Source organism: Cyanobacterium stanieri LEGE 03274 (genome assembly GCF_015207825.1).
Taxonomy (GTDB): Bacteria; Cyanobacteriota; Cyanobacteriia; order Cyanobacteriales; family Cyanobacteriaceae; genus Cyanobacterium; species Cyanobacterium stanieri_B.
This window is the reverse complement of the sequence record NZ_JADEWC010000005.1, coordinates 1-57,671: the sequence shown is the minus strand read 5'-3', so window position 1 is coordinate 57,671 and position 57,671 is coordinate 1. Positions and strand designations below refer to the sequence as shown.

Annotated in this window: 53 protein-coding genes and 1 tRNA gene; 29 read left to right on the top strand and 25 right to left on the bottom strand. The window is 36.9% G+C overall.

What is annotated here, in order from left to right; genetic code table 11:
* Positions 1-175: 175 nt before the first annotated feature.
* The 6 genes from cas2 to IQ215_RS03565 all read right to left on the bottom strand — a co-directional run bounded on the left by cas2 (position 176) and on the right by IQ215_RS03565 (position 4,542).
* A complete protein-coding gene (cas2, locus tag IQ215_RS03590; protein WP_193799955.1) occupies positions 176-457 on the bottom strand; it encodes a CRISPR-associated endonuclease Cas2 in 282 nt (93 codons plus the stop codon).
* The gene (cas1, locus tag IQ215_RS03585; RefSeq protein ID WP_193799954.1) at positions 457-1,449 is read right to left on the bottom strand and encodes a CRISPR-associated endonuclease Cas1; all 993 of its coding nucleotides are present in this window, start codon (positions 1,447-1,449) and stop codon (positions 457-459) included. The genes cas2 and cas1 overlap by 1 nt, the downstream gene beginning before the upstream one ends.
* A complete protein-coding gene (gene csx18 / locus IQ215_RS03580; RefSeq protein ID WP_193799953.1) occupies positions 1,446-1,754 on the bottom strand; it encodes a CRISPR-associated protein Csx18 in 309 nt (102 codons plus the stop codon). The genes cas1 and csx18 overlap by 4 nt, the downstream gene beginning before the upstream one ends.
* A gap of 17 nt (positions 1,755-1,771) precedes the next feature.
* Entirely contained in the window at positions 1,772-2,086 is a 315-nt protein-coding gene (locus IQ215_RS03575) for a hypothetical protein (protein ID WP_193799952.1), read from the bottom strand.
* A 344-nt stretch (positions 2,087-2,430) separates the two neighbouring features.
* Positions 2,431-3,108 (bottom strand): hypothetical protein, encoded by a 678-nt coding sequence (locus tag IQ215_RS03570; protein ID WP_193799951.1) that lies wholly within the window; start codon positions 3,106-3,108, stop codon positions 2,431-2,433.
* A gap of 78 nt (positions 3,109-3,186) precedes the next feature.
* Positions 3,187-4,542: a hypothetical protein gene (locus IQ215_RS03565; protein WP_193799950.1), complete on the bottom strand. Its 1,356-nt coding sequence runs from the start codon at positions 4,540-4,542 to the stop codon at positions 3,187-3,189.
* 379 nt (positions 4,543-4,921) lie between these two features.
* Here IQ215_RS03565 and IQ215_RS14315 point away from each other — a divergent pair, with 379 nt between their 5' ends.
* The 14 genes from IQ215_RS14315 (at position 4,922) to IQ215_RS03500 (ending at position 19,529) form a co-directional block, all read left to right on the top strand.
* A complete protein-coding gene (locus IQ215_RS14315; RefSeq protein WP_206688492.1) occupies positions 4,922-5,296 on the top strand; it encodes a type III-B CRISPR-associated protein Cas10/Cmr2 in 375 nt (124 codons plus the stop codon).
* A 30-nt stretch (positions 5,297-5,326) separates the two neighbouring features.
* Entirely contained in the window at positions 5,327-6,475 is a 1,149-nt protein-coding gene (locus tag IQ215_RS14360; protein WP_241735244.1) for a Cas10/Cmr2 second palm domain-containing protein, read from the top strand.
* 194 nt (positions 6,476-6,669) lie between these two features.
* A complete protein-coding gene (locus tag IQ215_RS03555) occupies positions 6,670-7,644 on the top strand; it encodes a type III-B CRISPR module-associated Cmr3 family protein (RefSeq protein WP_193799949.1) in 975 nt (324 codons plus the stop codon).
* 2 nt (positions 7,645-7,646) lie between these two features.
* On the top strand, positions 7,647-8,453 hold the full coding sequence (locus tag IQ215_RS03550) for an RAMP superfamily CRISPR-associated protein (RefSeq protein ID WP_193799948.1): 807 nt from the start codon (positions 7,647-7,649) through the stop codon (positions 8,451-8,453).
* 95 nt (positions 8,454-8,548) lie between these two features.
* Positions 8,549-8,941, top strand: a complete 393-nt coding sequence (locus IQ215_RS03545) for a hypothetical protein (protein ID WP_193799947.1) — start codon at positions 8,549-8,551, stop codon at positions 8,939-8,941.
* A 54-nt stretch (positions 8,942-8,995) separates the two neighbouring features.
* Entirely contained in the window at positions 8,996-9,235 is a 240-nt protein-coding gene (locus IQ215_RS03540; protein WP_193799946.1) for a hypothetical protein, read from the top strand.
* Between the two features lie 4 nt (positions 9,236-9,239).
* Positions 9,240-9,665 carry a type II toxin-antitoxin system VapC family toxin gene (locus IQ215_RS03535; RefSeq protein ID WP_241735243.1) on the top strand — a complete coding sequence of 142 codons (426 nt, stop codon included), beginning with the start codon at positions 9,240-9,242 and terminating at the stop codon, positions 9,663-9,665.
* 21 nt (positions 9,666-9,686) lie between these two features.
* Complete coding sequence (locus tag IQ215_RS03530) at positions 9,687-11,321, top strand: hypothetical protein (protein WP_193799944.1); 1,635 nt, start codon at positions 9,687-9,689, stop codon at positions 11,319-11,321.
* Between the two features lie 67 nt (positions 11,322-11,388).
* Positions 11,389-12,657, top strand: a complete 1,269-nt coding sequence (locus IQ215_RS03525) for a hypothetical protein (RefSeq protein ID WP_193799943.1) — start codon at positions 11,389-11,391, stop codon at positions 12,655-12,657.
* A gap of 6 nt (positions 12,658-12,663) precedes the next feature.
* Positions 12,664-14,757 carry a WYL domain-containing protein gene (locus IQ215_RS03520; protein WP_193799942.1) on the top strand — a complete coding sequence of 698 codons (2,094 nt, stop codon included), beginning with the start codon at positions 12,664-12,666 and terminating at the stop codon, positions 14,755-14,757.
* Between the two features lie 335 nt (positions 14,758-15,092).
* The gene (locus IQ215_RS03515; protein WP_193799941.1) at positions 15,093-16,778 is read left to right on the top strand and encodes an ABC transporter permease; all 1,686 of its coding nucleotides are present in this window, start codon (positions 15,093-15,095) and stop codon (positions 16,776-16,778) included.
* A 307-nt stretch (positions 16,779-17,085) separates the two neighbouring features.
* A complete protein-coding gene (locus IQ215_RS03510; RefSeq protein ID WP_193799940.1) occupies positions 17,086-18,144 on the top strand; it encodes a Fe(3+) ABC transporter substrate-binding protein in 1,059 nt (352 codons plus the stop codon).
* 202 nt (positions 18,145-18,346) lie between these two features.
* Positions 18,347-19,408: an ABC transporter ATP-binding protein gene (locus IQ215_RS03505; protein ID WP_193799939.1), complete on the top strand. Its 1,062-nt coding sequence runs from the start codon at positions 18,347-18,349 to the stop codon at positions 19,406-19,408.
* 36 nt (positions 19,409-19,444) lie between these two features.
* Positions 19,445-19,529: transfer RNA gene (locus IQ215_RS03500), tRNA-Ser, on the top strand.
* Positions 19,530-19,536: 7 nt separating this feature from the next.
* On the opposite strand, the gene IQ215_RS03495 is transcribed toward IQ215_RS03500, so the two are convergent.
* Positions 19,537-20,034 (bottom strand): salt stress protein, Slr1339 family, encoded by a 498-nt coding sequence (locus tag IQ215_RS03495; protein WP_193799938.1) that lies wholly within the window; start codon positions 20,032-20,034, stop codon positions 19,537-19,539.
* Positions 20,035-20,190: 156 nt separating this feature from the next.
* On the opposite strand from IQ215_RS03495, the gene ccsB reads away from it, so the two are divergent.
* Positions 20,191-21,192, top strand: coding sequence for a c-type cytochrome biogenesis protein CcsB (gene ccsB / locus IQ215_RS03490; protein WP_193799937.1), 1,002 nt, complete (start codon positions 20,191-20,193; stop codon positions 21,190-21,192).
* Between the two features lie 238 nt (positions 21,193-21,430).
* On the opposite strand, the gene IQ215_RS03485 is transcribed toward ccsB, so the two are convergent.
* The 3 genes from IQ215_RS03485 to mscL all read right to left on the bottom strand — a co-directional run bounded on the left by IQ215_RS03485 (position 21,431) and on the right by mscL (position 24,097).
* Positions 21,431-22,333, bottom strand: a complete 903-nt coding sequence (locus IQ215_RS03485; protein ID WP_193799936.1) for a heme o synthase — start codon at positions 22,331-22,333, stop codon at positions 21,431-21,433.
* A gap of 167 nt (positions 22,334-22,500) precedes the next feature.
* Positions 22,501-23,418 carry a COX15/CtaA family protein gene (locus IQ215_RS03480; protein ID WP_193799935.1) on the bottom strand — a complete coding sequence of 306 codons (918 nt, stop codon included), beginning with the start codon at positions 23,416-23,418 and terminating at the stop codon, positions 22,501-22,503.
* 217 nt (positions 23,419-23,635) lie between these two features.
* On the bottom strand, positions 23,636-24,097 hold the full coding sequence (gene mscL / locus IQ215_RS03475; RefSeq protein ID WP_193799934.1) for a large conductance mechanosensitive channel protein MscL: 462 nt from the start codon (positions 24,095-24,097) through the stop codon (positions 23,636-23,638).
* 330 nt (positions 24,098-24,427) lie between these two features.
* On the opposite strand from mscL, the gene IQ215_RS03470 reads away from it, so the two are divergent.
* The gene (locus tag IQ215_RS03470; protein ID WP_193799933.1) at positions 24,428-25,546 is read left to right on the top strand and encodes an ABC transporter permease; all 1,119 of its coding nucleotides are present in this window, start codon (positions 24,428-24,430) and stop codon (positions 25,544-25,546) included.
* A gap of 67 nt (positions 25,547-25,613) precedes the next feature.
* On the opposite strand, the gene IQ215_RS03465 is transcribed toward IQ215_RS03470, so the two are convergent.
* The 4 genes from IQ215_RS03465 to IQ215_RS03450 form a co-directional block, all read right to left on the bottom strand.
* Complete coding sequence (locus IQ215_RS03465; protein WP_193799932.1) at positions 25,614-26,516, bottom strand: methylenetetrahydrofolate reductase; 903 nt, start codon at positions 26,514-26,516, stop codon at positions 25,614-25,616.
* A gap of 187 nt (positions 26,517-26,703) precedes the next feature.
* Complete coding sequence (gene trpS, locus IQ215_RS03460) at positions 26,704-27,708, bottom strand: tryptophan--tRNA ligase (RefSeq protein ID WP_193799931.1); 1,005 nt, start codon at positions 27,706-27,708, stop codon at positions 26,704-26,706.
* 72 nt (positions 27,709-27,780) lie between these two features.
* A complete protein-coding gene (locus tag IQ215_RS03455; RefSeq protein ID WP_193799930.1) occupies positions 27,781-28,458 on the bottom strand; it encodes a potassium channel family protein in 678 nt (225 codons plus the stop codon).
* A 99-nt stretch (positions 28,459-28,557) separates the two neighbouring features.
* Positions 28,558-29,139 carry a hypothetical protein gene (locus IQ215_RS03450; RefSeq protein WP_193799929.1) on the bottom strand — a complete coding sequence of 194 codons (582 nt, stop codon included), beginning with the start codon at positions 29,137-29,139 and terminating at the stop codon, positions 28,558-28,560.
* A 338-nt stretch (positions 29,140-29,477) separates the two neighbouring features.
* On the opposite strand from IQ215_RS03450, the gene IQ215_RS03445 reads away from it, so the two are divergent.
* A complete protein-coding gene (locus IQ215_RS03445; protein ID WP_193799928.1) occupies positions 29,478-30,491 on the top strand; it encodes a PstS family phosphate ABC transporter substrate-binding protein in 1,014 nt (337 codons plus the stop codon).
* A gap of 231 nt (positions 30,492-30,722) precedes the next feature.
* Here IQ215_RS03445 and IQ215_RS03440 read toward each other — a convergent pair whose 3' ends face one another.
* Positions 30,723-31,469 (bottom strand): DUF2232 domain-containing protein, encoded by a 747-nt coding sequence (locus IQ215_RS03440; RefSeq protein WP_206688491.1) that lies wholly within the window; start codon positions 31,467-31,469, stop codon positions 30,723-30,725.
* 134 nt (positions 31,470-31,603) lie between these two features.
* Here IQ215_RS03440 and recN point away from each other — a divergent pair, with 134 nt between their 5' ends.
* Positions 31,604-33,337 (top strand): DNA repair protein RecN, encoded by a 1,734-nt coding sequence (gene recN / locus IQ215_RS03435; protein ID WP_193799927.1) that lies wholly within the window; start codon positions 31,604-31,606, stop codon positions 33,335-33,337.
* Between the two features lie 248 nt (positions 33,338-33,585).
* Here the strand turns inward: recN and IQ215_RS03430 are convergent, their stop codons facing one another.
* Both IQ215_RS03430 and hmpF read right to left on the bottom strand, forming a co-directional pair.
* Positions 33,586-34,332, bottom strand: coding sequence for a hypothetical protein (locus IQ215_RS03430; protein WP_241735242.1), 747 nt, complete (start codon positions 34,330-34,332; stop codon positions 33,586-33,588).
* 287 nt (positions 34,333-34,619) lie between these two features.
* Positions 34,620-36,251: a pilus motility taxis protein HmpF gene (hmpF, locus tag IQ215_RS03425; protein WP_193799926.1), complete on the bottom strand. Its 1,632-nt coding sequence runs from the start codon at positions 36,249-36,251 to the stop codon at positions 34,620-34,622.
* A 307-nt stretch (positions 36,252-36,558) separates the two neighbouring features.
* Here hmpF and IQ215_RS03420 point away from each other — a divergent pair, with 307 nt between their 5' ends.
* The 4 genes from IQ215_RS03420 (at position 36,559) to IQ215_RS03405 (ending at position 43,472) form a co-directional block, all read left to right on the top strand.
* Positions 36,559-39,264, top strand: coding sequence for a CBS domain-containing protein (locus tag IQ215_RS03420; RefSeq protein WP_193800033.1), 2,706 nt, complete (start codon positions 36,559-36,561; stop codon positions 39,262-39,264).
* Between the two features lie 210 nt (positions 39,265-39,474).
* A complete protein-coding gene (locus IQ215_RS03415; protein ID WP_347239016.1) occupies positions 39,475-40,341 on the top strand; it encodes an ABC transporter ATP-binding protein in 867 nt (288 codons plus the stop codon).
* A gap of 78 nt (positions 40,342-40,419) precedes the next feature.
* On the top strand, positions 40,420-42,591 hold the full coding sequence (locus tag IQ215_RS03410) for a transglycosylase SLT domain-containing protein (RefSeq protein ID WP_193799925.1): 2,172 nt from the start codon (positions 40,420-40,422) through the stop codon (positions 42,589-42,591).
* A 68-nt stretch (positions 42,592-42,659) separates the two neighbouring features.
* A complete protein-coding gene (locus IQ215_RS03405; protein ID WP_193799924.1) occupies positions 42,660-43,472 on the top strand; it encodes a TlyA family RNA methyltransferase in 813 nt (270 codons plus the stop codon).
* Positions 43,473-43,616: 144 nt separating this feature from the next.
* On the opposite strand, the gene IQ215_RS03400 is transcribed toward IQ215_RS03405, so the two are convergent.
* From IQ215_RS03400 to psaK, 3 genes are all read right to left on the bottom strand, one after another.
* Positions 43,617-44,015 (bottom strand): FHA domain-containing protein, encoded by a 399-nt coding sequence (locus tag IQ215_RS03400; RefSeq protein WP_193800031.1) that lies wholly within the window; start codon positions 44,013-44,015, stop codon positions 43,617-43,619.
* A gap of 110 nt (positions 44,016-44,125) precedes the next feature.
* On the bottom strand, positions 44,126-44,275 hold the full coding sequence (locus IQ215_RS03395; protein WP_193799923.1) for a hypothetical protein: 150 nt from the start codon (positions 44,273-44,275) through the stop codon (positions 44,126-44,128).
* A 227-nt stretch (positions 44,276-44,502) separates the two neighbouring features.
* Complete coding sequence (gene psaK / locus IQ215_RS03390; RefSeq protein WP_193799922.1) at positions 44,503-44,778, bottom strand: photosystem I reaction center subunit PsaK; 276 nt, start codon at positions 44,776-44,778, stop codon at positions 44,503-44,505.
* A 129-nt stretch (positions 44,779-44,907) separates the two neighbouring features.
* On the opposite strand from psaK, the gene IQ215_RS03385 reads away from it, so the two are divergent.
* Both IQ215_RS03385 and IQ215_RS03380 read left to right on the top strand, forming a co-directional pair.
* A complete protein-coding gene (locus IQ215_RS03385) occupies positions 44,908-45,555 on the top strand; it encodes a phosphoribosylanthranilate isomerase (protein WP_193799921.1) in 648 nt (215 codons plus the stop codon).
* A gap of 72 nt (positions 45,556-45,627) precedes the next feature.
* Positions 45,628-46,278, top strand: a complete 651-nt coding sequence (locus IQ215_RS03380; protein ID WP_193799920.1) for a 7-carboxy-7-deazaguanine synthase QueE — start codon at positions 45,628-45,630, stop codon at positions 46,276-46,278.
* 71 nt (positions 46,279-46,349) lie between these two features.
* On the opposite strand, the gene IQ215_RS03375 is transcribed toward IQ215_RS03380, so the two are convergent.
* Positions 46,350-47,615 carry a sensor histidine kinase gene (locus IQ215_RS03375; RefSeq protein WP_193799919.1) on the bottom strand — a complete coding sequence of 422 codons (1,266 nt, stop codon included), beginning with the start codon at positions 47,613-47,615 and terminating at the stop codon, positions 46,350-46,352.
* 178 nt (positions 47,616-47,793) lie between these two features.
* On the opposite strand from IQ215_RS03375, the gene IQ215_RS03370 reads away from it, so the two are divergent.
* Positions 47,794-50,118 (top strand): MASE1 domain-containing protein, encoded by a 2,325-nt coding sequence (locus IQ215_RS03370; RefSeq protein ID WP_193799918.1) that lies wholly within the window; start codon positions 47,794-47,796, stop codon positions 50,116-50,118.
* A 9-nt stretch (positions 50,119-50,127) separates the two neighbouring features.
* On the opposite strand, the gene IQ215_RS03365 is transcribed toward IQ215_RS03370, so the two are convergent.
* The gene (locus IQ215_RS03365; protein WP_193799917.1) at positions 50,128-50,610 is read right to left on the bottom strand and encodes an SRPBCC family protein; all 483 of its coding nucleotides are present in this window, start codon (positions 50,608-50,610) and stop codon (positions 50,128-50,130) included.
* A gap of 198 nt (positions 50,611-50,808) precedes the next feature.
* Between IQ215_RS03365 and hemF the strand changes: the two genes are divergently transcribed.
* From hemF to gatC, 3 genes are all read left to right on the top strand, one after another.
* A complete protein-coding gene (gene hemF / locus IQ215_RS03360) occupies positions 50,809-51,843 on the top strand; it encodes an oxygen-dependent coproporphyrinogen oxidase (protein WP_193799916.1) in 1,035 nt (344 codons plus the stop codon).
* Between the two features lie 273 nt (positions 51,844-52,116).
* On the top strand, positions 52,117-52,638 hold the full coding sequence (locus IQ215_RS03355) for a photosystem I assembly protein Ycf3 (protein ID WP_193799915.1): 522 nt from the start codon (positions 52,117-52,119) through the stop codon (positions 52,636-52,638).
* 159 nt (positions 52,639-52,797) lie between these two features.
* Positions 52,798-53,085, top strand: a complete 288-nt coding sequence (gene gatC / locus IQ215_RS03350) for an Asp-tRNA(Asn)/Glu-tRNA(Gln) amidotransferase subunit GatC (RefSeq protein ID WP_193799914.1) — start codon at positions 52,798-52,800, stop codon at positions 53,083-53,085.
* Between the two features lie 29 nt (positions 53,086-53,114).
* Here the strand turns inward: gatC and IQ215_RS03345 are convergent, their stop codons facing one another.
* On the bottom strand, positions 53,115-54,467 hold the full coding sequence (locus tag IQ215_RS03345; protein ID WP_193799913.1) for a sensor histidine kinase: 1,353 nt from the start codon (positions 54,465-54,467) through the stop codon (positions 53,115-53,117).
* 112 nt (positions 54,468-54,579) lie between these two features.
* Positions 54,580-54,870, bottom strand: a complete 291-nt coding sequence (locus tag IQ215_RS03340; protein WP_193799912.1) for a DUF2288 domain-containing protein — start codon at positions 54,868-54,870, stop codon at positions 54,580-54,582.
* Between the two features lie 203 nt (positions 54,871-55,073).
* Here IQ215_RS03340 and gatB point away from each other — a divergent pair, with 203 nt between their 5' ends.
* On the top strand, positions 55,074-56,561 hold the full coding sequence (gene gatB, locus IQ215_RS03335; RefSeq protein WP_193799911.1) for an Asp-tRNA(Asn)/Glu-tRNA(Gln) amidotransferase subunit GatB: 1,488 nt from the start codon (positions 55,074-55,076) through the stop codon (positions 56,559-56,561).
* A 216-nt stretch (positions 56,562-56,777) separates the two neighbouring features.
* Here gatB and IQ215_RS03330 read toward each other — a convergent pair.
* The coding region (locus IQ215_RS03330; protein ID WP_277815521.1) for a thiazole synthase at positions 56,778-57,671 on the bottom strand (894 nt) is incomplete at its 5' end.

The following is a 57,671-nucleotide window of genomic DNA, read 5'->3' as shown; positions in this document are numbered from 1 at the left end:
TATATTAACTCCTTGTTCCGCTTACTGTCCAGCGCACCTTAGCGAACCTTAACAAAAATTGATTTAAATGATACTGGAAATTTATCAAATACATACTTCAAACCCTTGTTTAGTAAAAGAACGAGGGATATGACGAATTTTGATTGTTTGAGATACATTCAGCGATCCCTCGCAATCAGATAACCTTTGATTTTAGGGGATTGGTGAGGGGCAAACCTTGTCCCCATGTTTCCACCTTTCTAAGAGTATGATCCGAAATAGGGTAAAATCTCAGATTGTCTTCCTCCTGTTTAAAAACCTTTCGTAACCTTTTTTTCAACTCCCGATATTGCTTAAGATTTAAAACACATTCAAAAACGCTATATTGCACCCTCACCCCATAACCTTCGAGAATATCCGCAATTTTTTTTCGGCGTTTGTCGTCGGTGATGTCATAAACTATTAGATAAAAAAGCATCAGCGAATACGATAAGGTTGATACCCGAAAACAGGATGATAAACAAAATTTTTATAGCGTCTTACTTGCCTTGTTAACAAATCCCAGCGGGGTTGTTTGGTTTCCCTACCCGTATCGATTAATTCCTCCATCCTTTGGATAAAAACATTTAAAAACTTTTTTCTACCACTGTGGTTAAGATAACAACCGCCATGCTTAAAAGTGAAATCATCTACGCTGTTGATTATATTTTTATTTACCAAATAAAGCACCAAAGAATCGATAATGGAAGCCCGAAATTCTTCTACTAAGTCAGAAGCTAACACAGGATGACGCTCATTTGCTTGATGGAGACAACCATAATAGGGATCTAATCCTTGTAATTCAATCAATACCAAGAGATGATTCCAAAGAATTTGATAACCAAAACTCAGAAGCGCATTAACGGGATTCCCGGGGGGGCGACGACTACGCCCAAAAAAAATAAAGTCAGGATTGGTTATACATTGCCCTAAGGCGGAAAAATAAGCACTTGCCCCGGCGCCTTCATAACCCATTAGTTGATTAATGGTTAAGGCTTGAGATACTTTGTCCATTAAATAGCTAAGGATATTGAGGGCCTGGGATACATCGATGGATGGTTTTCTTTGTTGTTGCCGACGCAAAATCACTCGACTATTAGCTAGTTTTGCTTTCACGATAGCTTTTGCAACAGTTATTTTATTATTAGAGTCTAGAAGTTGTTGATAACGACTTAGATAACGATAACCCCTTTCAATGGAGATGGTACGCCCGTAGCAGTAGCCCATCCTAGATAGGTAAACAATGGGAATATTTTTGATTAAACAAGCGCGAATGGCTTGGGTGGTAATTTGGGATTTACCCATGATCAAAATTTGTTCTACTAGGGGCATTTGTACTTCTTCAAGGATGTTGTTACCATGTTTTACTATCAATAATTCTTTTTTGAGGGATAAATAACAACCCTGTTGCGATACATAAACGGTATTCATTCATCTTCAAGGTTTCTGAGTCGATTAAGTTCTATTTCCATTTTTTTTGCTGAAGAAATTTGCCCCCCTTTAGGATTTTTATAGGGATGATCTAAAAAATTGACTTCGGAGGATTTGATTAACCAGAGGGTAATAAGGTCAAAACTTAAACTTACTGCTAGAGTGGTGAGCATGACGGCGATGGTGGTAGTGATTACTCCTGCTAATCCCATGGGGGCAATGAGTAACAATATTAGGGTAACGGTGCCATTACTTATGCCCATGGCAATACTTTTGATGAGGCTTCCTTTCCAAGAAATTAACATCTTTTTTTGTCTCTTTTTTAAAGATCCGATGAGTCGTTATTTTTTAATTTATTTTTGGCGTTTTGAATGGCGATGGAATTATCAATAGTAGAAATAATAGAGGCTAGTAATGAGTATTTTTGTCCTCTTTCAAAGGCTTCTCTATTGGTCATATTGGTAGGACTTGTTATGGCAAAAAAAGCAAACAATGCCAGTGAAACTTTACCCAAGGCGCTCCATCTTCTGGTGTGGATGTAACCTGCGATGGGCGATAATATAAAACATAATGCAATATTTGACCAAATAGATCTATTGGATAGGTAAATGGTTTTTTTGTCGTGATGATGTTCCATTTTGTCCTCTTTTTGTGGTGGTTTGGTTGGTATTTATCCCCCCCCAAATCTCTTTAATTATCAGAGACTTTTTTATTTAAACCAATTTTTTCTGATTAATACATAGCTATCAAGCGAATAAGGACTGTTGTTTATTTTTGGTGTTGGTTTGCCCACCCTCTAATATCAAGTTTGGATAATTCGTTATAAATAGATTCTATTTTCGTCGCCCACCGTGTAATGAATTACACGGCTAATAGTCAACCTTCAATAAATTGAACTAAGACTTCTAAATGTCATAACCGTTCCCTATTCCCTTCCTCAAGGAGAAGTCATACCTAAAATCAGCAATGTTCCATTATTAATTAATTGTGTAACAGTTGTTTTTCGAGGAGGGGATATTCACAATCTCCAGTTTTTCTCACATACTCGATGTAGCTTTGTATTAGTTTTTCGTCTCTGGTGATTATTCTTTTTTTTCTGGAGATGGTTTGGGGGTTATCGTATTTTAAGGATTGTGATGGGGAGGTTTCGGAAGAAGGGTAATCAATTTCTTGGTGTATGGGAATGACGGTTTCTGGGTTATTGGCAAAGTTGTGGGGATGGGGAATAAAGTAGTTTTCTGAAAAATTCTGGGCTAGGGAAGTATGGGGATTTTCTAGGTAGATGCCATAGTTATGGTTGTCGTCTGGGGGGTTTTTTTCTTCTTTGGGGGGGGGAGAGAATTGGGCATTGGGTAATAATTCTTTTTCTGATGAGTAGTCGGAGTCTGATGTTATCAGGGATTGAGATTTTGGGGGAGTTATAGTTGTTTCGGGTGGGTTTTCTGGTTGTTGTTGAGGGGTTGTAATTTTTGCTGGGGTTTCTGGTGTTTTTTCGGGGGGTGTTGGTAAGTGGGGAAATGGGGGAATTTTTCTGGGTTGGGTGAGTTGTTGTTGATGTTGTTCAAAAATATTGATTATTTCTGGATGGGGGAAGATTCCTGTTTCTTGGACTTCGTTGATAAATGCTCTAAGAAGGGTTGCGTTGCGGTTGTGATTCATGGTTGTTATGGTTTGGGTTGATGAAGTTTTTGATCCCCCCTAGCCCCCTTTAATAAGGGGAGAACTGAATTTGGGATTTTATTGATTTTGTTGAGTGTCGTTGATTAGGTTTCGCCATTGGGCTTCTAGCCATAAATCTCTTTTTTGTTTTAATTCTTCATCCCAAGATAGTTTTACGTATTCGTCTTCGGAGTAATTCCAAGTGATGATACAAGACACAAAGCTACTGATTACTGAGAATGATAATATAAACAGGGGAAGGGCGATCGCCCCTAATTTTCCATCAAACAACTTGGTTAAAAAACTATTCGTTGCCAAAGTAACCAATTCCAGAGAAGATTTTAACTCCCCTTCAGGGGTGAAATGAGACTGATAAACATTAGGGAAACTACTATCTAAAAATAACAGATCATTACCAACATCATTACGGGCGATTAACAAATTATTAAAGTTATTTTGAGCATTTTCATAATTAACAAATAACTCATTTTGTAATCGCACCAATTGACGACAGACGGGTAATTGTTCCATGGGTACATTATCCCAATCCTGGGTGTGCTCTTGCCATGTGCCGTGCATTTCTGCATACAAAGAATACCAACGGGGATTAGAATGAGGAAGACTATTTAATTCTTCTTGTCCTTTTTCACATCGTTCTTTTACTGCTACATATTGAGGAGAAGTAGCATTTTTAAAAACCTCCATATTTTCTTGTTCAATTATCATCTGTTTCTCAACAATTTCTTGGGCTTTTACTTCCGTTAATTTCGACTGATTATTAAATAACTCTACCCCAATGCCCGATGCGACAGATTGAATAACATTTAAAATAACTAACCCAGAAAATAACCCTGCTTTTTTGACTAAATGATAATTTTTGTTACTTGTATTAATCTTAGTTGATAAATCATTACTAAACTTAAGAATAATAATATTCATAACAATAGTAATAAAAAATGCCCAACCACTACCCAACGACTTGAAAGCAAAAAACCACAATGGACTATTACCCACAAAATCAATCAAATTACTAGCATTAATAAGACGGGAAACCACCACCGCATCATCTCTCACCTTATCTGTAACATAGGATTTGCCATAATATTCCGTGGGAATGCTTAATAAATAATTTTTGATTATTTTGACGAATAGATTATCAGGTTGACTTGGTTTTATTTCTCCTTCTTTATCAACCATCGCCACCAAGTGGGCATAACGAGGATTGGTTTCAATCCATTTAATTAAGGCGATATAGTCAGGTAATTCTTTGATATTTTCTTCTGTTTCTTCTTGATTAACTACTTCTAAAGGTTTAGTTTCTGGGGCTTCGTTTTTATTGGTAGATGATTTGACGATGTCAATGTCTTCTAAATCAGCAGACTCAACAATTATGATTTCCTCGTTTTCCTTTGGTGCAAACTGCTCATTATCCATCGAGTTACTTCCCTTGTTTATCTCAACAATTACTAATGTACAGATTTTTTTAATAATTTACATCTTTTTCATGCGAATAAGGCTAAAGATATGTGGGGTAAAGATTTTAGTTAGTATTTACCACAGTCTATTTAATATCAAATCCGATGCAGAAAGTATATAATCCAGCTTTGCAATGAATTATGAGACTAATAGTTTATCGTTGAATAGAACTAAGGTATATTTTGATTGACAGATTTAGTATAGTTACTCTAATTTATTTATTGACTTTTGCAAAGAAAAACAAAGCAATATAAAGAAAATTCACATTCGCTTAAAACACGATTCTTATCCTAAAAATTGTTTTATAGTAAAGGGAATAATATTAATCAAAATTTAAATGGTAGTTTATACAGCAATTACCTTTTCTCCAGTGCAGGGATTTATAGAAAAATCCCGTAAGCTGAGGGATTTATATGGTGCATCTTTGATTTTGTCTTATCTAAGCAAAAAAATCGTTGATAGTGCAGAGGATAACCAATGTAAGATTATTTCTCCCGGTTTGCCGAAGTTGGCAAAAGGAATGCCGAATCGTATTCTTATTAAAGGGGATTTTCCGCAGGAGTTGGTTAAAGAAACCTTGGTTAACTCTTGGAAAAAAGTCCTCTGGGAGTGTAAAGCATGGATTGAAAGTCATGTGTCTGATGTGGTTTACACTTGGGATAGAGACTGGGAAATGTGGGCAACCCATACTTGGGAATTTTTTTGGGGGTAGGGGGATTCTATTACTTCCGCCATCGAAGACTTGGAAAGTAACAAGTTATCTCGGGATTGGGTTGGTATTAATTGGATTGGTGAAAGTTCCAGTTTAACAGGTACAGATGCGATCGCATTTAACCGTTTAGGAAGTGGACATCGTAACCCAAAAACGTTAAATAAAGCTCAAGATAAACAACAGATTGATGATTTTTATCTTAAATTATCCGCAGTTTTAGAAAACAGCACAGAAGAAGCCACGGAAGGCAAAGTTTTAGACTTAAACGAACGATTAAGCATACCAGAATTAGTTAAAAGATTAATCACTTTACCTAATACTGGAATACCCCAAAAATTTTCTAAAAATGATCTTCCTTTTCCTGAAAAGTTTAGCGAATTAAGCCGTAAACCAGACCCCGAAAATAATATTACAGGACAATGGACAGGATGGTTTATGGGGGATGGTGACAAAGTAGGTGATCATCTTAAAAAATTGCTTAATGAACCTAATGGAGAACAAAAAATTAAAGATTTTAGTGATGCCATGCGTCAATGGGGGGACAATTTAAGTAATAATTTTCCCCGTGATTTAGGACGTATTATTTATGCAGGGGGAGATGATTTTTTGGGGGTTATTTATAGTAAAAAAAGGGATGTAGATGATTCCCCAGAATTGAAAAAGAAAGCCTTAAGATGGCTATCCACTCTTAAGCAAGAATGGCAAAAACACGGTCAGGATATTACCCTAAGTGTGGGCTTTGTGTGGGTGGCGGGAAGTGTACCGCAACGGGATGTTTTACAACATTGTCGAGAGGCGGAAAAAGTCTCGAAAAATAAGGGCAGAAATCGAGTAACCCTGCGTATTGTCTTTAATAGTGGTCAATATGTGGAATGGACTGTGCCATGGGATGATCTAGGTTTGTTGTCGGCATATGAAGATAGAGACAAACAAGAAAATTGGGCTCATATTTACAATGATTTAGTTCAATTAAAAGCCCGTCATAGTATTAGTTTTAATCCTTCTTTAAAATTTGAAAAAGATGTTAGTTTAAGTAAGGCTTTACTAGATATTTATTTTCAGAATAAGGGTGATTATCTTTTTAGCAAACGTGAAAAATTAGTAGGAGATAAAGATCTAAATAATTTTAATATTTGGGTTAATAATTTAGTTGAAGTAGGATGGCAGTTTTGCGGTTAAAGGTTATACCAAATCCGATGTAGAAAGTATATCATCCAGCCTTGCAATTAATTACAAGGCTAACAGTTTATTGTTCAATGAATTGAACTAAAGTATATTTTGATTCACGGATTGAGTATTAGTAGTAAACTCTTTAGAGTTGAAAAAAAAGACTAAAGTCTTCACTACAAACATTTTTTTTAAGGGCAATAATTATGTTCAAATATTTAATAAATATTAAGCCGTTAGGTTATCTCTACGGTAGTGCAGGAGGCTTTTTATCTCCTGAAAATCTTGTGGGGCGATCGCGTTCTAAATTTCCCCCAGATCCTGCCACAGTATCAGGATTATTCTTCAGTGCTAATAAAAATTTAGCCATAGAAAGTCAACAAAATTTAGTAGATAAACTGCACATAGCAGGGCCATTTTGGGCAAAAGAAAACAACATTCAAGACTTTTATATTCCCATTCCATGGACAAAAATTATCGATGAAAAAGAAAGCGACGAATGGGAAATAAACGAAGGAAAATGGCAACGAAAAAACAGAGAATTAACCCCAGCTTATAAATGGCAAAAAATTAGTCAATGGAATCAATCAGCCCAAGAAATAAAAGACAATCAAGCCACAGAAACAAGCCCATGGCAATTCGTACCCATGTTACATCCCAAAATGAGACTGGATGAAAGACATACCGAAGAAGGGGGATTGTTTCTCGAAAACGCCGTGCAGATGGATGATGATACTTCTCTTGTGTATCTTTCCACCTACCAGTTACCCGACGGCTGGTATCGTTTCGGTGGTGAAAATCACCTCGTAGAAATCAACAGTATCCCCCTTAATACCCCGACTCAACAACTATTCCAACAACCCATTACCAAAGCCTTTGCACTGATTTCGTCCGCCGTGTGGGGTTCAAATCGTCTTTCCCGTCGCTATCCCGAAGCCGACTCCTTTCCCAAAATTGACAAAATTCTTACCGACAGGGCGATACCCTACCGCTATCGTGCGGGGGGAAGAATGGGCAGAGGGCGTTATGCCGTCAGTGCAGGAAGCGTCTATGTGTTGTCAGAATCCCTCAATAAATCATGGTGGGATTGGGATGAGGATTGGTTTCCCAAAGAAGGCTACTCCCTCAAAAGGGTAGGTAGTGGTTTGTGTTTACCTTTAGCAATTAATGGAGTTAACTAAAAATGTATAAAAAAGCCTACGGTATCATCGAAACTTTAGCACCTGTTCATGTGGGCGCCACCGCAGGGGAAGAAAGTGGCAATTTAAACCTTATTTTCCGAGATCAATTCACCCTCACAGGGGTTATTCCTGGTAGTTCTATTCGGGGTCGTTTTCGCTCAGAAATGTTGTTAAATAAGGGTAAAGACGACAGTAATCAATGGTATGGACATGATGCGGATGCGGGAGTTACCGACAGCACCACAGAATCGCTGGTTAAGTTTGAATATGCCTCTGTTGTTTGGCTTCCTGTATTTTGCCCCGGGCAACCCGTTGTATGGGTAAGTTGTCCTAAACTATTAAAACGCTATAAACGTATTACGGGTATTACTGATCCTGTTCCCCAAGTTTACAGTGGTTCATCGGTATTAAAACCATTGACCGTGGAAAATCGACCTACCCTATTTTTTAACTTTGGTTTCCTCACCATTGATCATCCCAGACAGAATTTAAAGCCATGGTTTCCTTTTGGGGAGGAGTTACCTGCGGTAGTGGTGGCGGATGATGAAATTGCTATGATTCACGATATGGCGTTGTATCGTCAGAGCAGGGTGCGCCTAGATGAAAATGAGAAAATAGCGGTAAAAGGTGCTTTCTTCAACACTGAGGCTTTGCCAGAGGGTACACAAATGATTTTTCCTGTGGCTATCAAGAAAAATCAGGGGGAATGGAAACCTTTTGAGGATGATTCCACTACGGGGGAGATTTATCTAGGGGGTTTGGAGTCTATTGGTTTTGGACATTGTGCGGTGGAGTTGCGAGGGCTTTAGATTTACTTGAGGTGAGGGAAATTTGATCCCCCCCTAACCCCCCGCGAATTCGGGGGGAATAAAGGTTAATAATTTATTATTTTGGAGAAATAACAATGGCTTGGAATTCGTATAATTTGGATCAGGCGGCGCATGATTTAGTATTGAGATATAGGGGTAGTGATGCGCTTAATCAGGGTTATAAGATGCGTATGACGGTTTCTTATGGTTTGGAACGTTTTTGGGGTGAGCAATTTCGCTTACAGGGTACCCGTGGCAGTGAGGAAAAAGCACGGTATTGGCGTGATACTTGGCAAAAGTTGGTAGAAATTATGGCAATTGCAGGGGTTAATTTACCTAATGATAATGTTAGTGCTAATAATACTCAACAAATTAAAGCCATGGCAGATTTATTATGGAATTTTGATCAAGAACAGCGCAAAGTTGCGATCGCAGTTTTGACCCAGTTAACAGAATCTATGGTGTGGTGGACACAACGTTATAAATAAATAGAAGTAGGGCGAGGAATTGCCTCGCCATTAAATAAATGGAAGATTATTATTATGACTCATCAGTTACTACTAAATGTCCCTGAAAATATTTATCAAAAACTTATTAAAAAAGCTAAAAAACAGGGAGAAACTTTGGAAAATATGGTTCTTAATTACCTAGATCAAGTTAATCTTGAAGCAGAAGAAGATCCTCTCGAGCAATTTATCGGAGCATTTGATAGTAAAAATAGTGACTGGTTGGAAAATCATGATTACTATTTAGGACATTCTCATGTGGAGTCTATTGATTAATGCAATGCAAATATCTAACATTTTTGTAGATACTTCAGGATGGGGTAATTTAGTAGATTCCTCCCAAAATTACCATCAGGATGCTGTCAAAATTTATAGACAAATAATTCAGAATAAAAAGAAATTAATTACCACTAATTATATTATTTCAGAATTAAGCGTTCTCCTCTCAAGTCCTCTTCATATTCCAAGAGTAAAAATTATTGAGTTTATTAATAGTTTAAAAATATCTAACCATGTGAACATAATTCACGTGGATGAATATATAGATAGTTTAGCTTGGGATTTGTTCAAAAATCGTCCTGATAAAAATTGGAGTTTGGTTGATTATTCTAGTTTTATTTTAATGAAAGAAAAAAGACTAACTCAAGCATTAACAAATGATCATCATTTTGAACAAGCTGGACTTATTCGATTACTAAAAAAATAACTATTATTTAGAGGAAAAAAGATGCCTAACTATAACAATGTACCCCTGATGTTTAGAAGCCAGTTACCAGGGCGCTGTCAAATTCAAAGATTAGTACCTGGTGCCAATGTACAAGATGCCGAAAACTGGGCGGATGAATGGGTGGAAGAATTAGAGGAAAAAGATTATCAATTTCGTGACAATGTCGAAACAAGGGAATATCAATTTACATGGCGCTTTATTACCAACAGTGGGCAAGATGAGGGGGTAATTCGCCCTGTGATTGGTGCGAAGGGATTTCCTTATTTTCCAGGTTCGAGTATGAAGGGCGCTTTTTGGCGTAGTTGCCCCAAGGATAAACGGGCTTTATATTGTGGTTATGAGAAAGATGGAGAAAGTCACGCCGGTATTTTACGTTTCCATGGGGGTTATCCTGATAAAGAATGGATGTTCGAGGAATTGGTGGATGTGGTGCATCCTCAAGAGGATTGGCAGGTAAAAAATGGTGGTAACCATTCAGCTTTTATTCAAATTTCCCTATACAAGCCTAAATTTACTTTTGGTATTACTTCCAAAAAGCCCCTAAGTGATGGGGCATGGAACGAAATTTGGCAAATATGGGAAGGTGCGATCGCACAGGGACTCGGTACAAGGGTAAGTGCTGGATATGGTCAAGTAAAATTAACAAATCGTCACGAATTAAACTCCCTCCTTACCGTCAACCTCAAAGGGAAAGGATTAGCCTCCCAATTGATTAATAAAAAGGGTGAATTTCGAGCCAATATGTTTAAAGCCGCCCTACGGGGGCATACCCTCAGACTCCTTGGGGGTGTCACCGATGCTAACACTGCCGAAGCCATCACCAAACAACTTTGGGGAGGATTTGCAGGGAGAAACGGGGCAGTAGTGGGAGAATTGGGCATCGTTTTTGATGCCATTGATTTAGAATTAGACGACTTTACCTACACTCCCGCCCGTCGCCCTTTTGATATGCCCATATATCAACTCAATCATGGCAAACTTGATATATTATCCATGAAAAATATATCCACCGCCAGACAAAACAACCTTAAAAAATTCCTCAAAAAACTACTACAATTTAGCCTCTTTATCGGTGGTTTCGGTAAATCATGGCGCAGAATTGATCATCGTTTATTTTATCCAGACTACTTAGAAAATGGCAGAAAACCCATGATTGGTTGTCATTGGGAATTTATTAAACCCTCCACAGGCTTATTTATTACTGTCAATGAATTAGAAGATTTAACCAAATTCCTTAATAGTGTTCACAGTAATATGAAAGGATGGGTTACCTACAACAAAAAACAGTTAAATCCCCAAGGAGCAAACTGGCGAGAAACTTTCAAAAAAGGTAATGTACAAGTATGGGGAAGAATTGCTGAAAATAAACTGGATAGTGAAGCCATAGACTTTTTCCATGGACAATATCAAAGAGATAAAACCATTAAACAGTCAACTTTAACAGGCAGAATGGGGCGTATCGGCAGAATAATTCATCGCATGTATCCTAGAAGAATTAAACGAGAAGATAACAAAATTTTAGTGACTAAGCAATATGTGGAGTTATTAACTATCTTCCCTGATGACAGTCAAAAAACTCGAGAATTTATCCAATATTTACGCTCTAATGTAAGCGACTTTAAACAACTTTGGTAATTATAAAATTCCCCTATAATTAAATAACTTAGGGGTCAAATATTTCTAAATTAATAAATATAGAAACATGGCAATAATCTTACTATCTTTTGTTGGCAAACAAGATCCTTTTCCACAAAAAAACCAAGAAGAAGGATCAATTGTTACTCTCATAAAAGAATTATCGCAACACAAAAATCAAACCATCAAAAATGCCATTTTATTACATACCGAAGGCACATCCACAGAAGCAGAATTAACCAGAGATTGGATACAAGAAAACTATTCTTGTGATGAGATACAATTAATACCCGTTATTAATCAATTATCCGATGATCCTGTCAATTTAACCTTAGCCATACAAGAAGCAAAAAAAGCGCTGAGAATAGCTCAAAATCTTCAACAGAAAGGGGATATATTAGCATTTAATGCCTCTTCTGGTACTCCTGTAATGAAATCCACTTGGGCTATTTTGCAAAGTGCAGGTTATGCACCCCATAGCAATGTGTGGCAAGTTAGAAATCCCTATCAATTAAAATCCAATCAAGAGCGAGTTTTTCCTACTAATTTAAATAGTCTTAAAAAGGAATTTGATTTACAAATTATTACAAAACAAATTATAAATTATAACTACAGTTCTGCATTATTAACTATTAAAAATAGTAGCCTATATCATCCTAAAATTGAGGATGCTATTAATTATGGAAAATTGAGATTATCCTTTAATTTTAATCAAGCCTATAGCTTAGTTAATAAACATGATGATAAGGTTATGAAAAATTTGGCTAATGAACTTGGAGCATTGAGACAAAAAAACTTACTTACCCTGATTAAAGAAGTTTATTTTAAAGCTAGTGTTAAATTAAAGCAAAAAGAATATGCTGATTTTTTGGTGTGGTTAGTGGCTTTTCATGAGAATTTATTGAAATATTTACTAATGAAACAATTTGGGGATGAGTCTCAATGGGCAAGTAAAAGATGGCCAGATATTCAAAAGGATATTATTAATAATATACGAGATTTTGATCATGGAAGATTACAAGAGCAAATAGAACAAGAATACCCTAATCTGAGATTTTTAAATATTCCTGTTATGATGAAAATCATACAATATAATAACTATAATAAACAAGAATTAATAGAAAGAATAAATTTATTGGATAGATATGTGAGAGATCGGAATTTATTTATTCATGAAATAACAGCTATTAATGATATTAAAAAACCTGAAGATTTAGATAGGGAAATGTTTAAAATATTACAACAGTTAACTAAAAAAATGCCTGATATTAATCCTTTTGATTACTTAAATAAAATTATTTTACGTAATCTAAAAATACTTTCTAATAAATATTAATTGTATATGTTATGTCACTTTTTAATTGGTGTACCAGCTTCAGGAAAATCTACGTTTGCTAAACTTTTAGCTCAAACGGGTAATTATCAAATTATCTCCACTGATACCGTCCGAAAACAACTTTATGGAGATGAAATAATACAGGGAAATTGGCAAGAAATAGAGCAAAAAGTTATTGAGCAAATTAAACAAGCCTATGACAAAAATTTGCCAATAATTTATGATGCGACTAATACAAAAAGACCATGGAGATTTGATTTTTTAAATAAAATACGAGAAAGGGTTGGTAAAATTGACTGGGTAGCTTGGTATCTCAATCCTGACGTGGATACTTGTAAAAAGCGTAATCAAGAAAGAGATAGACAAGTGCCGGAATATATCATTGATGAGATGACAAAATCTTTGAGAAGGTTTCCCCCCCATGTGGCTGAGGGTTTTATTCATATATATGAAGTTAAAATTGATACTCCGTATAAGTTATCGTTTATTACGAAGAAATTAGACTCGTTAAATCGTCGGATTATTAATAGGCATAATCGCACTAATGTAGATAACATTACTCTCCATCGTTATTCTAGGTTAATGGATTTCGATCGCCTCTTACACCTGATTTCTCTCCTCGCTTCCTATTCTGAGTTGGGTAATTTACAATATGCCTATCCTCAAATTATTGAAAATATTTTCGGGGAGTTACTCTCTTTTGATGATTCTATCAGTGAAATAACCGCTATAATGGCAAGATTAAAAGGCACTATTTATGCTGATAAATTAGCCATTGCTGAAGATTTAAAATTTCTGGGAAATTATGGTTTAGTCAATGGTGGAGAAAAAGATTATAAATATCAAGAAACTGTAGTAGTTGATCAAGATATTGTTACCCATTATGCTTCTGATAAATATACTTTTGAGAGAATTTTAAATACTATTAAAACAATCCTTGATAATCCTTTTTTACCTACTGTAGAAGCAGAGTATCTCAATCAATATTTTCCTGAATCTCAACATAAAGATGATCCCACAAAATCTAGTTTATCAGGACATCTAACCAATTTAACAGTACATTTAATGGCACAGGAAAAATGTCATATCAAGCATCTTAAAGCAAGGCGAGATTTACTGCGTAAAGATATTGAATATATCCTTAAACCCTATCAAATTTTACCTAATACTATGCGTAATGGTTACTTTCTTGGCACAGGTATTCTTTCTCCACAAGAATTAATTGATACTTTTCGTCTATTGCAAACCCAAGCCAAAAATATTGATGATCCCCTTGCCCTTAATTTATATAATGACTTTGAGCGTAAGATGAGATTAGCCCATTTTGATGATAATTATATTTATCCCGTAAGGGCGATCGCCAATAGGTCTATGATAGATACTGATAGCTTAGATTCAAAAACCCTGAGTAATCAAACCGAAAGGCTACAAAATCTCATTGAACAAAGAAAATTAGTTAAACTGAATAAATTTGCCAATCGTGCTAGATATGAAGGGGAAACAAACGGAGGTTTTGACGCTTGGTTATTACAGATAGTATTTTATAACTTTGCTTGGTATCTCGGCTTTCAACACCAAGGAGGAGAAAAAGATAAATTATTTCGTTTTGAGCGTTTAGATAGACTTTATATCGAACAAGAAACCCCTCAAACCCAAACCATCATCCAACAAAAAAAAGCCTTAAATCATTTAAATAAACTGCTATCTGCTAGTTATGGTATCTATCTTGGCAATGACATTCATCAGCAAAAAACATTTTTAAGTAAGCAGAAAAAAAATGCTGAAGTAAAAATAGAATTATGGTTTAGTGAAGATATTTTTAAGTTTATTGCCGAAGGTACAAAAAGATTTTCTACTCAACAAATGAAAATGACTAAACCTGCTTTTAGTGTTTATAATTCTTCTATATTTAGTTTAGATAAAAGTCCAGATAATAACAAACCTTATCGTTTTCAAGTTACACTACCCATATGGTCATTAAATGACTTTGATTTAATCCGTTGGATACTAGGTTTTGGTGGTGAAGTAAAAGTGCATCAGCCAGAGATATTAAGAACAAAAATTATTGAAATTTCAAAAAATATTATGGATGTTTATTAGTATTTGATTTAACCTCCGTTCGGGATTTGTCACTAGGGGAAATGAGGAGTTAGGGCAATAATAGTTTGATTATTTATTGTCAATTGTTCATTTTTCACATTTTTGCAAAACTATAAATCTTATCTCGAATTTAGATTAATTAATATCATATCCAATCGATCAACTTCCATTAAATCTGACTATATAAACGTAATGGATTAATGTAAGCTAACTTTTTTATCAAAAATCTAAAATTTAGTCATAGCAGAGAAAATTAAGTTAGATTACTTAGCTTGTGTTTGCTCTTAATGAATGATTTTAACTATAATATTGAGAATAGTTATCTATAGTTGGCGATGTTGGAAAGAGAAACAAGGGCAAGTTATTTGTTTGATTTTACGAAGATAAAATATCGTTTACCAATTTTTTTTTGGTATCTGACATTAATAACCATAGCTATTTTAATTAGCATCCCAATTTTAACTATTGCGCTCAGTATTTTTGGTGATAATCGAGACATCTGGCAACATTTAGTAGAAACAGTTTTATCTAGTTATATTACCAATTCCCTTGTACTGATGTTAGGGGTTGCGGTGGGAGTTTTAGTGGTAGGGGTAGGCTGTGCGTGGTTGGTAACCATGACGGAATTTTGGGGAGTGAGATGGTTAGAATGTTTTTTGTTAATGCCCCTTGCTTCCCCTGCTTATCTGTTAGCCTATGCCTATACTAATTTATTAAGTTATTTTGGCCCTGTACAAATATGGTTGCGAAATACTTTTAATTGGGAAAGTTTTGATGATTATTGGTTTCCCGAACCCCGCGGTATGTTAGGGGCGATCGCCATGTTAATCTTAGTACTATATCCCTATGTTTATCTTTTAACTAGGGTTGCCTTTTTAGAACAGTCCATATGTACCATCGAAGCCAGTCGTTCCCTAGGTAACAATCCATGGCAAAGTTTTTTAAAAGTGGGCTTACCCCTTGCACGTCCTGCAATTATGGCAGGTTTAGCCCTCGCCCTCATGGAAGCCCTTAACGATTTTGGTACGGTTCAATATTTTGGGGTAAATACCTTCACCACAGGTATCTACCGAACTTGGATAGGTATGGGAGAAAGACAGGCAGCGGCTCAATTATCTCTTTTACTTATGGGATTTATTGTATTCTTAATTTTATTAGAAAGATGGTCTAGGGCTAAGGCTAAATTTTATCAAGGAGGGGCAAATGATAAATTACCCCGTTATCAACTAGGATGGGGCAGAGGTTTTTTGGCGTTTATATTTTGTCTTTTACCCCTTAGCCTGGGTTTTTTGATTCCTACCCTTTATCTATTGCACCTAACCGTTACTAATATTGATGTTACTCTTAATGATCAATTTTGGACTTTAACCCGTAATAGTTTTATTTTAGCGATTATTTCCGCTCTGATTGCCATTGCGATCGCCCTTACCATGGCCTATGGAGAAAGATTAATTCCCTCATTAACCGTCAAAACTTCCATCAGAATAGCATCCCTTGGTTACGCCGTACCAGGTTCAGTCATTGCCGTTGGTATCCTCATACCCCTAGGTAATTTTGATAATATCATTGATCAAATCATGGTACGTCAATTTAATATTTCCACAGGATTAATTTTAAGTGGCACAGTATTTGCCCTCATCTATGGATACCTTGTGCGCTTTTTAGCCGTCTCCTTCCATACCATTGAATCAAGCCTCGGAAAAATAAAACCAAACCTGGATGACGCCTCCCGTAGCTTAGGATTAGGAACAATACAAACCCTATTTAAAGTCCATCTACCCTTAATGTGGGGAGGAATCCTAACCGCCATTATGCTCGTTTTTGTGGACGTAATGAAAGAATTACCCGCCACCCTCGTCATGCGCCCTTTCAACTTCGACACCCTCGCCATCCGAGTTTATCAATATGCCTCCGATGAAAGGTTAGTAGAAGCCTCTGCCCCCTCCCTAGCCATTATCATTGCAGGAATCATTCCTGTAATTATTTTGAGTTATCGTATTGCCAAATCTCGGCAAAGATAAATATTACACAAACCCTATTTTTACTTGAATTTGGAATAACATTTATCGTCTTGTAAAGGCGTGAATAATTGACAATTGACAATTGACAATGAATAGTTGAACTATTTTACTCTTACTCCCCATCCCCTCCACTCCCCATCTCCCATACTGACAAATCCCGAACTGAGGTTATTTTAAGTTATGACCTGCAAACCTAATAATCCTTATGTGAATCTGAACAAAAATAATTGCTAGTAGTTCTCAATATAATGATATTATGTTATCCATGATTAATAATAATAATTAGTATCTAAGTAGCGTATTCCACATGAGCAACATTAGTAGAAGAAAATTTTTAGGGGCAAGTGCCGCCGCCACCCTCGCCACCGTATCCCTTCGAGAATTAATTCAAGCAGGGGAAGCATCCGCCCAAGGACAACAAATCAATCTTTATTCATCTCGTCACTACAACACCGATCAAAGACTTTACACTGATTTTGAACGACTAACAGGAATTAAAGTCAATTTAATTGAAGGTAATGGAGATGAATTATTTGAAAGAATTCAAAGCGAAGGAAACAATAGCCCTGCAGATATTTTTATGACCGTTAACGCCGCTAACCTTTGGCGAGCGCAACAGGCGGGACTATTTAGCCCTGTAAATTCCTCCACCCTGCGCAATCTTATTCCCAGTTATTTAAGAGATCCTGGCAATAATTGGTTTGCTTTTAGTAAAAGAGCTAGGGTAATTATTTATAACAAAGAAAACGTCAACCCCAATGAGCTTTCCACCTATCAAGATTTGACCGACACCAAATGGAGAAATCGTTTGGTCATGCGTAGCTCTAGTAATATTTATAACCAATCCTTGACCGCAGGAATGATCGCCAATTATGGTGCAGATGCTACGGAAAATTGGTGTCGTGGTCTTGTGAGCAATTTCTTGCGTCCCCCCCAAGGCAACGATCGCGCCCAGATTGAAACCGTGGCTTCTGGGGTTGCCCATGTAACTTGTGCAAATACTTATTATTTGGGTAGTTATCGTTCTTCTAATGATCCTAACATTCGAGCAGTATTGGATAAAATTGGTGTGTTTTTCCCCGATCAAGATGGGCCTGGTACTCATATTAATATCAGTGGTGCTGGGGTATTGAGAAATGCTCCTAACCGTGCAGGGGCGATCGCCTTTTTAGAATATTTATTAAGCGCTCCTGCTCAAAACTACTTTGCCCTTGGTAATACGGAATATCCTGTAGTAGAAGGAGTTGCCATTGATCCTCTCTTACGTTCCTTTGGTACTTTTAAAGAAGATACTAGCGGAGTTTTCAGACATGGTCCTAACTCTGCGGCGGCCATTAGAATTATGGACCGTGCTGGTTGGGCATAAGTGAGTCCCTATTAAGGCTATTGAATTTTAGATCGTTTTATATATTTCGGGCAAGGGATAGTAATCCCTTGTTCTTTTTTGTAAAGAAAAGATGATCATAAACTAGAAACTTTAGCAATAAATGATCCATTTGGGGTATATTGATAACTGTTGAGAAGATTTCTTATCTAAATCTGTTTAGTTTTTTTTATTTATTAAGACCATGTCCGATTCAGTCATTCTTCAAGTTAGCGAAGTCAGTAAACAATTTCATCCCAATCAACTTCCTGCTGTTAATAAGGTAAGTTTTGAGTTACGTAAGGGAGAGTTACTGGGCTTGTTGGGGCCTTCGGGTTGTGGTAAAACTACTTTGTTAAGAATGATTGCGGGTTTTGAGAAACCTAATGGGGGTCGCATTGAGTTAGCGGGGCAGGTTGTCAGCGGTGATGGTTTTTGGGTGGTGCCGGAGAAACGACAAACGGGCATGGTATTTCAAGATTATGCGCTTTTTCCCCATTTGACCGTGGCCGATAATATTGCCTTTGGTTTAAAAAGTAAAAAGCCTCGCTTTAGTCGTGGGGAGATTCTCCATCGGGTGCAGGAAATTTTAAATTTAGTGGGTTTGGCTGGATTGGAAAAACGTTATCCCCATCAGCTTTCAGGGGGGCAACAACAGCGTATTGCTTTGGCAAGGGCGATCGCCCCTCAACCCGAATTAATCCTTTTAGATGAGCCTTTGAGTAATCTTGACGTGCAAGTAAGGGAAAGGTTACGCCACGAAATCAGAACTATTCTCAAAAGTACCAACACCGCCGCCATTTTCGTTACTCACGATCAACAAGAAGCAATGGCGATCGCCGATACCATTGGGGTAATGCAACGGGGTAATTTAGAGCAATTAGACACCCCGGAGAATCTCTATGTTCAGCCCCAATCAAGGTTTGTGGCCGAATTTGTCACCCAAGCTAATTTTGTGGATGCAACAAGGGAAAAGGATAATATTTGGATGACGGAGTTAGGGGAGTTAGAGTTAAACATTCCCGTTGCCTGTGATACAGGGGAGTTGATGTTTCGCCAAGAAGATGTAATATTATCCCCCGATGAACAAAGCCCCACCATCGTCCAAGAAAGAGAGTTCTTGGGAAGGGAATATCGTTACTGTTTACAAACCCCCTCCGGTAAAAGGGTTCATGCTCGAACTAACGCTTCTACCCAACTGCCCATTGGCACAAAAGTTAAATTAAGTATTTGCCCTGGGGGCGCTCGTATTTTCCCCGCAGCTTAAGAATAATTATGTTATAATATGAGGTGCTTATGCTGTGGAAAGGTGGCAGAGTGGTCGATCGCGCTCGACTTGAAATCGAGTGACTGGCAACAGTCCGTGGGTTCAAATCCCACCCTTTCCGTATTATATTAATTCTCCAAAGCCTTGAGATAGTCTATGGCAGCTTGTAGTTTTGAGTCATAGGACATGGCAAATTGCGAAAACCAAAACCCCTCATCGGAGTTAGGATTAAGATTTTTGAGCCATCGTTGGGCTTTTATGGTTAATTCTTCTCTCTTTTTAGCTTCAGCTTTAGCTAATTCCTCTTTTTTTCTAGCTTCGGCCTTAGCTTTCCTTTGGGCTTCTAACTCCTGTCGTTTAATTTCTTCAAAATCATGGTTAGAAATTTGTTCACGGGGTTTAATTTTACTCTGTAAATTTTGGGTGAGGGAGGCTAGGGCATCATCTACCCCTGAAGATTTTGGGGATGGCCTAGGGGGAGCTTTTTTTTGTTTAAACTGCGCTTCTATATCTGCTAATAAGTTTTCTGACTGATTATCTTTTTTTGGGGTAGATTTTTTTTGATATTGATTGGTTAAACTGGCTAACACAGAATCAATAGGATCATTTTCTGGGGGATGAGTCATGATTAAGTTAGCTTTTTGATTACACTTTCTTCTATTATATGTCGTTTTTTTTCCATTACTTTTGACAATTGGTCTTTTTTATGGGGGTCGATGGGGGTTTAGAATATAAATAGATATTTTTTTGATCGTCTTATTTTTATTAAATAAATTTAACCTATGGATTTAGTTGCCCTACAAAGTACCTTAGACAATATTTCTTTTGCCGTCTTATTCGTTACAATGCTTCTTTATTGGGTTGGCACTGCTTTCCCTAATTTGACTTGGTTACCCAAGTTAGGCACTACGGGAATGATTATAGCTAATCTGGCCATCGCCACTTTACTGGGGGCAAGATGGATTGAGGGGGGTTATTTCCCTTTGAGTAATCTTTATGAATCCCTCTTTTTCCTGACTTGGGGAATCACGGTGGTTCATTTAATCGCCGAAAATATGAGCGCTAGTCGCTTGGTAGGGGTTTTTACCGCCCCTGTGGCCATGGGCATTACAGCTTTTGCCACCCTTTCCTTACCCTCAGAAATGCAACATAGTGAACCCCTCGTCCCTGCCCTGAAGTCCAATTGGTTAATGATGCACGTCAGTGTTATGATGTTTAGCTATTCTGCTTTAATGGTTGGTTCTTTAATTGCGATCGCCTTTTTAATCTTTACCCAAGGAAAAGAGATTCAATTGCGGGGTAGCTCGGTAGGTACTGGGGCTTATCGTAATGTTAAACAATTTAACTTAAAATATAACCATGAATCCATACCATCAGATTTAACCCCAAATCAAGGTGGCACTGCTGTATTAACAAAACCAGTACAAGGGGCGATCGCCCAGAATACCCTTAGCCCAGATCGTTTAAACTTAGTAGATACCCTCGACAACATTAGTTATCGTATCATCGGCTTAGGATTCCCCCTACTCACCATCGGCATTATTTCAGGGGCTGTGTGGGCTAACGAGGCCTGGGGTTCATATTGGAGTTGGGATCCCAAGGAAACATGGGCTCTCATTACTTGGCTTGTATTTGCCGCCTACCTCCATGCCAGAATTACTAAGGGTTGGCAGGGCAGAAAACCAGCTATTTTGGCCGCTAGTGGCTTTTTTGTAGTTTGGATTTGTTATCTTGGAGTCAATATTTTAGGTAAAGGATTACACTCCTACGGTTGGTTTTTCTAACTTCATAAACTAGGTTTTAGATTTTTATTGATCTTAAAAATTAATAGTTGACAATAGATTTTCAACCTAGTAGCTAACTAACTTAACCTGAGTTCGGGATAACATTTTTTGGTGAGGGCAGGGAATGGGTAATTAACCATTGATAATTAAATAAATTATTATCACCCATACTCCTCATCTCCCATACTCCTCATCACCCATACCCCCCATCACCCATACCCTCTATCGCCAATTGAAGTTAAACTAAGCTATCAACTACCATGCCTGTACATAACAACATCATGTAAAGAATAGAATATTTAAACATGGATTTTGCCCTATCCTTATCCTCTGGTTTTTGTTGTAACTCCCATGCTTTAGCTATGAAAAAAGTACCAAGGGCGATCGCACTTATGAGATATACTAATCCCGAAGTATGTAAAGGATAAATTAAGACAAAACTAAACACCACAGTAATAATAGTATAAATCCAGATTTGTTTTACCGTAGGAATAGCCCCTTCCACCACAGGCAACATCGGCACATTTACCTCAGCATAATCATCACTAATCATCAACGCCAAAGCCCAAAAATGGGGAGGTGTCCATAAAAAGATGAGGGTAAATATAGCCCAAGCACTCCAACTCAAATCCCCGGTTACAGCAGCCCAACCGACGAGGGGGGGAATTGCCCCTGCCGCACCACCAATAACAATATTTTGACTGGTGTGACGTTTTAGCCAATGGGTATAGATAAGCATATAAAACACAATGCCTGATAGGGCTAACAAGGCAGAAAGAAGATTAACCCAAAGGGCAAGAAGGGTAAAAGATGTGATACCTAATAAAGTACCAAAAATAAGAGCATGGGTAGGATGAACTTTTCCCGAAGGAATAGGCCGTTTACGGGTGCGCTTCATTTCATAATCAATGTCTTGATCATATACACAATTAAAGGTTTGGGCAGAAGCGGCGGCTAGTGTGCCTCCTAGGAGGGTGATGATTAATTGAAAGGGATCAATATTTCCACCAGAAGCGATAAACATTGAAGCGGCGGTGGTAATCAATAGAAGAGGAATAATCCTTGGTTTGGTAAGGAGATAATAACTTTTAATTACTTCCCTAAAGTTTTCGTTGCGAGGGTTTAAACTGGTTCCAATCATTATTATTATTTTTGTGAATCGATGGTTTATTTATGGTAGAATCGCTTTTTTTTCAAGAAAATAGTTCTTTATGGATTTAAGGATTAAAAATTGATAATCAAAAATAAACGAAAAATAAGCAGGATAAAATAGAATTTTATTTTTGTTTTTTGATCAATTATCTTTTTTTATTGATAACTCACTTCTCCATCTCTACTGGCAAAAACACTAAAAGATACTAAACTTCCAAATAAAGCGGCTCCAATGGTATGATGAGCGATGGTCAATGGTTCGACTTGGAGATGAAGATAAAAGGTTGCTATACCCAAGAGAATTTGACTCAAAAGCAATAGGGCGATGATTTTGGCGAGGTTTCTTAATTTTACTGCCAAAGCGGGGGTACGCCACGAAAGGATAATTACTAGGAGAGTGGTAATGGTGGGGGGCAATACCCCGATAATGTGACTATTCATCACCAAACACAGTTGTTTTCCTACGAAGCATTGATGGGCTGCCCATTGACTGGCTACCAATCCTCCTAAAATACATTGAATATATACCAGAATACTGGCAATAATGCTGATGGCTTTGAGATTGCCTACGGTGGCGGTGCCTTGATAGGGGCTAAGTTTACTACCGATAATCACTAGGGTGGCAAAGAATAATAGGGCAGTGCCAAGATGGGCAGTGACAATATCAAATCTGAGGAGTTGAGTGACGGTTAATCCCCCGAGAATGCCTTGAAATACAATTAGGCAAAGGGCAAAGGTGGATGCCCAGGGTAGCCAGCGGGGTAGGGCTGATTTTTTCCACCATGATAATCCTGTAAGGGCGATCGCACTTAGCCCAATAAATGAAGCATCGAGACGGTGAAACCACTCCAGAAATACTTGTAAATTCATCTGGTTTGTGGGTATTACTTGACCGTAACAAAGGGGCCAATCAGGACAGGCCAAACCAGCATTCATCACTCTAGTAGCCGCCCCAATGGCCATTAAAAGTAAAGTTGCGATCGCCATTTTCCACACCAACCATAACACCCATTTTATCGGTTTGCTAGGTTGTGAAGAACGGGGGATAGATGTATATAAAATAGATTCCGTCATACTGAACAAGGCAATTGATAACTGTACTTTTGATCCTAGCTTAAGATCAATCCCTTGAAAGTTGACCTACTTTTTATATTTTTCCCTGATTGTCTTTACAAAACTTTACAATTAGAACCATGGTGAGGTGTGAAGAATTAACAATGGACAATGGACAATTATTTTACTGCCTGTTGCCTTTTCCTAGCTGACAATTCTTATCCCAAACTGAAATTGATTACCCTTTTTGATTCATGGTTTCTGTTAATTTCTCAATGGCTTTAATGAGATTTTCTTGAACCACAATTTCGGGGTTTACTTCTTCTTCGGCGACGGCTTCTGCTTCTGCTTCGGCGATTTGTTGTTTACGCTCCAATTTACGTTTTAAGGACTCAAAAGAGCGAATAACCAAAAATAAACAAAAAGCAATCACTAAAAAATTAATAATTGCGGAAAGGAATAAACCATATTTGACTGCACCATAACTCAATTCTTCTAACTGACTTACCCCTGCGGCTTCTATGGCAGGATTGAGAATAAGGGGAGTGATGACATCTTCTACGAGGGAATTGACGATGCGCCCAAAGGCTGCACCGATAACCACCGCTACAGCTAAATCAATGACGTTACCTCGCATGATAAAGGCTCGAAAATCAGCTATAAATTTTTGTATGCCACTTTTGTTATTATTAGTTGTCATAATCTTTAAAGTCTATTTGCTATCATGTTTTTTATGAAAATAGCATAGTACACTTTGGAATTTAATAATCAAAAAAAAATGTTAAGAATTTTGTTTTTATGTTTAAATATAGAAACTTAATAGCTAATTGTAGTCTATTCAAATCCTTGATAAAAACATTTTTACTCCTGTAAATAATTCAATATATATTTAATATTTATATTTATTTTTTCATCGTAAATTAGTTATATTATCAAAGGTATTTTGAATTAAGACTATTATTTATAATTGATTACAAAAAAAAGAAAAGAGCTTGATTAACTGTCCATTATTTAGTGATTATCAAAAAATATGAATTGGTGGCGTAAACTTAAAAAGAATCCTCTGGCAAAAATCGGAGCAATAATTTTAATTATCTTTTATTTAATGGTTATTTTTGCTGATTTTATTGCTCCCTATGATCCCTATGTTTCCCAGACAGACGGTTCTTTACTACCTCCTACCAGAATATATTTAAATAATCAACAACAAGAATTTATCGGTCCCCATGTGTATCCTACCACCCAAGGGCCTACGGATTTAGATAGGGGCGATCGCCTCTTAAACGTAGATTGGGATAATCCATCACCCATTAAATTATTTGTAGAAGGCACTCCCTATCAATTTTTACAAATAAAATTACCCCTTCCACCTACTTTTGAAGAAACAGAAATTTTTGGCGGATTTACAGTCAATAAACACTTATTTGGCACTACAGGGGAAGGAAAAATCAACCTTTTAGGCACAGATGAACAGGGCAGGGATCAATTTAGTCGTATTTTATTCGGCGGAAGAATTAGCCTATTTATCGGTTTAATAGGGATTGCCATTTCTTTCCCCTTAGGAATGTTTATTGGTGGCATAGCGGGTTATTTTGGGGGTTGGATAGATAGCATTTTGATGCGATTGGTGGAAGTTTTAATGACCATACCCGGTATTTATTTATTAGTTGCCCTAGCGGCGGTATTACCCCCAAGTCTTAGCAGTGCGCAAAGATTTTTATTGATTGTTTTAATTACCTCTTTCATTGGTTGGTCTGGTTTAGCTAGGGTAATCCGAGGGCAGGTATTATCCATTAAAGAGCAGGAATTTGTTCAGTCAGCAAAGGCGATCGGGGCAGGGCCATTTTATATTATTATTCGTCATATCTTGCCCCAAACTGCAACTTATATTGTCATTTCCGCCACCCTATCTATTCCTAGTTTTATCGTTGCCGAATCGGTTTTAAGCCTTATTGGTTTAGGAATTCAACAACCAGATCCCAGTTGGGGTAATTTACTCTCTTTAGCTTCCAATGCTTCTATCATTGTTTTACAACCTTGGTTGATTATTCCCCCTGCTTTATTAATTATTTTGACTGTATTGTCTTTTAATCTCCTTGGGGATGGTTTACGGGATGCCCTTGATCCCCGTACGGTCAATAAATCCTAACAAACCTATTGAGGGTTAACCATTAGCCGTGTAATTTATTAATTGCAAAGATAGATTTTTTCTAATATTATTGTAAGGGTTTTATTCCTGCTAAATTTAAAATTTCGGGAATTAATTCTTCTTTTTTTACAGCCATTAAATGAACTCCTTGACATATAGTTTGAGCAATTTTAACTTGTTCAGAGGCTATTTTTATGCCTTCTTGGAGGGGGTTTTTTGCATTTTCTAAACGTTTAATAATGTGGTCTGGTATTTCTACCCCTGGGACGTATTTGTTAATAAAATGAGCGTTTTTTGCACTTTTTAAGAGGAATATTCCCGCTAATATGGGGCGATCGCCCTTAACCGCAATCTGGTTCATAAACTTATCTAACTTATCAAAATCGGTAATTAATTGACTTTGAAAAAACTGCGCCCCTGCTTCCAATTTCCTTTCAAAACGTCTTTGTAATCCAGACCAACTTTTAGACTGAGGATCAACCGCCGCCCCTGCAAATAAATCTAATTTCCCGTCAGGTAAGGGCTTATTATTAATATCAAAACCTTCGTTTAATTGATGATTAATTAACTTTAATAATTTAATAGATTCTAACTCAAAAACGCTCCTTGCTTGAAGATGATCTCCTGCTTTGATCGGATCTCCTGTTAGTGCTAAAATATTCCTAATTCCTAGGGCATAAGCTCCCATTAAGTCACCCTGTAAACCAATGGAGTTGCGATCGCGCCCTGTCACCTGACAAATAGGTTCAATGCCTTCCCTCAATAACAGTGCAGAAGCTGTCACCGATGACATTCTCAACACCGCCCGACTACCATCGGTAATATTAACCCCATGTACTCGATTTTTAAGTAGTTTTGCCACCTCCAACATCCTTTCTGGATTTCCCCCCTTAGGAGGGGTAACTTCTGCGGTAATTAAAAACTTTTTAAGGGCGATCGCCCCTCGCAATTTTGATGAATTATTATCCATTTTTATAGAGAATTGATTATGAAGAAAAAAACGTTTATCGTAACTTGAAACATTAACAAAATAAAAAATAAATATTTAAAAATAACTTAAAAAAGAATATATTTTATTAATAAACTATTAATAGCAAATGTTATTTAGAAAAACTTTAAACTAACAGCCCCCTAATGCTGTAGGGGGAGTAAAAAAATCAACCAACCAAAAATCCTAAAGCCTTCTTAACCCTTAAAAGAGTAGCACTAGCCACCTCATCAGCCTTTTCCTTACCATCCTTCAACACAGAATCAAGATAACCCTTTTCCCTGACAATTTCAGCATATTTATTCTGAATCGGAGTCAACGCCTTAATGGTTGCATCAGTCAACAAAGGCTTAAACTTACCCCAACCCATATCCGCACATTCCAAAGCAACCTCATCCCTCGACTTACCCGAAAAGATAGCATACAAACTTAATAAATTATTACACTCAGGGCGCTCAGGATCAAAAGCCAAACCCATCACAGGATCAGTTTTACACTTTTTAATCTTTTTCTTGATAAGATCAGGAGAATCCAAAAGACTAATACGGCTCAAATCAGAAGGATCAGACTTGGACATCTTTTTCGTACCATCAGCCAAACTCATTACCCTAGCCCCCTCCTTACGAATCAAAGGCTCAGGCACTTTAAAAACAGGATTTTCTTCCGTAGCAAAACGGTCATTAAAACGAATCGCAATGTCACGGGTTAACTCTAAATGTTGTTTTTGATCCTCACCCACAGGCACTTGATCAGCATCATACAACAAAATATCCGCCGCCATCAAGATAGGATAATCCAACAAACCAACACTCACATTTTCCCCCTGCTTAATCGCCTTTTCCTTAAACTGAATCATCCTCTCCAACCAATTTAGAGGAGTAACACAATTAAGCAACCATGCCAACTCACTATGGGCAGTAACATGGGATTGCAGAAAAATAGTAGAATAATTTAAATCAATACCACAAGCCAAGTACAAGGCCGCAATATTATAAGTATCTTGGGCTAAAACCTTCGGATCATGAGGTACAGTAATAGCATGAAGATCCACCACACAAAAAAAGTTATCATACTGGGGTTGCATCTCTACCCAGTTACGAATTGCCCCTAAATAATTACCGATATGTAAATTTCCTGTTGGTTGTACCCCTGATAAAATACGCTTTTTGCTCATTATACTTAGAATTTATGTAACTACCCAGTGGCAAATTATAACATTTATTAAGACTTTTTAAGATTGCTAAAATTAAGTACACATACCAATAAAGTCAATTACTTCTTTGACTAAATCAGGTTTTGTCACCACCAGAATAGTCGATCCCTTTTCCAAAATTGTATTACCATTAGGAATCATCAAATCTTCGTGGGGATGGGCTTGATAACCAATAATTAAAGTACCTGCAGGAAAACGAGAATCTTGGGCTAATTCTGCCAGACTACGACCAACAATGTAACATTGATTGGGAATAGATAGTTTAATAACTTCCACTTGCCCTTGTTCAAAGTGCATCATAGCATCCACTTGGGGATATTCGATCGCATTTACTATTCGATTAATTGCTAATTCTGTGGTACTAATAATATGGGTAGCCCCTGCTAAACGATAAGGCTCATAAAAATCACGGTCATTCATTCTCACAATAATTTGCGGTACTCCATAATGTTTTGATAGAGTTACCATGGCCAAATTTAAAGCATCTTCCCTTAATGCCGCAATCACCGAGGTTGCCTTACGAATTCCCGCCTCCATCAACAAGGTTGTATTAACGGCGCTACCCTCAAAAGCCATCACGCCGATTTTTTCCCTCGCATATTGACAGGCAAGGGGATCAATATCTATTACTGCTACGGTATGATTGATATTAACCAAAGTTTTGGCTAGTTCTAACCCCGTAATACCCGCACCACCTACTAAAATATACATTGTCTCCTCGTAATCCTAACTACTGCTAGATTATAATCAAATTTCTTGCCAAGGCCTTAAAAACACTTATTCCAAACCTAAAATTTTTTTCAATATTCTTTACTTAATTTTTTTCCATAAAGCTAAACCGCCTCCCCTTCCCCTAGCGGCAATAAATTTTTCGGTGACTAAAAAATAACTAAAAAAGGCTTGTTTATTAATATTATTTTGATAAAATTCTTCTTCACTTTTAACACCACTTCTTATATCTTGTTCGTATAATTGATTTCCGAGAAGTGACATTGATAAATGGTTAAAATCAAAGGCAAGAATATTTCGTTTTTCTATATATTTAATTGGGCCAGAAACTAGAAAATTAACTAGCCCCACATTAACTTTATTGTTAACTTTTCCTTGCAATATTGTGGATGAATTAACATCCTTGGTATAAGAAATAGTAATTTTGGCAAAGGGCGGAATATAAAAGCCTTTTCCTAGTAATCCTCCCATTTTTTGTTGACTGCTTTTTGTGCCTGTGATGAAGATTAGTCGCCAATTTCCTAACAGTTGATGAAAGTCATATTTAATGTTATGTTTTCGGTTTTCTTTTTCTGCATTTAATAAGGCGCTGTAAATTGTTTCGCTGTTTGGTTTTTTTGATTTTTCTTCAATGGCTGAATGTAAGGTTTGTAAATAATCCATAAATATTTTTTTGATAATCAAATGTAGTTACTTGAAATAATAAAGCAGTTTTTTCTTGAAAACAATTATGTAAAAGTTCTTAATGGTGATGCAATTTCTACTATATAAAAGGTTTAGCTTATCTCAATTTTTATTAAAATTACTCATATTTTGAGGTTGTTTATGTTTCGTGAAATATTATTTTGATGTAAGTAAGACCAAAGTTAATAAAAAATTAAACTGTTTTTAACTTTTTCTTAATTGATTTTTTCTCATCATATTCTAATATATACCAACGAGTTTATGATTAAGGTAAATATTTTGTTTAATATTTGCTATTTTTATTATATTTTAATTAGATGAATAATTTTAGGTTAAAAAGAAGAAAGTTTATTTGGGGTTTGATGGGTTTATCGGGAGCTTATTTTAGTAATAATTGTGGAGCATTTTCGGCTCAATTAAAGTCGGTGGAAATGCAAGGAATGGGAGAAATTTTAGCAGATTCTACAATGCAAATATGGTTTAATCAATATTATCTGATTAATTCCCATTTACAGCTCAAATATCATTCTGTTTATAATACTGATTTTTTAATTAATCGTTTAAGTCGAGGTCGAGTTGATTTTGTTTTTTATAATGCTCTTTTAAATCAAAATTCGTTTAATGTATTAGATAAAAACTTGATCACTTTTGATATAGGATTAAGGGCGATCGCCCTTATTTATAATAATCAAGAATTAGCAAATCTCAAGATAACTAAAAATCAACTACATGATATTTTTACGGGTAAAATACAAGATTGGCAAGAGTTAGGAGCAGTAACAAGTAAACCAATAAAACTTATTTATCAGGGGAATAATAATAATACTAATTTAGCTTTGACTAGATATTTAAATACTACTAATATTTATGATAAAAATCAGATGGAAAAGGGAAAAGTTTTTCCATGGAAAAAAGGCATCAAGGCAAGGAGTAATCAAGGTATTATCTCAACCGTTGAACAAATAGACGGAGGGATTAGTTATGTAGAATATCCTTTTGTGGACAAAGATTTAGTGAGTGTTGCGACCATTGAAAATAATTATGGTAATTTTGTTACTCCCCATAGTAATCAATCAGTTTTTGTCATGAATTATCATGATTTAAACGAGGATAAAAATAATAATTATAAGTATCCTTTAATGGTGATTAATCAAATTTTAATAAATAAAAATAACCTAAATAAAACTAAAATAAGTGCTTTAAAAGATTTTGTAGAATGGACAATAAATTATAATGAAAATTTATCCTCTCAAGAGTATTTAAACCATATTTCCTTACCTTCATACCTTGTGGAAAAGAATAAATTAAAAATCGAGCAATATTTATCTTAATTTTAATTGAGACTATCATAATTAACTGATGTTACGTAATTTTTTTTTGCAAGTAGCAGGTTAAAAATATGAAAAGTTTTTATGAGGTTATTGAGGAAGTGAAAATAAGACCATTAATTAATGTATAGTTGTTCTAAATTTTTGAACCTGATACCTAACACTTCAAACCAAGAACTAATTATCTTTTTTTGCGTAACATCAGTAATTAAGATGCGCTGGATTAGGAAAATATTACTCATAATCTAGGATAATTTTAATCCATTCAGGAGGTCGAGGAATGGGATTTTTTAGTCTATCCAACATTAATAAAGCTACTAAATGCACCGTAAAACAATAAATTAAATTATTAACAAAAACCACCGCTAAAATTAATAATTGAATAACTAAAGTGCTAGGTTGAGATAATATACCCAATCGTAAGAAAATCCAGTCCGCCAACCCTGTAATCTGATTGATAACATAAATCCATAAATCTTCCCCTAAAAGAATCGAAAAAAGCCAAAAACGGAAGAAAAAACCAAAACTACCAATAATTGAGCCCATTAATAACGATAAATGCCAATGGGAGTTATTGCGCCACATTCCCCCCAATTGAATACCCATTAAACCATAGGGAATAATATAAACAATACTGCGGGGAGGCCCCATTAAAATACTCAATAACAAACCCGAAACGATAGTTGTCATAATAGATGCCCGTCGCCCCCGTCTCATGTAAACTAGGGCAATGGGTAAAGGGTATAACATTTTTAAAAATGGGCCTAAGCGAAAATAATAATCAATGAGCCAGATTAGACTAGCGGTACTAGCTAAAAAAGCAGTTTCCACTAAGGCTATGGTTTTGGGATTAACGTTATAGCCTTTTTGGGGCGGTTGATAAGGAGAATAGGTGAAAGCCTTGTCGGTAGATTCGTCGATGTCATCTACCCAATTTTGCTCATCAATATCTAGGGGTGAATCTGAATTTTGATTAGACAAATGAATATTAAAATCTAAAAATGAGTTTGCTTGTTTTAGAGTATAGCATCATGTTTTATGGTCAACTTTATTTGTGGAAGTATTGAAACAACCGATCGCCCTTAAAATAGATATACCAGAGTAAATTGAATTTAATGTTAATTTCCATTCGTATTGATAATTTTGCCTTAGTTGATCATTTAGATTTGGAGTTAGGACGAGGATTAAATGTTTTAACGGGGGAAACAGGTGCAGGAAAATCAATTATTTTGGATGCCATTGATGTGGTATTGGGAGGAAAGGCGAATAATCGCATGATTCGTCATGGGGAAACTAAGGCGGTGGTAGAGGCTACGTTTCATAGTAATCCTAATTTAGAAACATGGTTAGAGGAGCAAGAATTAGATTCTTTTCATGATGGCACAGTCATTTGTAGTCGGGATTTGACGTTTAAGAAAGGTAATTTTCGCTCCCGTAGTCGAGTTAATGGGGTGATAGTCAATAAACAAGTTATTATGGCACTGCGCGATCGCCTCTTAGAAATTACCGTACAGGGAGAAACGGGGGAATTATTCGCCATGGCAACCCAACGGGATTTATTAGATGCCTATGGGGGTAAAACCCTCTTAAATCACCGAAAATTGGTCACAGAAGCATTTCTCGAGATGGATAACGCCCATAATGCCCTCGTGGCGCGTCGTCAATCAGAACAACAACGACTGCAAAGGTTAGACTTATTAAAACATCAAATTAAGGAATTAAATAGTATCCATTTACGGGATGCCGACGAATTAGAGCAACTAGAAATAGAGTGCGATCGGCTTACCCACGTGGTAGAATTACAACAATTAAGCTACCAAGCCTATAACCTCTTGTATCAAAGCGAAACCGAAGAAAGTGCCACCGCAGATATTTTAGGCAAAGCCGAAGGGGTATTAATGGAAATGGTTAACTACGACAAAGAATTAACCAGTATTTTGGAAATGGTGCAAGGGGCGCTCAATCAAATTGTTGAAGCAGGACACCAAATCCATAGTTATGGTTCAGGGCTAGAAGGAGATCCCGACAGATTAGAAGAGGTAGAAGAAAGAATCAGAACCCTTAAGCGAATTTGTCGTAAATATGGCTCAAATTTAGCAGAAGTGATTAAATATCACCGAGGATTAAAACAGGAATTACAACAACTAGAAAAAAATGAACGCTCCATCGAAGAATTAGAGGCAGAATATGAACAAATCAAAACTAAAACCCTCGATTTATGTGCAAAATTAACCACCCTACGCACTAAAGCCGCCTCCAAACTAGAAAAACAACTCACCTCGGAATTAAAACCCCTCGGTATGGAAAAAGTATTATTTCAGTGTCGCCTAACCTCCACCAATCCCACCATCACAGGTTGCGATCAAGTAGAATATTACTTTAGCCCTAACCCCGGAGAAGACTTACAACCCCTAGCCATGACAGCATCAGGGGGGGAAATGAGTCGATTTCTTTTAGCTCTCAAATCTTGTTTTACAGACACTCAAGTTGATCCTAAAACCCTTATTTTTGATGAAATTGATGCAGGGGTATCAGGAAAAGTAGCACAGGCGATCGCCCATAAACTACATAAACTAAGCCTTCAACACCAAGTATTATGCGTCACCCATCAACCCCTCGTAGCCGCCATGGCAGATAACCACTTTCGAGTCTCAAAACACCTTACCGAAACTTCCACCACCAACGGCAAAGATATTCGCACCATCGTTAAAATAACCCTCCTCAAAGAGCAAAATGCCCGTCGTGACGAATTAGCCGAACTTACAGGGGGACATTCAGCCACCGAAGCCCTCGCCTTTGCCGATTCACTACTACAAAAAGCCAGTCGAGAAAAAAATCACTATACTTAACCTCAGTTCAGGATAACATTTTCTGGTAAAGGTGGGGAATGGGGAACAGGCAACAGTAGTGATATTGGTCAGAATCAATAACTTTGGTAATCAAAAATATATTTCATACTGTAATTAAACAATATCCCAACTCAAACCTAGACTCCAAAACTTGTGCCACTCATAACTCGTTATCCCGAATTGAGGTTATTATTACTATTGCCAAACTAAACTAAAAATCATACCTTAATTCACCAACGCCATATTTTCTATCTCCTAAACATCCACTCAAAGCCAATACTTACCTGAGAATCAGACTGTTGTATCGAATTTTGCCATTCAATTTGAGTTGATAAACGCAGACTTTTATTAATAGCATACCCCGCACTAATTTCCGTAATCCCCACCTCATCACTACTACCCAAACCCACAAAATTTTGAGAAATAAACACATCTGCCGCCCCCTGAGGCGACAAAGGTAAAGCTAACCTCACCCCTAAATTTAGCCCATCAGTGCTATAACCATCCGTCGTAATAGAGCGATAACCCACCACAGGGGCAATGTTAAAATATCCCCCCAATGGCAATACATAATAATTTAAATTAGCACTAACAGAGCGACGCTCCAAAGAATTTCCCTGACTATCTTCCCCATCAAAAGAAGTAGCATATCTAGCACTAAAAGTTAAAGGAGTCTCACCGATAAACACATCTTCTATACCCAAAGAAATTCCCCCAATACTATTATTAGAAGGAAACTCACTGTAGCCCACCCTTACCCTAGTGGGAAAACTCGGTTTAGTTTTGATTTCCTCTAACAAATTCGGAGTTTCTTCCACCCATTTTTTCCATACGGGGCTATTTTCCATTAACTCTGGAGGAATATTAAATTGTTGTTGTCTATTTTCTAGCTCATTGTTTTGGGCTAGGGCTATGTTATTAATTCCCATGGAGGATAGCAAAATTAACATCAAATAAAACCAAGATTTATGGGTAGGGAAACAACTTATTTTCATGGGAAATTTTAGAAGATGGATATTATAAAAAAAAATCAACTATGCTAGGTTTATTTAAATATTTATGAAAAGATAAGAGGTAGTTTTAATATAATTTGTTGAAGATTAACCACTAATATCAAGTCCGCTTGATCACTTACAAATTAGCAATATAAATATTTTAGTTCAATTTATTGAAAGAATTACCGTTAGCCGTGTAATTCATTACACGGTGAGACTCATAAATTATATAATTTAAAGATAATCATTTAATACTTAAAATACTATTATCATAATCAATCATGTGACTAATTTAACATAGATTGTAGTTCATTCATAGCATTATTTTGAGCCTCCACCTTACTATGAATTTGTCCTACATCTCCTTGGAGTTTTTGTGCATTATTTCTAATATCATTTAACTGCTCTTGGATGGGATGTAATGCTTCTTCTAATAAATTAATTTTGGCTTGAATTTCTACGGTATGACGACATAAATGTTCTACATTTTCCTGATCTGAATGTAGTTGATTTTCTGCTTGTTGATATTTTTGCTCTTGGTTGTTTAGGTTTTCTTCTTGTGTTTTTTGGGTTTGTTTTAGTTGATTTAATTCGTTGTTAAAATGCTCGATTTTTTGCTCAATATCTAGTTTTTGAGCATCAACTTCTGTAAGGAGAGGTTTAATATTAATAGTCTCAGCAAAGTCTAAATCAATGATTCCCTTACGGCGACTAAATACCTTTAAATATTCGTTTAAAACTTTCTGTTGTTTTTTGAGGTTTCGTCTTTGCCCTACTAAGGTTTCATTTAACAATTTCATAGCTTCTTGGGCATCAGCTAATTCCGTTTCAAGGGCTAATTTATCTACCTCACTGGCCTTAGTAATTTTATTTTGAATTTCTTTTACCTCGTCACTTTGTAAAGTTAATTCTTCCTCCTGCATATTAACGAAGTTGACTACCTTGGCAGTTTCTTCTTTTACTTCATTTACCTTGGCTTCTAAGTCTCCTAAGGGCATGGTTTCTAAGGCTTGAATATCAACTTGTTGTTCTTCCCCATCTTCCCCTAAAAGATAGATTTCTTCTTGAAGTCGTTTTATTCCTTCTTTGGTGAGGTTAAATTGATGTAAAAGGCTTTCTTTTTCCTGTAGTTGATTATTAATATTTTGAAGAGTTAATTTAGTTTTTGCTAATTCTTCTCTGGCGATTAATAATTCTTCTTGTCTTTGTTTTAAGTTTTCTTTTTGATGGTTTAGTTCGTTTTTTTGTTGTTCTAAACTACTCTTGTTATGTTCTAATTCTTGCCAATATTCGTCTAATTTTGCTTGTTGATTGTTTACCCCTGAGAGTATTTCTTCTATGGGTTGGGTGAACATTTCTGGGGGAGTGATGTTATTTTTTATTGCACCTGAAATAGATTCTAATTTTTCACGGATTTCCCCTTGATCTATTTTATTATTATTAAGTCTTTGTTGTTCGTTGGTAAGTTGTTCCCAGGCGGCAGTTAATTTATTTTTTTCTTCTTCAAGGAGGGCAAGTTTTGATTCTTGATCTTGTAATCTTTGTTGTTGGGCGTCTAATTCTGCTTGTCTTTTGGCGATTTCTTCCCCTTGAATTTGTAGGGAAACTTTCCATTCTTCGATTTCTTCTTCTTGGGATTTGGATTTTTCTAGGGTGCGGGAAAAATGACGCAAATAGTTAACTATGCGCGAACCTGCTAATTCTGGGGGACCTTGAATTTGTTTGTTATTATCTAAGTTGAGGATGTAGAGAGTACCTTTGCCAGTTTGCTCGTTAATTGCATCTGTGGTAATTATATCTTCTCCTGTGATGGCCGTCCAAGTTTGATCGGCGGCTTGGGAGGTTAATAATTTTAATTCTGTTTTGTAACCACCAACAAACCCTCTTGTTTGGGTTTTAACTTCTGCCAGATATAACACAAATCTTTATTCCTTTATATTTTTTCTGTTAATAGTAGTAGCTATTCCCATATTACACCATAATTTTATGGCTTAAGATGTGCAAACTTAGGACTATGTAAAGTTTATTTTAATCAATTGATTATAGCAAATTTTTTTTCTTTTCACGATGATTTATGGGGAATGGAGGTGAATGGCTAATTTTGATTGTTTTCTTTTACTATCGGGAGTTGTACAGCGCACCTTAGGGGTTTTCTTGTCTTTTTAGAGATAAAAGTTAGGTCAAGATTGGTATATTTGGGGTGTGGAAAGATTTATCATGGGTTGTATGGATTTAATTTTGTGTCATCAAACGGCGGATTTTGATACTTTGGGGGCGGCGGTGGGTTTGAGTAAGATTCATCCCCGGGCAAAAATTGTCTTAACGGGGGGGGCGCATCCTTCGGTCAAGAATTTTTTAGCTTTTCACCGTGATGAGTTGGCGTTGATTGATCGGCGTACCATTCATCCTGAAAAAATTCGTCATATTTTTATTGTGGATACTCAAAGGGGCGATCGCATCGGGAATGGAGTACAGTGGTTGTCGTTGCCCAATGTAGAGTCTGTAACAATCTATGATCATCACCCCGAAAATGAACACACGTTGACGGCTACTAATAAATATATCGAAAAAGTAGGTTCTACAAGCACAATTATTTGTGAACTTTTACAAAAGCATAATGTCAATCTCAATAGCATTGAAGCGACGGTGATGGCCTTAGGAATCCATGGGGATACGGGTTCATTAACCTTTGAGCAAACCACCGATAGGGATGCCCTAGCCTTGGCTTGGTTGATGGGTATTGGGGTTAATTTAGCCATGGTATCTGAATATGCTGAACCTAGTTTATCTCCTCAATTACAAGATTTATTACCCGATGTTTTAAATCAGGTAGAAACGGAATATATTAACGAAAGTGCGATCGCCTTTACCCTTCTAAAAACCCCTGATTTTATCCCAGGATTATCTAGTTTGGTGGGTAGAATCGGGGATTTAATCGAAGTAGATGTACTAATTTTCGGGCATTTTTATCAGCAAAAAAAAGGAAAACAAAATAAACTCGGTGTCATTGGACGCTCTAAACTAGATTCAGTTAATTTAGGTCAAATTTTCGCTAAATATGGAGGCGGTGGCCACAGTAGCGCCGCTTCTTTTTCCATCCGTTGTGATCATCCCCAAGGAATTTTAGAAGAAATCAAAACCGAAATCCATCGACAAATCCCCCTCGCCCTTACGGCCTTTGACTTAATGTCCTCCCCAGTGCGGACGATTCGCCCTCAAACCACCATCGAAAAAGCTCAACGTATCTTGCTACGTTATGGACACTCAGGGCTATTTGTGGTCGATCAAGACGGGGAATTAGTGGGGGTAATTTCTCGCCGTGACATAGACATAGCCTTACATCATGGTTTTGCCCATGCCCCCGTCAAGGGTTACATGAGTAAAAATTTACATACCATTACCCCAGATACGGGATTATCTACCATAGAAGCCATGATGGTAAACAACGACATTGGCAGATTGCCTGTGTTAGATGAGGGGGATTTAGTGGGTATTGTCACCCGCACCGATATTTTACGCCAACTGCATCAAACCCGTATTAGTAAACAACCCCATCTCCCTACATCGCCGATTATTTCTTGTTTATTGCCTTCATTTCAAGAAAGGTTACATCCTCCCATCTGGGAATTATTACAACAGGCTGCCCGATATGCCGAAAATAGGGGATGGCATCTTTACCTCGTGGGGGGAGGGGTTAGGGATTTACTGTTGACGGGGAATAATGACACCCTCAAGTTAGAGGATATTGATTTGGTGGTGGATGGTTTTCATCGCAACACTACCACCGAAGCGGGGGTTGCCCTTGCCCAAGCCCTACAGGAAAGTTATCCTCAAGCCCGTTTGAGTATCCATGGAGATTTTCAAACCGCCGCTTTAACTTGGCACAATGATGATAGTTTAGATTCTTTATGGGTGGATATTGCCACCGCGCGCACGGAGTTTTATCCTTATCCTGCGGCTAATCCTGAGGTGGAAGCGAGTTCGATTCGTCAAGATTTATACCGTCGGGATTTTTCTATTAATGCTCTGGCGGTGCGTTTGACTAACCCTAATCCGGGGGAGTTACTGGACTTTTTTGGGGGGGTGCGTGATGTGCGATCGCACCTTATCCGAGTTTTACACCCTAATAGTTTCATTGAAGATCCTACCAGAATATTTCGGGGGGTGCGCTTTGCGGTGCGACTAAATTTTGACATTGAAGCCCAAACCATGGAATACATCAAATATGCCATCGGTAGCGGTATTTTTGAAAAGGTTTCCCTAGAAAAAGCATCTATCCCAGCCCTAACCACTCGTCTTAAAGCCGAATTAAGTTATATTTTACAGGCAAATTATTGGAAAAAAGCTCTGAAACTTTTACAACAATTAGGGGCGCTCGGTTGCATTCATCCTCAATGTGAAATTAGCCCTCAAATATGGTGGCAAATTCGTTATTTAGATCGTTGGTTAAGGTATTATAATCTCGAACAGGAAAATCATAAAACTCCTTCTTGGTTATTACGTTTAGAAATAATTTTAACCAGTCTTACCTTAGAAAATAGAATTAGGGTAGCTGAAAATTTACAATTACCAAAAGATAGTATTCAACGGTTAACTAAGTTAGAAAAAGATCAAGAAAAGATTGAAAATGATTTTAATCAAACTATAAAACTAAGTCAAAAGGTGAGATTTTTTGAAGATTATAAACCATTAGATTTAATTTTAATTGCCGTAAAAAGTAATAAAATAATTAGGGCTAATATATGGCAATATTTATTACATTGGAGCAAAATAAATTCTCCTATTAATGGTAATGATTTAAGAGCATTAGGTTATAAACCTAGTCCGCAATATCAAATAATTTTACATACCGTTCAAGACTTATTTTTAGATCAAAAAATTACCAACAAATCCCAAGCCATTAACTTTATTACTGAAAAGTTTCCTCCATAAAGATTATCCCCCATGTCCCTATGCCATAAAACCCTAGTGGCCGTTGCTGATTTTAGGTCTAATTTCTCGTTGAGGAAGGGAACGGTTATAATATTTAGTAGTCTTAGTTTTTAGTGTAATTCAACTATATTTCATACCATAACCCGTGCAATGCCCCTCAGTGAATTAAGATAGTTAAATAGTTTCATTAACAACCATTGCAAAAACATCGTGGCTGTAAGATTAGATAAAGTAACAAAAATATATAATAAAGTTCCCGTGGTTAATGACTTATCCTTTGAGATTAAATCAGGGGAAATCTTTGGGTTATTAGGGCCTAATGGAGCGGGAAAATCCACCACCATCAAGATGTTAATTACCCTTGCTCGTCCTAGTCGGGGTAAAATAGAGGTAGCTGGATATGATGTAATCAATTCCCCCGAACAAGTAAAGCGTAACATTGGGGTAGTATTGCAACAAACGAGCGTGGATGGAGAATTAACGGTATGGGAAAATCTTGAGTTTCATGGTAGGATGCACCATATTCCCCATAAGCAAAGAAAAGAATTAATTGATCGTTGGTTAGAGTACGTGGAATTGGGCGATCGCCGCTTAGACTTAGTAAAAACCCTATCAGGGGGGATGAAAAGACGTTTACAAATTGCTAGGGCGCTTTTACACAATCCCCAAGTCTTATTTTTAGATGAACCTACGGTGGGATTAGATCCTCAAACCCGTCGTCGTTTATGGGAAATTATCAAAGATTTGAACCGTCAGGGCATGACAATTTTATTAACCACCCACTACATGGAGGAAGTAGAATTTTTGTGCGAGAGGGTAGGAATTATCGATGGGGGGCAGTTAATCGAATTGGGTACGGTGGACGAATTTAAACATAAATATGGAGAAGGTATCATGGTAACTCAGAAGAGTGATCCCGAAGGGATCTGCGGAGCAGTACGCATCGATTACCAATTCTTTCCCACCGTCCAAAAAGCCAACGAATATGTTAATAATATTGAAGATAGAACGGGAATCATGATTCGTCCGTCTAATTTAGAAGACATCTTTGTTAAATTAACGGGGCATCAACTCTAAGGAAAATGAAATTATTCCCGATGATGTAATTGGGTTTAAATTTCCCATGGTTGTAACTTCTAGTGTGTAGTAATTTTTATGAAAAAAAGCAAAAAACTGATCCTTCCCATTTCCACCATTTTACTATTTATTGTCGGCATCATTGGGGCAACGATATTAACCCCCCAATTGGGTAACCTGTGGGATAATGTGATCGCACCACGACTAGAAGAAAGACCAGAATATCGCCTTGATGCCCCTTCAGAGGTGCTAAAATTAGCCGATGTGAGTTTTGAGGAAAGAAAAGCCCCCTTAGAAGAAATTGCCAACGGTAGCGATGCTACCCTAGATAGGGCGAGGGCAAGATATTTACTGGCCAATGATTTAATTAGGGAAGAATTTGACGGTGGACAGGCCTGGAATTATTTACAAAACCTCGAGAGACAATACCCCACCCTAGCCCCCTATATTGTCTTACGTCAGGGAAGGGCTTTGGAGTTGACTAATGATAACTTGGGAGCAAAACAGCGATGGGAAAGTTTAATTAATGATTATCCCCAATCTCCTGTAATCGTTGAGGCGTATTATCTTTTGGGCCAAGAAGAGCCAGATTATTGGCAAAGGGCGATCGCCCAATTCCCCCAACATCCTCGCACCAAGGATATTATTTACGAATTATTAGCCCAAAACCCCAACCAAAAAGAATTATTACTCACCATCTCAGAATATGACTTAACACCCCGTAGCGATAGTTTTCGAGATAAATTAATCACAGATTACCAAGAAGAATTAGAACCTGCCCAATGGCAAATAATCGCCGATAGCTACTGGGCAAGGGGACAATTTAGAAAAAGTGCCGATGCTTACATCAAAGCCCCATCCACCCCCGAAAATCTTTACCGCATCGCTAGGGGTTATCAGGTGGGAGATGAACAAACCCTCGCCATCGAAGCCTATCAAAAATTAATTCAAGAATACCCCAACGAATCGCAGACGGGATTGGGTTTACGTCGTTTGGCTTCCTTGGTTTCTGGGGATGAAGCCATGGAATATTTAGATCGAGTGGTGGAAAACTTCCCCAATGATGCCCCCCAAGCCCTCAATCAAAAATTTGGTCTTCTGAGCAGTGAAAATAGAAGTGATGAAGCCAGTGTTGTCAGAAATCAGATTATTAGCCGTTATCCTCAATCCGATGAGGCGGCGGATTTTCGTTGGCAAATTGCCCAAGATTTTGCCCAAAATAATGATTTAGTTTCCGCATGGCAGTGGGCGCAAGAAATTGGCATTAATAACCCAGAAGCCAGTATTACCCCTCGGGCTTCTTTTTGGGTGGGTAAATGGGCGCAACGGTTGGGGCAGACGGAGGAAGCACAAGAGGCATTTGAGTTTGTGTTGGAAAATCATCCCCATTCTTATTATGCTTGGCGTTCGGCCTATAATTTAGGTCGTGGGGTAGGGGATTTTACCGATGTGCGGGATTTAACTTTTGAGGTGCAAACCCCTGCTATGCGTCCGATTCCCCCCGGAGGTTCGACTATGTTTAAGGAGCTATATTTATTAGGGGAGGATCAAGATGCGATCGCCCTTTTTGAAGCAGAGTTATCCAATCCTGATAATGTGAGCGTCACCGAACAATTTACCCAAGGGTTATTGAAACAGTTGGATGGACAATATTTACAAAGTATCAGTCTAATTTGGAGCTTAAGCACCCGAGAAAACCCCGATGATTTACGTCAATGGCGCATCCTACGCCGTAGCCCTGAATATTGGTATGCTCTTTTTCCCATGCCCTACCAAGATTTGATTGTCAAATGGTCATCCCAGAGAAATCTTAATCCTTTTCTAGTAACCGCCCTCATGCGTCAAGAGTCACGGTTTCAACCCTTGATTCAATCTCCCGTGGGTGCGACTGGTTTAATGCAGGTAATGCCTGAGACGGGGGAATGGATTGCCCCTCAAATTGAGTTGGAAGAATATTCTCTTACTGATCCTGATGATAATATTAATTTGGGTACATGGTATCTTGATTATACTCACCGTAATTATGACAATAATTCCCTATTAGCGATCGCCAGTTACAACGCCGGCCCTAGTAATGTGGATAGCTGGATAGAAAGGTTTGACTTGAGTGATTTTGATCAATTTGTGGAGGATATTCCTTTCCCTGAAACTAAGGGTTATGTGGAGACAGTATTTGGTAATTATTGGAATTATGTCAATCTTTATCAACCTGATGGGGAAACCTCTGGATTTATTAATTTTGGCAGTTAAGGTTAACTTTGATCTAGTTGCCCCATGGTTTAAAATAATTGGGGTACTCTTTAGGAATAAAAAAACCATTGTCGAAAGAAAGATTAGATACACTATTAACCAATCAGGGGTTATGCACTTCCCGCGCCCTGGCACAAAAAATCATCAGGGCAGGAAAGGTTAAGGTTAAGGGGCAAATTGTTGATAAGCCTGGTACTTTAATCAATGTGGATAGCCCCATTGAGGTAAAAGCCGAACCTCCTTTTGTTTCTAGGGGTGGGGAAAAGTTGGTTAAGGCGTTGGAATATTTCTCTATTGATGTGGAAAATAGAATTTGTCTTGATGGGGGTATTTCTACGGGGGGCTTTACCGATTGCCTTTTGCAACGGGGGGCTAAAAAAGTCTATGGCGTTGATGTGGGTTATGGGCAGGTGGCGTGGAAAATTCGTCAAGATGAGCGTTTGGAGTTACGGGAGAGGACAAATTTTCGCTATCTTACCTATGATGATTTATATCAGGGTAAAGAGCCTCCTGATTTGGGGGTGATGGATTTATCTTTTATTTCTTTGACGAAGGTGTTACCTACCCTTTGGGATTTATTGGTTAATCCTAAGGAGGTGGTTTTGTTGGTTAAGCCTCAATTTGAGGTGGGTAAGGGTAAGGTTGGTAAGAAGGGAGTAGTTAGGGATTATCGTTTACAAGCAGAGGCGATCGCCTCTATCCTTCATTGTGCTACTAATATAGGATGGAAATATAAGGGGTTAATACCTTCACCGATTCAAGGGCCGGCGGGAAATGTAGAATATTTATTATGGTTAGGAATTTTAGGTAGTGGGTTAATGCCTTCGGATAAGGATTTAGAAGAATTAACCAGAAAAGGGATTAGGGATGATGGGCAGTAGGGGAGTAAGGGTGATAATAGTTCAATTTATTGAACCATAAACTGTTAGCCTTGTAATTCATTGCAAGGGCATTGGTAATATATTTTCTAAATCAGATTGGGTGTAGCTCATTTTGCCATAAGGGCAGATGAGTTGTTAATCAGGTTAATTAATAACCGTTTCCTTGGAAATATCCTTGCTACTGATGGGTTTAGCAGAGACATTTTTACCACGACTAGCACTGACAGCTTGATCATCAGAGCCTAGTTGAATTAATATTTTAGGACCTGAACTAGCTAAACGGATAACCATACCGTCCTTTACTAAAACCTTATTAATTTTTCGTCCATTTACAAATGTACCATTAGAGCCTAGACTTATTAAAGCCCAGTCATCTTTATGGGGGCGGATTTCCAGATGATGACGGGAAACTACGGCACTATACAATACTACATCATTATCATTAGCCCTGCCAATTCTGATCACCTTGTTAGGTTCAAAATTCCATTTTTGAACAGGGGTAGATTTGAGGGGGTGCAAAAGAGTTAAGGTAATCACCAACATTCCATCTGGATAGATATTTTGTATAGTTTTGACAATTCCCACTATTACACCACAAGGGTTAACGGGGGATTCTTCCTTCATAGAGCAATACCGTTTAAAAGGATTACTTTTTATGGAGTGAAGCTGATGCGATATGCCCTACCGCCAATACCACGGACTGTTAGTAAAAAAGGTTGAATTTTACTTTTTTTGTCTATGGTTACACTTGTACTTAGTGTTGTCGAAGTATCGGTTAAAAACCTTTCCCACGATTTTAGCACAATGTTTAACTTTGGCTTACATCTCATCATTGATAACATGCTTTGCGGTTACTTGGGGTAACTCTACGCTTGGATTATTTTGGGCGTAGGATGCAAATTGATTATTTACGGTGAGTTTGATACCAAAAAAAGGATAAATCAATAACAGTTATTTTAACAAGTTTATTTTAGCTGAAAAATGGTATTTTGTCTGATTTTACCTAACACTTAACCTTTATTATGGGTAATTATAGTAATCCTGCGTTGGATAAACCGAGGATAAATCCTGCTCCTAGTATATGTCCTAAACTAGCAGTAGCCAATAATTCGGGAAGTCCAAATTTTTTCCAAATGGCTGGTTTGGGAAGGGGTAAATCAGGCCCTACCCCTGCTTTTTGGATGGCAAAACGTCCGATAAATACCGCTAATAGGTTAGCCGAAATCATTACTAGGGCTACTTGAAAATTCCATTCTACGGTTTGAGGTACTTGGGCTATTAGAGAAGAAACAGCAATTAAATTCATTTTTATGATAAATTTGATATGTTAACTATTTTGGTTATTTTACTCTTTTCAATAGTTTTTTGCTGATTTACTTAACTTTAATTAATCTTTTTTTATTAACTTTTACTATTTATATTATTGGCCAGAATCATGCGCATAAAAATCTGTGGTTTGACTAATGTTGAGGAGGCAAGGGCGATCGCATCTATGGGAGTTGATACCATCGGTTTTATCTGTGTAAAAGATTCTCCCCGTTATATTCCTCCTTTTAGTATAAGGGCGATCGTTGAAAAGCTCCCCCCTCAAATTAGCACCATCGGCGTATTTGTCAATGCCTCCGTCAGCAAAATTGTTGATATAGTCCGAGAAACTAGATTAACAGGGGTACAACTCCACGGAGAAGAAGATATTGCCTTTTGTGAGCAATTACGGATAATTCTACCGTCTATCGAGATAATTAAAGCTATTAGATATAAAGATGCCCAATCTCGACAAGAGGCCGAAAAATATATCCCTGTGGTTGATACTCTCTTAATTGATACCTATCAAAAAGGCATCCATGGCGGCACAGGTACAACTTTTAATTGGGATGAGTTACGAGATTATCGCCCCTCTCGCCCTTGGTTGGTGGCTGGGGGTGTTAGCCCCGATAATGTTATTACTGCTTTTAATACTCTTCAATGTGATGGAATTGATCTTTCTAGCAAGGTAGAAGTTAAACCGGGGCAAAAGGATTTGGAGAAAATAAAACAATTAATTATTAAGTTAGAATCTATAAAAAATAAGTTACCTAATTAAGTTATACACAAACTTTTTTATGATTAAAAAAAATAATCTCCATTAAATATTGCAATTTAATTAATATAGATAATGCCTAATACTATTTCTGAACAATATACAAAAAATATAAAAAATTCTCATTTATTATACACTTATCCTGTGGTAGAAACCTTTCATTCTGTACAAGGAGAAGGTTTTTTTGCGGGAGTTAATGCTTTTTTTATTCGCCTTGCAGGTTGTGATGTTTTTTGTCCTTGGTGTGACCAAAAAGAAACATGGTCAATGAAAAAATATCCTTTATTTACTGTTGAAGAAATTATTAAAAAAGTAGAAAAAATTAAGACTAATATTATTATAATTACAGGAGGAGAACCTTTATTACATAACTTAAATCCCTTAACAATAGAGTTGAGAAAAACAGGTAAAAATATTCATTTAGAAACATCAGGGGCTCACCCTTTTTCTGGGGTTTTTGATTGGGTGACATTTTCCCCCAAACCTTATAAGACACCCCATGAAACTATTTATCGTCATGCCAGTGAATTAAAGGTTGTTATTGGTAATGAGAAAGACTTTCTATGGGCTTTATCTGAAGGTGAAAAGGTTTCTAGTCATACCATTAAGTATTTACAACCAGAATGGAATAGCCCTGATGCTCAAGGATTAATTTTTGATTATATTAAGGATAATCCTTCATGGCGTTTAAGTTTACAAACCCATAAATATTTAGGGGTTAGGTAGGTAACAGGAAAAAGATAATATTTGAGATTGCTAAAAAGAGGAAATTTTCAACCTTGTATTAATAGAAAAAACTATGATGCTATGGGAATAAATAAAGAAAAAGTAGTACCGTTTAACTGTTGATTTTTGATCCAAAAAGAAGGACTAAAAATTTCTATGTCGATGGACATTTTATCACATAATTCCTTCACAATAGCTAATCCTAAACCTGTGCCATAAATGTCGCTATTTTCCTGCACTCCTCGATAATGACGTTCAAAGATATGTTTTTGATCTTCGGGGGGAATACCATAACCCGTATCACTAATTTCGATGACTATTTTTTCACCTTGATTAGTGGATTTTTGTTTAACAATTTCTAAGCAAATTTTACCACCTTCTGGGGTATATTTTACTGCATTATCTAATAAGTTATTTAATATTTCTGTTAAGGCTTTTGGATTACTGGAAACGGCGGGTAAATTATCGTCAATGTCTATCATGAAAGTAATATTTCTATCTTGGGCGATGGAGTCTATGCCTGTGATGAGGGGTTGAATTAGTTGTTTTAAGTCTATTTTTTCTAATTTTTGGATATTTTCTGTTAGGAAGAAGCTGGTTGATTGTCCTTCTTTTAGACTAGGATGGGGGCTATTATTTACTACTTTCCAATCTTCACTAAAATCTTCAATGAGGTCTAAGAGGCGATCGCCCTCACGAACAATACTTTGTGCTATGGTATAATTACGATCATTTCCCACTAATCGTTTAATTAACAATTTACCAAAAGTACGAATAGCGGTTAAAGGATTACGTAATTGATGAAAAAAATCATCAAGATGATCATTTTGTAAATTTTGCAATTGCTGATAAGCCTTTAATTGTTGCTCAGAAATCTGTTGTTTTTGATCCAAAAGCCTCGCAAAAATAATGGTTTGAGCAACTTCTTTTACTTGTAAAACCTCCCTTTTACCCCAAGGTTTTGTACCCCGATTAGTAGCTAATAAACCTACCATAGAATCATCATGTATTAAGGGTAAAAGTAACTGATAAGGGGAAGCAGAATCAGGAATATAATTAATAATATTATTTAAATCACTATCACTTTCCTCCATTAAATTAAACTCAAAATCTGCCCCATCCTCCGACTCAGGTAGTAATAATAAATCGTTACTATCCTCATCCCTCGAAAAAGGATAAACTATAACAGGAATCAACCTTGGTTCATCACTTTTTACTTTTTCCGTTAAATAAATAGCACTTTCTTGCACCGCTAAATTTTGAGCCAATAAAATCAGCTGAGATTCACATAAACTAATAAACTCTTTGCTGACAAAAAACCCTTCATATTCAGCCATAATTGTTTAACCATATAAAATCGAAAAAATGCTCATTTTAAGAGCAATAAAATCTTTAATAAATAAAAGTATAAATAACATTTTAACCCAATTAGGGTTGATAACAGAATCTAAAATAAACCATAATTATAATTAAAAGCAACAACCATCATCGCTTTTCCCCTTGTCACTATTCACCATGAAATTATTATTCTCTCCCATTAGAAAATACGACTTTAATCCTTTTCATGTGCCTTGGTGGAAGCAAATAATTGTAGCCATTAGCTATTTTCTTACATCCCTCATATCCATTAGTTTTACCACGTATCCCAACACAGGTTCAACCCCCATTTGGATACCGGGGGGCATTGCAGTAGGATTAGTCTTTCTGTGGGGTTATTCCACTTGGTTGGGGGTATTTGCAGGAATATTAATGACTCAAATTAGTATTTTTCAAGGGTGGCAAAATTGGAGTAGTTTTATCTTGGTGATATGTATCACCGTGGTAACATCATTGGGCAAAATATTAGCGAGTCTTTGTAGTGAGTCTGAAAATCAAAATATTTTTCCTCAATCTGATAATCGCTATTTTCTCCATAATGTAAAAAACACCGCTCAATTTATTCTTTTTGGTTGTTTTATTAGTCATTTACCTGTAGCAATAATTTGCGCTTGTGTGGTGTGTGGATTTGGTAGGGCAACTTGGGATTTATTCTTAGAAATTGCCCTTACTTGGTGGTTAAGTGATAGTTTTGGAATTTTAATTTTTACCCCTTTAATAGTGGCATGGCAAAAACAAATTAATGTTTTTATAAAATCCATAAAAAAACAATGGTTAAATACATTTATTGTTAGTGTTTTAGTATTTGTTATTCATCACGCTATTATCAATACTTCCTATGATATACAGTTTTTATATATTCCTTTGGTGGTGTGGGTAGTATTTAAGTTTCAAGAATTAGGGGCAAGTTTAATTGTCTTAGTGATTACCATTAATTTAATGTTGGCAACCATTGCACAAACTACTTCTTTTGCTATGGAGTCGGCAAGGGATTCTTTACTGATATTACAATCTTTTATTGCCTGTATTGCGATGACAACTTTACTTTTAGGGGCAGTTTTAAGGGAAAATGGTTATCATAAACAGCAATTAATCAAGTTAAATCAGGATTTATCAAATAAAAATAAATTATTAGAAGAATTAAATCGTCAAAAAGATTTACAAAGTGAGGCAAAGGAGAAGATTTTAACGGAATATAATACCCTTTTGAAAAAACAATTAACTTTAGCAAAGGCTAAGGAAGAAGCGGAAACTTTAACAAAACAAAATAATCAATTTTTTGCCAAGGTTAGTAGTGACTTTATTAAACCTATTAATGATTTAATGGGAATGATTGATATTTTAGCTAATACTAAGTTAAATCCTCTACAAGAAAAGTGTTTGAAAATAATTCAAAAAACAAGTGCAACTTTGTTAAAAGCCATCAATGATGTTTTTAATGTATCTTCTATCGATTTAGGTAATTTAAGTTTACAAGAGGAAGAATTGCAGATTGATGATGTTATTAATTCAGTTAATTTATTATTGGGCAAACAGGATAAGACACTAGAGAATAAGATTTATTTTTCTGTGCCAAAAGATTTACCCTTTTTTATGGGAGATGGTGCTAGAATTCGTCAAATATTTCTAAATATATTAAGTAATGGTTTTTGTAATGAATCTAATTCTATTTTTATTGATGTACAAAAAGCAAATGATTTGGCTGAAAATAATTTACCTAAAAATAAATTATATTTATTATTTAAAATCACGAATGATGTGGTTAAAAATAATCTCAATATAAATAGTTTTTCTAATAATATAACACAAATTAATAAGGAAATAGTAAAGGGCGATCGCACCGTGCCACTGCGAGAGCGCACCGAAGAAATTTTCACAAACCAATCAGATAATCAAGAATTAGAACTATTTATTGCCAAGAAAATAATTAAAACCATGGGAGGTAAAATCTGGATAGAAAATAAGGGTAAAATAGAAGGAAATCCACCTAGTAAATGGAATCCATCTTCTTCAAGATCAATCTATTCGGTTTATTTTACCTTAGAATTATCCCCCATAATAAAATTAGCTAATGAAGAAAAATCAGGTGATATTATTAATAAGTCATCATCCTTAAAAATATTGATAGCAGAAGATAACCCCATCAATCAAAAAATCATAATTTATTCCCTAAAAAAATTAGGATATAAAGCAGAAATAGTCACTAATGGATCTCAAATCTTAGAAAAAGTAAAAAATAAAAAATATGATGTAATTTTCCTAGATATAAAAATGCCCATACTAGACGGTATTGAAACAGTTAAACAACTGAGAAAACTATATCATAATAAACATTATATAATTGCTCTTGACCCTTCTAGGGAAGAAGAAAAAGATAAATATTTATCCCTTGGTTTTAATAACTTTTTGAGTAAACCTATTGATATAGAAAAACTATCAGAAATCATTACAAAATGTGATTAAAAAATTTAATTAAGGTAAAGATTTCGCCGCCGCATTCACCAACTCAGAAGCAACCTTAGCCGAATAAGGCTTCATAAACCACCAAACCACAGGAGATAACCAACCCTTAAGGGTGATAGAATAAGCGATATAACTACCCTTCAAAGTAGATTCCATTTGATAGGTAATTCGTTGTTCAATACCAGGAATCGCCAATAAACGAATGCTCAAAAACTCCTTAGGGCGAACATTTTCCACAAACACCCGAATCGGAATAGGGGTAAGACGGGTAACAACCCCAAAAATTAATCCTGGTTTGGGTATCAATCCTTTTGGTAACTTTGTTTTCACAAATAGAGGATGCCAAGACATATCCGCTAAATTGATTAAACGATGCCAAACTACATCAACGGGAATAGTGGTTGTCACTCGATAAGTTTTGTAAAGAGAGCATTGACATAACAGTTTTTCACCATCAGCTAATAGTAGTTTAAAAGAAAAGTTAAAAGTCATGATAATAATTGATAATTGACCGATAATTTATTCACTTTTTCCCTAAGACAATATTGAAAGTTAGTCTTGCCTAATTATCGCTGAAGGTTTTATTGCATAATATTAAGATGTGCAAAATTTTCTAGTTTAGAGACCCCTTACAGTTTAGATTGATAGATTGTAAGTTATTTTTAGTAATTTTAATAAAAGTTTTTATTTATGGATACAGCGACTAAAGAAAATACTAACCCCATCAATTCTACTTCTTTTCCTCCTGAAGATGCAAAAACTAGGGTAAGTCAATTTATGCAGTCTATCCAAGATGAGATTTGCGAGGGCTTAGAAGCCCTTGACGGTAAAGGTAAGTTTCAGGAAGATAGTTGGCAAAGAGAGGAAGGGGGAGGCGGTAGATCTCGTGTTATGGTTGATGGTGATGTTTTTGAACAAGGTGGGGTTAATTTTTCCGAGGTATGGGGTAATCATCTTCCCCCTAGCATTTTAAAACAGCGCCCCGAGGCCGAAGGTCATAGTTTTTATGCTACGGGTACTTCTATGGTGTTACACCCGAAAAACCCCTATATTCCCACAGTACACCTCAATTATCGTTATTTTGAAGCAGGGCCAGTATGGTGGTTTGGGGGTGGTGCTGATTTAACTCCTTATTATCCTTTTGCCGAGGATGCGAAGCATTTTCACACTACTTTTAAAAATACCTGTGATAAGCATCATCCCGAGTATTATAATGTGTTTAAACGTTGGTGTGATGAGTATTTTTATTTAAAACACCGTGACGAAACCCGTGGGGTGGGTGGACTTTTCTTTGATTATCAAGATGGAAATGATCCTATTTATCGTGGCCCTCACCCTGATAAGGCGGCGGCGCAATATAGTAATCAGTTACCTCCTCAAAAACAACGCAGTTGGGAGGAAATTTTTGCTTTTGTGCAAGATTGCGGAAAAACTTTTTTACCTGCTTATGTGCCTATTGCTGAAAAACGTCGTAATACGGAATATGGCGATCGCCAGAGAAACTTCCAATTATACCGCCGTGGAAGATATGTAGAGTTTAATTTGGTATATGACAGGGGAACTATTTTTGGTTTACAAACCAACGGGCGCACGGAGTCAATTTTGATGTCTTTACCTCCCTTGGTGCGCTGGGAATATGGTTATACCCCCGAAGCGAATACCCCTGAAGCGGAGTTATATGATGTTTTCCTCAAGCCCCAAGATTGGGCAAACTGGGATACATAATTGATAGTTGATAATGGAGAATTGATAATTAAGGCAATAGGGAATAGGCAATGGGCAATAGTAGTAATAGTTCTAGTATTATATATTTGCTGTATTTTAATGATGTTGCATACCCAAACAAAATAAGCAACACCTGATTTACTATTTGTTAGTTTAGGCCTTAAACCCAATGCCTTAATTTTGTAAGGGAATTGTGCAATAAAATTAAACACAAGATAATTAATTGTTGTATTAGGATCAAGGAAAATCTTTTATTTTTAATAAATTAAATATATGGCTAGATCTCAGAAAAATGATAATTTTATCGATAAGACTTTTACCGTTATGGCGGATATTATTTTAAAGGTTTTACCGATTAACCCTAAGGCAAAGGAAGCGTTTGTATATTATCGTGATGGTATGTCTGCCCAAGCCGATGGGGAATATGCCGAAGCCCTTGAAAACTATGAAGAAGCCCTCAGATTAGAGGATAATCCGAGCGATCGCAGCGAAATCCTCTATAATATGGGTTTAATCCATGCTAGTAACGGTAAACTAGAGGAAGCCCTAGGGTATTATCATCAATGTTTGGAACTTAACCCCCGTAAACCTTCTGCCCTCAATAATATTGCGGTGTTATACCACTATCAAGGGGATAAGTGTAAGCAAGAGGGAAAGGAAGATGAGGCAGAAAATTTGTTCGATAAGGCTGCTGAGTATTGGAAACAAGCCATTAGACTTTCTCCTAATAGTTACCTTGAGGCCCAAAACTGGTTGAAAACCACTGGTAGATCTGAAATGGATGTATTTTTCTAATTTGGTCTAATCTTATAGTGATTAGTTTAGGTGGGGAATGGGGAATAGGCAATGGGCAATGGTTAAAGCTACTAATACATTTCAGTGTTTTTAATTGTTAATTCCTGTTCCTTGTTATGATTAGGGAGGATTTTTATTGTTTTTTATTAGTTATTTTTTATGAGTATTAGTCAAGAAGAAGTTAAAAAGGTGGCTAATTTAGCCCGTTTGGAAATTAGTGAACAAGAGGAGCAAGAGTTTGGTAATCAGTTGAATGCTATCCTCGAATATTTTGATCAACTAAGTGAATTAGATACGGATGAAGTTGAACCCACTACAAGGGCGATCGATGTTAGTAATATTATGCGCTCTGATGCCCAAACTACCTACGAAGATAGGGAAAGTTTATTAGATAATGCACCTTCTCGGGATGATGATTTTTTCCGAGTTCCTAAAATAATGGGTTAATATTCTTTGGGGCGTAAAATACTACGTCCCTATTTTTTGGGTAAATTTACCATAAATGTTGTTCCTTCATTGAGGTTACTTTCTACTTTGATGTTACCTTGATGGTTTTCGACAATGGCAAGGGCGATCGCAAGTCCTAACCCCGTATTACTATTATTGTTATCCCGATAACTACGGGCAGAATCAGCCCTGTAAAAACGATCAAAAAGATGGGGAATATTTTCTTTTTCTATGCCGATTCCATTATCTTTTATTTGAATTTGATAATAATATTTATTGTTTTTTTTAAGATATTTTAAGATTACTTGAATTATTTTATCTTTTTTATTAATATCTGAAAAACTATGGATAATTGCATTACTAATTAAGTTAGTAAATAATCTCGATAATTGTCCCCAATCCCCTTCAATACTGAACAGTTCATCTTCACTACTTACTTCTTTAAAATTTATTTCTAAATTATCATCTATTATTTCTAATGATAAATTAATCGATTTACTTTGGGCAATAATTATTTGTTCTTCCACCACTTCTAATAATAAAGAATCGAGGGGAATAGCTTGAAAACTAGGGTTAATAATACCGCTATCACTACGGGCTAAAAATAATAAATCATTGACTAAGTTAGATAACCTTTGAGTTAAACGTTCAACGATTTCCAACTGTTTTTTATTCTGTTCGGGTTCAATTTCAGGATAAGCTAGGAGAGTTTGAATGTTAGTTTTAATGGTGGCGATAGGATTTCTCAACTCATGGGAAGCATCGGCGGTAAACTGTTTTAAACTTTGATAGGATTCCTTCACGGGTTGAATGGCAATGCCAGACAAAAACCAACCGATCGCCCCTACGGAGGTAATCATTAATAATACACCAATAATTAAATCGGTAATTAATTGACGAATGGGTTTGATGACATCAAAAAGGGGATGACTTACCCGCAAATAACCCAATACATAGCGCCCTACTTCAATTCTTTTGGTGATTTGGCGCAGGAGATAATCAGAGGAGATACGGATGGTTTTTCCCCCAGAATGGAAGGAAAGGGGAATGGGTAAAGGCTCTTCTAAAGTTTGCCACAATAATTCGCCATTAGGACTAAACCATTCTAAATCAATGTGATCATCTTCTACCTTGTTGGTGGTGTCGGGATGTTGACGAAAACTGGCATTGACATTTAATTTATATTTACCTTCCTCTAAACTGACATTATCAATAACGAGGGAAGGTTCAACGATTTCCACCACGTGTTTGAGGGTATCATCAATCCTATCAATGAGGGTTTTATAAACATAGCCATAAATACCCATGGCAAAGATTATTAATAATACGGCGGTGACAATGGTGTAATAAAGGGCTAAACGTCTTCTGGTGGTTTGAAACAAGGGGAGATTAATGGACAATTAACAATGGACAATGGACAATGGACAATTAAACTTTATAAAAATGACTTACTATTCCATATAGTATCATCATTACCCAATCCCTATTCCCTTATTAATGACAACTTTTGATTAAAACGAAGGGTTGAACAATAATGGTGGTAAATTGGGTGGTGGGTTGACTATTCCAGTGGCTAAGTTGTTCGGCGTTGGGTTTTTGGATCAATTGTTCGCTAATCCAGTTTTCTACGGTTTTGGTGTCATTAAGGGCGATCGCACTGCCCACCTCAATAAGATCTAAGTTATCATCAACTAAAATAATGGCATCTCTTTGGGCATGGGGAATTAAATCTTTCCAATCAATCTCGGCAATTTGTTCTTTGAGTTGGGTTTTTAAATCTGACATTATTAAACTTTTCTAGGAATTGTCACGGTTTATATTTTCTCATCGTTCTTCTTTTCCCGCAATATAAATTAGGGAATCGGCAAAAGGTAAGGAAGAATAGTTATTTATTGTCCATTGCTAATTGTCAATTGTCCATTGTTCATCGCCCCAAAAAGGATAAAATAAAGCAATCAAGAGAGAATTATTAGTTATTAAATATATATATGATTGCAACAGCTACTAAAACGAAATATGAAGCAATTATCGGTTTAGAAACCCATTGTCAACTCAATACCAAGAGCAAAATTTTTTGTAGTTGTTCGACGGAATTTGACAGCCCACCCAATACCAATGTTTGCCCCGTATGTCTTGGGCATCCTGGGGTTTTACCTGTGTTAAACCAAGAAGTGTTAAACTCGGCTATCAAGATGGGTTTAGCCTTACAAGGACAAATTGCCCGTTATAGTAAATTTGATCGTAAACAATATTTTTATCCCGATTTACCCAAAAACTACCAAATTTCTCAGTTTGACCTTCCCATCGTCGAACATGGTAGATTAGAAATTGAATTAGTAGATCCTAAAACCAAGGAAGCCACCCGCAAAACCATCGGTATCACTCGCCTACACATGGAAGAGGATGCAGGAAAATTGGTACACGCAGGGAGCGATCGCCTTTCAGGCTCAACCCATTCTCTAGTGGACTTTAATCGTACGGGTGTTCCCCTGCTCGAAATCGTTTCCGAACCTGATTTACGCACAGGGCAAGAAGCCTCTGAATATGTGCAAGAATTGCGCCGTATCGTCCGTTATTTGGGCATTGGGGACGGTAATATGCAAGAAGGTTCATTACGTTGTGATGTTAACATTTCCGTGCGTCCAGAGGGGCAAAAAGAATTTGGTGTCAAGGTAGAAATCAAAAACATGAACTCCTTTAGTGCCATTCAAAAGGCGATCGAATACGAAATTGAAAGACAAATCGAAGCGGTAGAAAATGGTGAACCTATCCTCCAAGAAACCCGACTATGGGAAGAAGGCGCTCAGCGCACCATCAGCATGAGAATAAAAGAAGGCTCTAGCGATTACCGTTATTTCCCCGAACCCGATTTACCCCCCCTCGAAATTACCGATGCCCAATTGGATGAGTTTCAAAAAACATTACCCGAACTTCCCGCTCAAAAGCGCACTCGTTACGAAAGCGAATATGGTTTATCCGCCTACGATGCAAGGGTACTTTGTGATGATCGGGATGTAGCTCTTTATTTTGAAGCCGTGGTATCTGGGGGGGCTAGTGCCAAAGGTGCCGCTAACTGGGTAACTCAGGACATCGCCGCCTATCTAAACAGCAACTTGGATTTAGATATTACTAAAATTGCCCTCAAGCCTGAGATGTTGGCGGAGTTAATCACCCTCATCGAAAATGGTACTATCAGCGGTAAAATTGCTAAGGAAATCTTACCTGATTTGTTGGAAAAAGGTGGTTCTCCTAAGCAAATTGTCGAGAGTAAAGGCTTAGTTAGTATTTCAGATCCTGATGAGTTAGCTAAAATTATCGATGAGGTATTGGCGGAAAATCCTGATAAGCTCGAACAGTTTAGGGCCGGAAAAACTAAGTTACAAGGCTTTTTTGTTGGTCAACTGATGAAGAAAACTGGTGGAAGGGCTGAACCTAAATTGGCAAACCAAATTCTTAATAAAAAGTTGAACGGTTAAAATTTGATCTCCCCTAGCCCCCCTCAATAAGGGGGGTATTCAATTACATTAAGTTCGGATAATTCGTTATCAATAGATTGTATCTTCGTACCCCCACCGTGTAGTGAATTACACGGCTAACGATAATCCGTTCAATAAATTGAACTTATTGTACCTTTACTCCCTATCCCCCTTGCTCCTCATCTCGAAACAGCTCCCTATTGCCTTAATTATCAATTACTTGGTAACTACTCCCGTTAAAGGTGAACTTGCACTGGCATAATTTTTAATGGGGATTCTCCCTGCCTTATAAGCCAGTCTTCCTGCTTGGGTTGCCAATCCCATGGATTGAGCCATGATTACAGGATTTTTGGCAAGGGCGATCGCACTGTTAACCAATAAAGCATCTGCCCCCAATTCCATACCGTAGGCAGCTTCTGAAGGACTACCAATACCCGCATCAATCACCACAGGTACTTTGGATTGCTCAATGATAATCTTAATATTAGCAACATTTTGGATACCCTGACCAGAACCAATGGGAGAACCAAGGGGCATCACTGTGGCACAACCCACCTCCTCCAAACGCTTACAGAGTAAGGGATCTGCGTTTACATAAGGTAACACTGCAAAACCTTCTTTTACCAACTGTTCGGCGGCTTGTAAAGTACCGATGGGGTCTGGTAGTAAATATTTACTATCGGGGATAACTTCTAACTTGACAAAATTATTATCCTCTTGCCCCAATAACTTCGCCATTTCCCTACCCAAACGGGCAACCCTAATCGCTTCCTCGGCATTGGTACAACCTGCGGTATTGGGCAACATCCAAATTTTTGTCCAGTCGAGGGCTTCTGCTAATCCTTCATGGCCGGGGGCGTTATTTTGTACTCTGCGCACCGCTACAGTAACGATTTCGCAACCACTGGCCATAACGCTTTGTTGCATGGATTCAATACTGGGATATTTCCCCGTGCCTGTCATCAGACGGGATTTAAATTTGCGCCCGGCAATGACTAAACCATCATCACTGACATCATGGCTATAGGCATGGTAACCATTATTTTGTTGGGGGGTAGGATAATTCATAATTTGATTTTTATTACTGTTTTTCACGAGGGGGGGTAAGGG

Excerpts from the sequence above, each read along its gene's own strand:
- cas2 (WP_193799955.1), bottom strand. The coding sequence starts at position 457 with ATGCTTTTTTATCTAATAGTTTATGACATCACCGACGACAAACGCCGA.
- cas1 (WP_193799954.1), bottom strand. The coding sequence starts at position 1,449 with ATGAATACCGTTTATGTATCGCAACAGGGTTGTTATTTATCCCTCAAA.
- csx18 (WP_193799953.1), bottom strand. The coding sequence starts at position 1,754 with ATGTTAATTTCTTGGAAAGGAAGCCTCATCAAAAGTATTGCCATGGGC.
- IQ215_RS03575 (WP_193799952.1), bottom strand. The coding sequence starts at position 2,086 with ATGGAACATCATCACGACAAAAAAACCATTTACCTATCCAATAGATCT.
- IQ215_RS03570 (WP_193799951.1), bottom strand. The coding sequence starts at position 3,108 with ATGAATCACAACCGCAACGCAACCCTTCTTAGAGCATTTATCAACGAA.
- IQ215_RS03565 (WP_193799950.1), bottom strand. The coding sequence starts at position 4,542 with ATGGATAATGAGCAGTTTGCACCAAAGGAAAACGAGGAAATCATAATT.
- IQ215_RS14315 (WP_206688492.1), top strand. The coding sequence starts at position 4,922 with ATGGTAGTTTATACAGCAATTACCTTTTCTCCAGTGCAGGGATTTATA.
- IQ215_RS03555 (WP_193799949.1), top strand. The coding sequence starts at position 6,670 with ATGTTCAAATATTTAATAAATATTAAGCCGTTAGGTTATCTCTACGGT.
- IQ215_RS03550 (WP_193799948.1), top strand. The coding sequence starts at position 7,647 with ATGTATAAAAAAGCCTACGGTATCATCGAAACTTTAGCACCTGTTCAT.
- IQ215_RS03545 (WP_193799947.1), top strand. The coding sequence starts at position 8,549 with ATGGCTTGGAATTCGTATAATTTGGATCAGGCGGCGCATGATTTAGTA.
- IQ215_RS03540 (WP_193799946.1), top strand. The coding sequence starts at position 8,996 with ATGACTCATCAGTTACTACTAAATGTCCCTGAAAATATTTATCAAAAA.
- IQ215_RS03535 (WP_241735243.1), top strand. The coding sequence starts at position 9,240 with ATGCAAATATCTAACATTTTTGTAGATACTTCAGGATGGGGTAATTTA.
- IQ215_RS03530 (WP_193799944.1), top strand. The coding sequence starts at position 9,687 with ATGCCTAACTATAACAATGTACCCCTGATGTTTAGAAGCCAGTTACCA.
- IQ215_RS03525 (WP_193799943.1), top strand. The coding sequence starts at position 11,389 with ATGGCAATAATCTTACTATCTTTTGTTGGCAAACAAGATCCTTTTCCA.
- IQ215_RS03520 (WP_193799942.1), top strand. The coding sequence starts at position 12,664 with ATGTTATGTCACTTTTTAATTGGTGTACCAGCTTCAGGAAAATCTACG.
- IQ215_RS03515 (WP_193799941.1), top strand. The coding sequence starts at position 15,093 with ATGTTGGAAAGAGAAACAAGGGCAAGTTATTTGTTTGATTTTACGAAG.
- IQ215_RS03510 (WP_193799940.1), top strand. The coding sequence starts at position 17,086 with ATGAGCAACATTAGTAGAAGAAAATTTTTAGGGGCAAGTGCCGCCGCC.
- IQ215_RS03505 (WP_193799939.1), top strand. The coding sequence starts at position 18,347 with ATGTCCGATTCAGTCATTCTTCAAGTTAGCGAAGTCAGTAAACAATTT.
- IQ215_RS03495 (WP_193799938.1), bottom strand. The coding sequence starts at position 20,034 with ATGACTCATCCCCCAGAAAATGATCCTATTGATTCTGTGTTAGCCAGT.
- ccsB (WP_193799937.1), top strand. The coding sequence starts at position 20,191 with ATGGATTTAGTTGCCCTACAAAGTACCTTAGACAATATTTCTTTTGCC.
- IQ215_RS03485 (WP_193799936.1), bottom strand. The coding sequence starts at position 22,333 with ATGATTGGAACCAGTTTAAACCCTCGCAACGAAAACTTTAGGGAAGTA.
- IQ215_RS03480 (WP_193799935.1), bottom strand. The coding sequence starts at position 23,418 with ATGACGGAATCTATTTTATATACATCTATCCCCCGTTCTTCACAACCT.
- mscL (WP_193799934.1), bottom strand. The coding sequence starts at position 24,097 with ATGACAACTAATAATAACAAAAGTGGCATACAAAAATTTATAGCTGAT.
- IQ215_RS03470 (WP_193799933.1), top strand. The coding sequence starts at position 24,428 with ATGAATTGGTGGCGTAAACTTAAAAAGAATCCTCTGGCAAAAATCGGA.
- IQ215_RS03465 (WP_193799932.1), bottom strand. The coding sequence starts at position 26,516 with ATGGATAATAATTCATCAAAATTGCGAGGGGCGATCGCCCTTAAAAAG.
- trpS (WP_193799931.1), bottom strand. The coding sequence starts at position 27,708 with ATGAGCAAAAAGCGTATTTTATCAGGGGTACAACCAACAGGAAATTTA.
- IQ215_RS03455 (WP_193799930.1), bottom strand. The coding sequence starts at position 28,458 with ATGTATATTTTAGTAGGTGGTGCGGGTATTACGGGGTTAGAACTAGCC.
- IQ215_RS03450 (WP_193799929.1), bottom strand. The coding sequence starts at position 29,139 with ATGGATTATTTACAAACCTTACATTCAGCCATTGAAGAAAAATCAAAA.
- IQ215_RS03445 (WP_193799928.1), top strand. The coding sequence starts at position 29,478 with ATGAATAATTTTAGGTTAAAAAGAAGAAAGTTTATTTGGGGTTTGATG.
- recN (WP_193799927.1), top strand. The coding sequence starts at position 31,604 with ATGTTAATTTCCATTCGTATTGATAATTTTGCCTTAGTTGATCATTTA.
- IQ215_RS03430 (WP_241735242.1), bottom strand. The coding sequence starts at position 34,332 with ATGAAAATAAGTTGTTTCCCTACCCATAAATCTTGGTTTTATTTGATG.
- IQ215_RS03420 (WP_193800033.1), top strand. The coding sequence starts at position 36,559 with ATGGATTTAATTTTGTGTCATCAAACGGCGGATTTTGATACTTTGGGG.
- IQ215_RS03410 (WP_193799925.1), top strand. The coding sequence starts at position 40,420 with ATGAAAAAAAGCAAAAAACTGATCCTTCCCATTTCCACCATTTTACTA.
- IQ215_RS03400 (WP_193800031.1), bottom strand. The coding sequence starts at position 44,015 with ATGTTGGTGATTACCTTAACTCTTTTGCACCCCCTCAAATCTACCCCT.
- psaK (WP_193799922.1), bottom strand. The coding sequence starts at position 44,778 with ATGAATTTAATTGCTGTTTCTTCTCTAATAGCCCAAGTACCTCAAACC.
- IQ215_RS03385 (WP_193799921.1), top strand. The coding sequence starts at position 44,908 with ATGCGCATAAAAATCTGTGGTTTGACTAATGTTGAGGAGGCAAGGGCG.
- IQ215_RS03380 (WP_193799920.1), top strand. The coding sequence starts at position 45,628 with ATGCCTAATACTATTTCTGAACAATATACAAAAAATATAAAAAATTCT.
- IQ215_RS03375 (WP_193799919.1), bottom strand. The coding sequence starts at position 47,615 with ATGGCTGAATATGAAGGGTTTTTTGTCAGCAAAGAGTTTATTAGTTTA.
- IQ215_RS03370 (WP_193799918.1), top strand. The coding sequence starts at position 47,794 with ATGAAATTATTATTCTCTCCCATTAGAAAATACGACTTTAATCCTTTT.
- IQ215_RS03365 (WP_193799917.1), bottom strand. The coding sequence starts at position 50,610 with ATGACTTTTAACTTTTCTTTTAAACTACTATTAGCTGATGGTGAAAAA.
- hemF (WP_193799916.1), top strand. The coding sequence starts at position 50,809 with ATGGATACAGCGACTAAAGAAAATACTAACCCCATCAATTCTACTTCT.
- IQ215_RS03355 (WP_193799915.1), top strand. The coding sequence starts at position 52,117 with ATGGCTAGATCTCAGAAAAATGATAATTTTATCGATAAGACTTTTACC.
- gatC (WP_193799914.1), top strand. The coding sequence starts at position 52,798 with ATGAGTATTAGTCAAGAAGAAGTTAAAAAGGTGGCTAATTTAGCCCGT.
- IQ215_RS03340 (WP_193799912.1), bottom strand. The coding sequence starts at position 54,870 with ATGTCAGATTTAAAAACCCAACTCAAAGAACAAATTGCCGAGATTGAT.
- gatB (WP_193799911.1), top strand. The coding sequence starts at position 55,074 with ATGATTGCAACAGCTACTAAAACGAAATATGAAGCAATTATCGGTTTA.